The organism is Streptomyces sp. NPDC002536, from assembly GCF_053594995.1.
This window is the reverse complement of the sequence record NZ_JBSFWU010000070.1, coordinates 1-41,726: the sequence shown is the minus strand read 5'-3', so window position 1 is coordinate 41,726 and position 41,726 is coordinate 1. Positions and strand designations below refer to the sequence as shown.

The following is a 41,726-nucleotide window of genomic DNA, read 5'->3' as shown; positions in this document are numbered from 1 at the left end:
TTGGTTTTCAGTAGTTTGATATTCATATCTCGAAGTTCCCCGCGCCCCTTACGGGGCGCCCCCTAAAGGGGCGGCAGCCCCTACCGCCGCTGCCCGCACCCCGGGCAGAACGCCGCGCCGTCCGGCAGCGGCGTCCGGCACCCCGCGCACGCCGACTGCTGCGCCAGTTCGTGGCCGCAGCCCATGCAGAACCGGCCGCCCTGCGTCTCGGTGCGGCACTGCGGGCACACCAGCTGCCGGGGCGTCTGCGCGTCGTACTCCTGGCCGCGCCGCTGCCCTTCGTCGTAGGCGCGCTGCGACACCATGTCGTTGAGCCCGCGCTGCTGCGCCGCCATCATCTCGCCCGCGGTGTCGGGCGCGCAGTGGAGGCAGAGCCCCTGCTCGGTGTTCCAGCAGCGCCCGCACACGTACGAGGCGCAGCGCGCGCAGCGGTTGAAGTGTCCCTCGGCCCCGGTGATGGCACGCTGGAACGCGGCGTCGCGCGACTTGCCCCAGCCGGAGCCCGCCAGCCCGTCGGCGGCGGTGGACACCTCGCTCACCACGGACCCGAGCAGGCCGGATGCCGCCCCGACCCCCTTGCTCAGCCAGCCGGCCAGCCGCCCGCCCCGGTAGGGCTCGAAGGACGAGCGCCAGGTGTCCTGGCAGCGCGAGCAGTAGAACTCGAACTGGAAGCCCGCCTCGGTGCCGTACTGATGGCACATGTCGTGGTAGTTGCTGGCAAAGTAGATCTCGGTGCCGGTCACCGCATGCTCCCCCGTGTGTCGGTCCTGCGCTTCCCAGCGGACGACGCCTGTGCGGCGTGGCCGGTTCTGGGTGAGCGAAGTGTGCCACAGGCCTGGCGGCGGCCCGGGGTGGTGTGTCGGCTGCAGGCCGTCGGTGGCTGATCGCGCCCACGCGGCGGAGCCGCATATCGACACTGCCCCGCGCCCCTTACGGGGCGCACCGCGCTAAGCCACCCGCCGGTCCAGCCGCAGTCGCAGCCGCCGCGGGCGGTGGAAGGCCGACAGGGGTGCGGGACGGGTGTCCGCGCCGGGCATGCTGCGCACGGTCCGGGTGCCGGCGATCGTGGCGAGCACCAGCACGCACTCGGCCATGCCGTAGTCGTCGCCGATGCATTTGCGCGCCCCTGCGCCGAACCCGAGGAAGGCGCCGCGCGGCAGGGCGGCGGCCCGGTCGTCCAGCCAGCGGTCCGGGTCGAAGTCCAGGGGACGGTCGTACGCCCCGGTGCGGCGGTGCACGGTGGTGGGGGCGATGACGATCGTGGTGTCCGGGGGCAGCTGCCGCCCGGCGAGCTCCGTTTCCGTCGAGGTGACGCGGGTGAACAGCCAGCCGGGCGGATGGAGGCGGACCGTCTCATTGACGACGCGTGCGGCGAAGGGGAGTTGCGCGATGTCGTCCCAGCGGGCCGGCTGCCCGCCGAGAACGGCATCGGCCTCGGCCTGGAGCTTCCGCTCCTGCTCCGGGTGGCCGGCGAGGAGTTGGAGCGCCCAGGTGAGGGTGGCGGCGACGGTCTCGGTCCCGGCGGCCAGCACGGTCACGACCTGGTCGTGGATCTCGGCGTCGGTGAGTCCGCTGTCGCCGCTCTCCCTGTGGGACGCGAAGAGGACGGACAGCAGATCCCCGCGGTCTTTTCCGTCGCGCCGGTAGGCGGCGACGATCCCTTCGACGGTGTCGTGCAGGTGCCGGAGCGCCCGCCGGTGACGGAGGTTGGAGGGGAGCGGCAGGCGGCGCACGGCCGGCGGCATGAACATCTGCCGGAAGAACCCGCTGAAGGCCGTCTCGAAGGACTGCCGGATCTCCCCGACGACGCCCTCGTCCACGTGCGCGGCGAAGAGGGTACGGGTCACCGTGCGCAGTGCGAGGGCGTACAGCACGGGGTACGCGTCGATGACCTCGCTGTCCCCCCAGGAGTCGGTGAGTTCGGCCGTCTCGTGCTCCATCACCGCCGCGTACGCCTTCAACTGGTCCTGGTGGAACGCGGGTTGCATGAGCCGCCGCTGCCTGCGGTGGTCCCGGTGCGGGCAGGTGGCCACGCCGTTGCCCGCCATGGTCCGGGCCCGGTCGTAGTACGCGCCGCCCTTGTCGAAGGTGCGGTCGTCGGTCAGGACGTGCCGCAGGAGCTCGGGATGGCAGGGCACGTAGGCCCGTTCGCGGCCGAGCCCGATCTCCACCAGGTCGCCGTGCGCCGGGAGGGAGGCGAGGAAGGCGGTGGGGTCGCGCAGCAGCGGCCACATGTGGCCGAGGCCGGGGAGCGCTCCGGGGGCGGTGCCGGTGGTGAAGGTGCTCATAACGCTTCTTTCTGTCGCGGGGTCACGGGGCTGCTTGCCGATGCCGGTAACGTGCGCAGTGCGCCGACCAGTCGAGGTTGGCGCGCATCCATGCCCTCATGCCGTCGGTGAACGAGGCCAGGGCCGTCAGGTCCCGCTCGGTGAGCCCCGGCCAGCTGCTGCACATGCGCTGCAGTTCACGCTCGTGCGCGTGGAAGGCGTGGACGTCGGCGGCCACTTTGGCGTAGACGCGGTTCACCGCCTCCTGCAGGGTGAGCCCGAACTGCCGTTGCAGCACGAGCACTCCGTTGACGCTCTCGCGGAGGTGCAGTTCCTTCTCCAGCGAGACCACGTCGTTCACCCACACCACGACGTCGGTGGCCCTGGTGAACATGCCGCGCAGCTGGTCGGTCTCGTGCAGCAGCGGGGGAACCTCCCTCCCGGTGGCGAATTCGAGGAGGTCGAGGCAGGCGGTGACGGACCCGGAGGCGCGGCGCAGTTGGACGTACTCGCGGAGTGCGGGGGTGCGCCGGTGCCGCCGGTACAGGGCCTCGTAGCGGAATGCGGTGAGGAAATGCATGGTGTGGGTGAGGAACCGCATGCGCCACCACCGGCTCTGGGCGCGGGCGATGTGCTGCCAGACGTGGGCCAGGTGCCGGACGAGGGGCGGCCCGTCGGGGGCGGGGCCGGGTTCCAGGACGAGCGTGCCGAGCAGCCGCGAGGCGACGCCGGCGTCGGCCGTCCCGTCGGGGTCGTGGAGGTCGTCGACGAGGAAGAGCCAGGCGAACCAGCCGGCCAGGTCGGCCGCCCGGTCCTGGCGCAGGCCGGGGTAGGCGCGGGCGATGAGCTCCCCGGCGAGCGTGGCCGACAGGCGGTCGCGCGCGGCGGGGCCGTCGGCCCAGGCCATGACCGCGTCGTCGAGTTCGCGTATCCGGGCGGGGGCCGGGGTGCAGGCGGGCAGCCGGTACAGGAGGTGGCCGGCGGGAGGGAAGGCCTTCATGCCGCCGTCCCCCCGGTGCGGGCACGGGCGGGCCGCAGGGCCGGGCCGAGGAGGGTGGCGGGGGACGCCGTCAGGTGCTGGACGCCGAGAAACCGCCGGTACAGGTCCGGGTCGTCCGGGATGCGGCGCAGGAGCCGGTGCAGGAGCCGGCGGGCGAGGGCGGCCGGGAGCGGGGTGCGTCCCGGCTGCCAGCCCAGGTCCAGGCTCGCCGCCATGAGCCAGGGCAGGGCGAGCGTCCGGCCCGCCCGCCGCTGGAAACGGCGGCAGGCGCGGGGGAGCGCGGTGGTGTCGTCGAGCGTCCGGCCGAGGAGGACGGCCTGCAGGGCGGCGACGGTCATGCCGTGCCCGTAGAGCGGGTTGAGCGAGCAGAGCGCGTCGCCGAGCACGACGAGACCGGCCGGCCGGGGGCGCAGCCGGTCGTAGCGGTGCCATGTGCTGCCGAGCCCGGCGTAGCGGTAGGCGGGGCCGAGCGGTGCGGCGGTCCCGGTGATCTCGTGGACGTACGGGTTCGCGAGGCCGGCCGCGTAGGCGGCGAAGCCGTCGGGGTCGGTGGGGGCCGTCCGGCCGTCGGCCCCCAGCAGGCAGACGAGCCAGCGGCCGTCCTCGATGGCGACCACGGCGCCGCCGCGGTCGGCGTCGGGCGCGAGGGTGACCTGCAGGGAGGCCTGCCAGGCGGGGTCGGCGGAGGCGCCGCGCTCGTAGATGCGGGAGACGTACGACAACCTGCCGTCGACGTGCCGGACTTCGGGCGCGCCGAGCCCGGCCTCGGTCAGCCAGTCGGGCAGCCGGGAGTGCCGTCCGGCGGCGATGACGACGAGGTCGGCTTCGACCGTCCCGTGCCGCTGCCCCTCGGCCTGTACCCCGACGACCCGTTCACGGCGGGCGTCGAGGGCGAGTCCCGTGACCCGGGTGCCGTCGAGCAGGGTCACCGCCGGGTCCTCCAGCACGCGGCGGCGGATGCAGGCTTCGAGGAGCGGACGGCTGAAGGTCTGCAGGACGATCCCGGTCGGCACCCGCGGCGACCAGCCCGTCGGGTACAGCATCGGGAACCGCCCGAAGTCGGAGACGGGGGCGCCCCTGTCGGTCAGTTCGTCCTGCAGCCCGGGGAAGAGCTCTTCGAGGATGCGCGCGCCGCGGGCCAGCAGCGCATGGGGGTGACGGCTCTGCGGGGTGCCTCTGCGGTGACCCGGATCCGGGCCCAGGCCGTCCTGTTCGACGACGGTCACTCGGGCACACCGCTCGGCCAGCACCCGGGCCGTGACGAGCCCTGCGTACCCGCCGCCGACAACCACCGCACGTATGTCCACGAGCCGCCCTTCCGCGCCGGTCCGCGCCGGTTCCGCTCAGTGCGTTCCAGGGAACCGGCCCGGCGACGGCGCGTTCAACTGCGCCCGGGGGGCGCGCTGTTGGGTACGGGGCGTACGAAGAGCGTCAGGGAGTGCAACAGGAGGGCGGCGGCCAGGAACGTCCAGCCGACCAGGTGCGCCAGGGTCGCCGCCGCTCCTCCGGGGGAGAGGCGGAGCCCGAAGGCCGCGATCAGGCACAGCGGGAAGGAGGCCACTGCTGCTCCCCATTTCCTGTCCCGGGCCAGGGCCCAGGTGCCCCAGAGGCTGAACAGGCCGAGGGTTCCGAGGACGAGGACGAGGAGGATCGCGAGGACGAATCCGTAATAGAGGGAGCCCACGATCAGGCAGCCGAACAGGGATGTCGAGATGCACCCCGTGAGCGCCGCACGGCGCAGGCGGTTGTGCCGGGCAAGGATCCTGTTTCCCAGCCACCAGGAGAATGCGGCCGGGAAGACGCCGATGGTGGAGGCGAGGACCGCCTGCCCGGCGGGCAGACCGGACGGCAGGGCCACGGCGAGCGGAAAGAGCAGGGGCGGAAGTGCCAGGAGCAGCCCCGGCGGAGCGGGTCGTCGCACCATGGCCCGCATTCTCCCTTCCGGGAACGGCGAAAGGCCCCGGCAGGGCCCGCGGGCGCGGATCCTGCCGGGGCCGGGAATCACTCGGCGTGGCTCCCGTCGTCGCAGAACATCGGGACGTTGGGGGTGCCGCCGGGGAAGCCGGACGGTACCGCCTTGAGGCTCCACGGATTTCCTCCGTTGCCCCGGATCTCGGTTCCGCACGACCCGTAGCCGGTGTGGTGGTCGTCGCCGAGCGGCATGTTGGAGAACGACCTGAAGTCACCGTGCTGCACGGGACCGTTCGTCGGCTTCCCGGTCTCGTCGACCATGTGGCCGTCGAGGTAGAGGTACAGGTTGGGCATGTAGCTCTGGTACACGAGCCCCGTCGACGGGGTGTCGTCGATGTTCGCCGCAGCCGTGGGCTTGACGGTTCCGCCCGCGCAGAAGGCCATGCTGACGTTCTGCCAGATCGGGGGCGCCATGTTGAACAGCGAGCCCTGGGGGTTGCCACCGCCGTCGAGCGCAGGCTTGCGGAAGAACAGGCTGTAGATGTCGCCTGCCGTGTCCGCCACCTCGACCGGGATGGACCGCTGGTCGGCCAGGCTCTTCAGCTTGTTCACCCAGGCGCCGATGTTGGCGTCGGTGCTGGGCGCTTCGTCGAGCGGGCGGTAGCCGATGCTGCCGCCGCTCACGTACTTGGTCGTCACACACGTACCGCTGGAGTCGATGCTGGTCGGCTTCTGGCCCGAACGGTAGGCCTGTCCGGGGGTGATGCCCGTCTCCAGCGGGTTCGCCACATGGGTCGTCTGACCGGTGACGTTGCCGTCCTTGGCGTCGAACGACAGGTCGGGCAGGGTGACGCCGAGAGAGCCGTAGTCCTTGACCGTCGCCTGGATGAAGTTGCGGGCGAACGGGGCGATCTCGGTGTTGCCGGTCCGGCCCGAGTCCACCACTTCCTCGGACCCCGGGATGATCCTGCCGTCCGGGCCGACGACGTACGACGTGTCGATATGCGTCTTGATCTTGTAGGAGCGGTCGTCGTCGAACGTGTGCGCATCGATCGTCGCCGGTGGCGCGGGAATCGCGAATCCCAGCCAGTCGGCCTGGGAGGGGTGACTGTTCGGGTCGGTCCCGGCCGCGTCGACGTCGGCCTGCCAGGACTTCACGGCGGAGGAGACATTGCCGCCGAGGCAGAGGTCGTTGTAGGCACCGCTGTTGCAGACCTGGAAGTTGGACAGGCCGACCAGCCTTCCACTGCCGTCGAAGGTCGTGCCGCCGGCCGTGCGCGAGTGCGCCCAGTCGTAGATGGTCCGACGCGTCCGCATGGGCGTCTTCATCAGCCAGGGCGTGTCGGTGTCCAGGTTCTGGTTGCTCTCGAAGATCGCCGCCGCGTCGAAGGCGTGGTGCTCGTACGTCCCCTCCACCGGCACGAACGCGAGCGCGTCGTACGCCACGTCCAGCTCGCCGGAGGTGGAGTCGCCGGTGACGTTGGAGAGGGAGACCTTGGCGTTGGAGCCCAGCTGGAAGTAGCCGATGGTCAGCCAGTCGTTGTTGGCCCTGGACTGGTCGACGACCCGCTCGCGGACCTTGCCGTCCTTGGTCGTGATCTCGTAGTGGGCGCTCTTGGTGGTGTGCGAGGGGGAGGGGATGAACGCCTGCACCTTGTACACGTGATCGCTCAGGCTGGGCGTCCAGGTGCCCCTGGTCGTCAGGTAGTTGTCCCAGTTGTTGGGCTGCCGGGCGTGGGAGAACCAGTAGTGGCCGCCGAAGCCGCCGCCGATCTGGTGGAGGTCCTCCTTGGCCTCGTAGTGGCCCTCGTCGTCCTTGCGGAACTCCCAGGAGAAGGAGCCGTTGCCGGACCCGTTCCGGGAGGCGCAGCGGTTCTGCGGCGCGCCGTCGGGCAGGTCGTCGACGAGAACCGTGCCGTTGGGCAGTGCACCGGAGTCGCACGGGCCGAGCTTCGGATGCGCGTCACCCGGCTCGCCGCGGACCGTCTTGTAGGTCAGGTACTCGTTGCCGCACTCGTGACCCTGGGACGAGGGGTCCATGGGGTTCGGCGCGGCGCCGCAGTTCTGCCAGGTGGCGTCGTGGTGGAACCAGTGGGTGTTGTAGCAGGCGACGGTGTGGCACACCGGGGGACCGGCCGGGTCGCAGCCGTTGCTGCTGTCGCAGAACGTGCCGAGCGGCGGCTTGATCGCGAACGAACGGAACGAGGGCGTCCGCCACCAGGCGGCCGAGAAGCCGTGCGTGTTGCCCTTGTTGACGTTGCCGTTGTCGTCGTACGAGCGACCGGCGTCGATGGGATACGCGCCCCAGCCCATCACCTTCTCCTCGTACGACCAGTTCTGCGGGTGCGCGGCATCCGCGTAGTGGTTGTTGTCGAGGAACGGGTTGCGGTCGGCAGGGTACTTGGGGTTGGCGGGGTTGTTGGCCCACCCCAGCCCCCAGGCGTCCGGCATGTCAGGGTTGCTGCCCCGCGCATTGAGGCCCGCGTTGTAGTTCCAGACGGCGGCGAACCAGTTCTCCGGATGGGCCGGGTCGTCGTCGTTGAGCTTGATCTGCGTGCCGGCGGTGTGCAGCTCGTTCCACTTGTCCTGGAGGATCCGCACCGAGTAGGCGATGCCGGTGGCGTAGTCCACGGCGACGGCCCGCTGCTGGTCCGGGGGCAGGAGCACCTCGTGCTCCTTGGGGTGCCCGGCGATGCGCATGCCGTCGGTGGCCTGACCGATGCCGTAACCGCAGTCGGCCTTCTCCCAGTTGACCTTCCAGACGCGCTTGGGGTCGTAACCCGTCGTGCCCTCGTAGATGTTGGTGCCGTAGAAGTTGCCGATCAGCGGGTTGCCGTATTCACCCGGCTCGGCGTGCGAGCTCGCCTGCCACAGGTTGGACTCCTGGGTCAGGATCCCCAGCATGACCTGTGCCGGTATCCGGCCGCCGGTGACGAGACCGTGCGGCGGGAACATGCCCTGCGGCGACCAGGCCGGCAGGCCCGAGTTGTGCCAGTTCGAGGGCCGGCTGATGTGGTCGGAGGTCAGCAGTCCCCGGACGGCCATGTCGGCCGCCCACTCCACCTGGCCGGGGTGCGGCTGGTAGACCTGCGTGTTCACGTCGTTGCGCGGCACCGAGCAGTAACGGTCGTCGTCCACCGGGTCGGTGGACGGGTCGCCCGTGGCCGCGGGCCGGGCCCCGGACGCCGCGAGTGCCTTCTTGACGGTGCTCTTCCCGCCCGCGATGAACGGGAGCAGCGGCGAGGGCTTTCCTCCGGTGTCGGCCTGGGCCGGGGTCTGCCGGGTGGCGACGGTGAAGGCCAGGGGCTTCTCGGTGTCCGTGACCGTCGCCTTGATCGCGACAGGCTCGGCGGCCCGGCTCGCGGCCCGCTGCAGCGGGGAGGCCACCTTGTCCGCGAGGTGCTGCGGGACGGCCTGGCCGATGGCCAGCTTGCCGTCCGTCGACAGTTCCGCCTGGGCGGGTGCCTCGGTGATGCGGTGCATGGTCCGGGGCAGGTCTGCGTGCGCCGTGGTCCGGCCGGTGACGAAGACCTTGCCGCCCGCCCCCTGCGCCAGGCCGACCTGGCCCATGCTGCCCTCGGTCAGGGTCTTGACGGTGCGGCCCCGGAGCTGCCGGACGCCGACCTTGCCGCCCTTGGCGGGCTCCAGGAAGGCGACGTTGCCGTCGGCGTCGGGGCGCAGCCGCGTGGCGGTGCCGTGCGTGGTGGCCACCACGTCCGCCTTCCCGGCCGGGCCGACCTTGATCAGGTGCGGCCCGGCGGCGGCTATGACGTCCTTGCCGACCGGGACCGCGGACGTGGCCTGGCCGTCGACCGTCCCCGTGGAGACGACCTTTCCGGCAGCGGCGTCGACGGTCTGCAACTGGGTCTGCTCGCTCGTGCCGTCGGCACTGGCCTGCGTGACCACTGCCGTCTCGCCCGCGCCGCAGCCGGGGTCGAAGTAGGCCAGGCTCGCGTTGACCGGCAGCTTGGTCACCTTCCCCGACTCCAGGTCCACGACCGCCGTGAAAGCGCCGCGGTCGAAGAGGTAGTCGCGGTTGGTGAACGCCCTCGGGGCGTAGACCACCACGGCCCGCTTGCCCGAGCCGGTCACACAGGCGTTGCCGATCCACTGGTCGGTCTCCAGGCCCGGCTCCGACAGCGTCGCCGCCGTGCGCCAGGTGTAGCCGGCACTGGCATCGGCGACCAGCACGTGGAAGCCGGTCGCGTCCCCGGCCGTCGTCCATGCGCGGTCGGCCGACTTCTTCCAGTCCTTGCCGAGGACGTCGGCCCGTTGTGCGGGAGCGACGGTGTCGGGCGCGGCAGGCGCGGGCGCCGGGGCAGGGGTCGGGGCGGCCTGCGCCGCAGCGCCCTGCAACAGCCCGGCAAGCGTGGCCAGGGCTGCTGCAGCGACCACGGGGACCCGTGCTCTTCTGCGAGGTCTCAAGGATGATCTCCGATGTTATTGATGAGGGGGTACGGCGCCCCGTCAGGGGCGCGAGGAACTGCGCGAGCAACCACAACCGACCCGCACTCGACAACGGCGCTAGCTACGGGAGTTGACCCGACCCGCCGCACGGACAACGTCATCGAGCGCCCGCCGATCGCCCGCCAGGGCGGCCTGGTTCTCCCGCACATACCGCCACTGCACCCGCACCTCCGCGTCGTGCCACACCTCGGCAACCCGATGGGCGTCCCGGCAGGCGAGATCGGCAAGCGCTGTCGAAATCTCCAGCGGAGAAACCCCCTTGGGGTCCGGCCGGAAGCGCGGGTCGTCGTTGGCGTCCATGGGCGCCGCGTACGTCATGCCCTTCGCCCGCATGCAGGCGGACCACTTGGCGAACACGTCCTTCACCCGTGGATCGTTCTGCGACTCCCCGTACGACGCATTGGTCAGCTTCTGCACGAGGGGCGAGACGCCGTGGGTCGCGCTGCCCAGGGTCCGCCGGGCTTCGCCGAAGCAGCCGCCGGGCGGCAGCTTCCGGCCCCCCAGCGTGCCGTTCCTGACCTCGGGGCTCGCCCGGTCCACCAGATCGGACGGCATGTCCGTGCCGCCCAGGGCGACCTGGGTGTCGACGGACGGGGAGGGCCTGGCGGTCTGGGCGTGTACGGCGGCGTCGTAGCGGGCCTGCTGCGCGGCGTCGGGCTGGTAGCCGCGCTTCGCGGTGAGCTCCGGGTCGTGGATGCCGTAACGCCAGTCGAGGAGGTTCCTGGGCCCGATCTGCGGCAGTTCGGGCTCGGGCTGCCAGTCGATCCCGAGCCCCTTCATGCACTGCCGGACCAGTCTGGTCTCGGCGGTGGCGATGCTCTTGTCCTGCTCCTTGGTCGGCCGGTACGCGAGCATCGGCAGGGTCCAGGAGGCGGGATCGGAAGCAGCACCGGCACGAGGAGAGGGGACGGACTGCGCCTGTGTGGCGGCCCTTCCCTGCGCACACCCCGCGAGGGCGACGGCGAGGGCGAGGAGGGCCGGAACGGCCCCTGCCCGACGGGCGTTTCGGTGGACACGTCGCATGCGTCGGTTACCAGCAGCGGGAGAAGTTGACGGACCGGTTGTTGTTCTTGGTCTGGTTCAAGTTGCCGCCGTTGCGGGCGGGGACGATGTCGCGGGGGCCCCGGTACCCGGCGCTGTAGTAGACGTTCGCGCAGTACCCGTCGTACCAGTTGTAGGCGGAGGCCGAGTTGTTCGCGACCTGCTGGCCGCCACCGTCGCCCGTGCCGTCGCAGAAGGTGAGCGCCGGGTGGCTGTTTCCCACACCGAAGTCGACGGACTTGAGGTCGTAGACGGGATGGCCCACGTTCACCCAAGCGCCCTTGTAATCAGCGTGATAGAAGAAGCGGAAACGGAATTCGTCCGAGTACTGCGCACACCGGTCCGGAGACTGGATGGTGGAGGCACCGTTCGAGTCCACTTCGGAGGTCGGATCCCCCTCGGCGTATGCGGGGGCGGCAAGGGACAACGCGGTGGCGGCCATTGCGCCGGCGAGGGCGGCGGCGAGGCGTCCGCGACGCCTGACGACCGTGGAGTTCACCAGGGTTTCCTTTCTGACTGCTCTTACCAGCAATGCCGGAAGTTGATGGAGCGGTTGTTGTTGTTCGTGCCTGTCAGGTTGGCGCCGCTGCGGCTGGAGATGTCGTCCTGCGCGCCCCGGTAGCCCTGGTTGTAGTAGACGGTTGCGCAGTAGCCCTCGAACCAGTTGTAGGCGGAGGCCGCATTGTTGGCGACCTGCTGCCCGGCGCCGTCACCGGTGCCCTCGCAGTACCGCAGTGGCGGATAGGTGTTTCCGGCGCCGACGCTGATGGACTTCAGGTCGTAAATGGGGTGGCCGACGAATACCGACGCACCCTTGTAGTCGGAGTGGTAATAGAAGGCGAAGCGGAACCGGTCCTGATGTCCGTCGCATCTGTCGGGCGACATGATGGTGTCGTCGCCGTTCGTGTCCACCACGTCTGTCGGGTCCCCTTCGGCGTACGCGGGAGCGGCGACGGAGAGCGTTGCGGCGGCCACCACGCCGGCGATGGCGGTGGCGAAGCGCTTGTTCATGGGCGTGGTTCCTCTCGGGAGCGGAGCTCACCGCACGCTAACCGCGTGACCAGCGGTTTCCGGTGTCCCGAGTGGCCCTTGGACGGCCCTGGGACGCGGTCGGGACGGCGGCGGACAACCGGCCCGCACCCCCGCGGCGTTGACAGGGATGTGGGATGCCCGTCACCAGCAGGGGCGGAAGTTGACGGACCGGTCGTTGTTCTTGGTGTTGGTCAGGTTGGCGCCGCTGCGGCTGAAGATGTCGTCCTGGGCGCCGCGGTAACCGTGGTTGTAGTAAACGGTTCCGCAGTAGGCGTTGAACCAGTTGTAGGCGGAGGCGGCGTTGTTGGCGACCTGCTGCCCCGCCCCGTCACCGGTGCCGCCGCAGAAATACAGGGCGGGGTAGCTGCCGTCGCCCTGGCCGATGGCCTTGAGGTCGTAGATGGGGTGACCCACGTTCACCCACGCGCCCTTGTAGTCGGAGTGGTAGTAGAAGCGGAAGCGGAAGTCCTCCGAATGCTCCGCGCACTTCTCCATCGACAGCACCGTCAGGTTGTTGTTGTAGGTCGACTCGCCCGTGGGGTCGCCCTCGGCGAATGCGGGGGAGGCGGCGACGGAGAGTGCGGCGGCGGCCACGGCGCCGGTGAGGACGGAGGCAAGTCGCGTGCGGCGCTTGACGGGTACGGAATTCATGCGAACGGTTCCTTTCCGGTGGAAGGTCACCGAACGCTAGCCCCGCAAAAGGGGGTTTCCCGTATCCCATGCGTCTCCGGGACATCCCCGGGCATCCCTGGGCCTCCCAGGACACCCGTTGCATACTCATGACGCTCCATCAGAACTACGACAGGGAACGAGGCAAGGGGGGTGTGCCGCATGCGCGGTGCAGAGCGGACCACGAGCAGGAGACGGACCACGGGTGAGTGCCCGTCCCCGCGGGACCGGCTCCTGGCGGAGATGCGGCGGATCAAGTCGGCCTCGAATCTCAGCTACGGGCGTCTCGCCGCCAGGACCAACTACAGCAGCTCGTCCTGGGAACGGTTCCTCAACGGCAAGCAGCTGCCGACCGAGGTCGCCGTCGAACAGCTCGCCACCGTTGCGGGAGAGGACCCCGCCGTGCTGCGGGAACTCTGGGAACGCGCCACGACGGAGTCCGCCCCGACGCCTTGCCCGGAAGGGCGGATTCCGGCGAACCGGCCGCGCCTGCCGGTCCCTTGGCGTCGTCGCCTGACGGCTCTGGGGTACGTCGCGCTGGGCGCTGCGGCCGGCAGCGTCGTCACGCTCGTCCTCGCGGACGGCGAGGCCGGGCGGCACACCACGGCGGCGCCTGCCCCGGCCGTCGGTGCCGTCAAGGTCGGGTGCACGGGCGAACTGTGCCTCTCTCACGAACCGCAGGCCATGGACTGCCACTGGGACGGCCAGACCGTCCGTCAGACCTGGCTGCGCGGGCTTCAGATCCAACTGCGGTACAGCGCAGCCTGCCACGCGGTCTGGGGGCGCATCGAGAACGGGACCGTCGGCGACAGCGTCGAGATCAAGGACAAGCGGGGCCGGAACGAGGAGGCCCGGATCAGGGTGGGGACGGACACCTACACCCGCATGCTGTCCGTCACCTCCGAGGCGCCGCCGGACACGGTGACCATCTGCGGCGTCATCCCCAGCGAGCACCAGGAGGAGTGCTCGCCGGTCGCCGCACCCGCCCCGTGAGGGGCGTGCAACTGCGCGGAAACCGCGGGGAGTGTATGGACTGTTGAACATTCCGGCAAGAGGCGCGGAGGCGGAACTAGGGCACTTATCAGGGAATTGCACGGCTATTGAATGATTGTTCGGAACACCTCTAGGGTCCCGTCCACAGCCGGCCGGTCGAGCGGACCGGCCCATCGGCAACAGGAGGAGTTCCCATGGAAAACCTGTTTGAGCTGGATGTGGAAGAAATCGCCGTTCCCTCCTTCGAGGAGACGGGCGCGGCGGACGCCCTCGGCTTCATCACGCACGGCGGTCCGATCACCGGTCGCATCTGCAACCCGGAGACGGGCTGCATCTGTTAGTCGATGACCGCGGCGCCGGCGGGGCCCCGAACCCGCCGGCGCCGGATCGGACCGTAGGTGGAGGAAAGGGCGTTGACGGTGCATCAGGAAAGACCCGGCGGCGACGGCAGGAGCACGGACCCCGCTCCCGCGGCGTTCGGCTGCGCCGACCTCGTCCTGCTCCGGGCGGCGGTGCGGCCGCCGGGGCCGGAACCCGCCGGACACCCCTTAGCCGTTCTCGAACAGGCCGCAGCCGACGCCCTCTTGCGGGAGGCGGTCGCCCTCTCCAGTCCCTCCCTCTCGGCCGTCCTCGACGCCGTGGCCGAGGGCCGCCGGACCCTGCGCGCCAAGGAGATCCGCCGTGCCGCCCGCGCAGTGACGCGCTACCGGCTGCGGATGAGCGGCCGGGCCACCCCCTTCGGCCTGCTGGCGGGCGTGAGCGCCGCCGGCTTCGCGCCCGGCCCCGGCGCCCGCTGGGGCGACGGCCACACCAAGCACGTACGGGCGGACATGGGCTGGGTGTCCGGCGTCGTCGACCGCCTGGAACGCGACCCTGCCGTACTCGCCCGGCTCCGCGTCACCGCGAACGACCTGTGCACGGTCCGCGGCGACCGGCTCGTCCTGCCCTTCGTCCCCGGGGCGGAGCAGGGACAGCCCCTCCAGGAAGTGACGGTGCGCCACACCGAGGCCGTACGCCGCACCGTCGAACTCACCGCCGTTCCGCTGGCCTGGGCCGAGTTGCCGGCCCTGCTGCGTGACACCTACCCCGACGCACCCGCGGCGGCGGTGGAGCGGATGCTCGCCGAACTCGTCCGCCGCGGCATGCTGCTCACGGAGCTCCGCCCGCCGCTGGACGGCACCGACCCGCTCGACCACGTCCTCGGTCTGCTCGCCGGCCACGAGGACGCACTGTCCACCGACAGCCGCCGCATCGTCGCCGAACTCACCGCAATCCGGAGCGCCCTGACCGGCTACGCGGCCCTGCCCCCGGGACAGGGCCGGGCGGAACTGACCGCCGCGACCGCACGCATGCAGCGGCTCCAGCCGGGCGAGCGCACGGTGCAGGTGGACCTCGCCCTGGACGCACAGGTCGGCCTGCCCGAGTCGGTACGGGCCGAAGCCGAGAGCGCCGGGCGGACGCTGGCCGCGCTGGCCGCCGGCCGCCCCGGGCCCCACCACCTGCGCGCCTTCCACGCGGACTTCCTGGAGCGGTACGGCGCCGACCGGGCCGTTCCCCTGCTCGAACTCCTCGATCCCGAGCGGGGCCTGGGCCTCCCGGCCGGCTACGGTCCGGGGCCGGCGACGGGTCCCGCCCACGCCGGAGGCACGGACGCGCGCGACCGGCTGCTGCTCGCCCTGGCCCAGGAGACGACGATGGCGGGCGAGCACGAACTCGTCCTGGACGACACGCTGCTGACCGCCCTGAGCGCGGCCGGCACCTCCGCCGCCACGGACCCCGACCCCGGGCCGCCCCCGTCCTTCGACCTCCTCGCCGAACTGCTGGCCGACTCCGTCGACGCCATGGCGGCCGGGGACTTCCGCCTGGTCGTCGGCGGCGTGTCCCCGGTCGCGGGAGCGGTCGCCGGACGGTTCGGCCACCTCCTCGGCGACGCCGCCGAGGACATCGGCGCCGTCGTACGCTCCGTCCCCACCCGCAACCCGCAGGCGATACGCGCCCAGTTGACCTTCCGCACCCGTACGGGCAAGGCCGCGAACGTCTCCACCGTCCCGCAGTGGCTCGACCACACCATCAGCGTCTCCGCGTTCGCCGACCGGTCCGCGCCGCACACCCTCGCCCTCGCCGACCTCGCGGTCGTCGCCGACCCCCGGCGGCTCGCGCTCGTGTCGGTCACCCTGGGCCGCGAGATCGTCCCCACCCTGCCCAGCATGCTCCTGCCCCGCGGCAACGCCCCCGACCTCGCCCGCTTCCTGGAGGAGATCGCCCGCAGCGGGGACGGCGCGTGGCCCGGCTGGGACTGGGGCGCCGCGGACGCCCTGCCCTGCCTCCCGCGCGTCCGCTACGGCCGGACGGTCCTGGCCGCGGCCCGCTGGCGCCCCGCCGACCCCGCCCTGTACGACCCCGCCACCGGACCCGGGGAATGGCAGCGGCGCTTCACCCGCTGGCGGACGAGGGCGGGAGTGCCCCGGCACGTCGCCTCCGTGTTCGCCGACCACCGCATCCCCCTCGACCTGGACGACCCCGCACAGCGGGAACTCCTGCGCCACGAATGGCAGCGCCGCCCGGGCGCGTACCTCCAGGAGCCGCCCGCCGGGGGCGCCTACGGCAACGGCTGGGCCGGGGGCCGGGCCACCGAGATCGCCTTCCCGCTCGTACGGACCACCGCCGGTACCACCGTGCCCCCGGCCTTCGGCCCGGCCCGCCCGCGCACCGTGCACGGCCCCGGATCGTCGTGGCTGTACGCCAAGCTCTACTGCTCCCCGGAGCGCCAGGACATCTTGCTCGCCCGGCAGTTGCCGGAGTTGCTGGAACTGCTGGAGCGGTTGCCCGAGGGCATCGACCGGTGGTTCTTCCTCCGCTACCGCGACCCCGCGCCGCACCTGCGACTCCGCTTCCACGGCACCGGTCTGCTGCCGCGGCTGGGGGAGTGGCACCAGGAGCTCCGACGGCAGGGCCTGTGCGGTCGCATGGTCATCGACGGCTACGAGCCCGAGTGGGAGAGGTACGGCGGACCCGAGGCCATGGCCGCCGCCGAGGCGGCCTTCGAGGCCGACAGCCGCGCCTGCCTGGAACAGCTGGCTCTCACCCGCGCCGGCACCCTGACCCTGGACCCGCGCGTCCTGGCGGCAGCGAACTACGTGGACCTCGTACACCGCTTCCACGCCGAGGCGGGCGACGGCCGGAAGGCAGCTCTCCGACTTCTCGACGGCGAAGGTCCCGAGGGACACCGCGCCGCCCCCGTGCCCCTCCGGCGCGAGGCCCGCCGGATCATCGACCCCGACGGCGACTGGGGCGAACTCGGCCGCCTCCCCGGCGGAGCCGGACTGCTGCGCATCTGGGACCGCCGCGGACCCGCCGTCGCCGCCTACGGTGCACGGCTGCGCGGGCTCGGCGCCGCGGCGTGGGGCAGCGAGGGGACGGCCGTCGCGGCACTGCTGCACATGCACCACAACCGCCTGGCGGGCACGGTGCGCAGGGCCGAGGAGGAGTCGCTCGCCCTGGCGCGTACGGCAGTTCGCGCCCACATCGACCGGGAGCGGACACGAACGTGAACCGACAACAGCGCGCGGCAGCCGCCCTGTGTGCGGACATCGCCCGACGTCTCACAGACCCCGACAGGGTCCGCGAGCAACTGCCGGAACCGCCGGACTCCGCGCACGCCCTGACCCTGAGCGACGGCCTGCCGGGCATCGCCCTGCTCCACCTCGAACTCGGCGCCGGCGGCGACGCGGACGCCCAGCGCACCGCCCACCGCTGGCTGAGCGAGGCCGTCACCCGCGCCCGCACCGCCCCTCACGACACCCCGGGCCTCTACCGGGGCGTCCCCGCCCTGTCGTTCGCCCTGACCCGGGCCGCCCTGATCGCCGGCCGCCCCCTCAAGGCCGCCGACCGACTCGCCGACCAGGTCCGCACGTTCGCCCGTGCCCTCGCCGCCTGGGAACGGCGCCGCCGCCCGCAGGACGGCGTGTGCGTGACCATCGGCACCTACGACGCCATCTCCGGCCTGGCGGGCCTCGGCGCCCACCTCCTCGACGACCCCGGCCGGCCGGACGCGCTCACCGAGGTCCTGACCGCGCTCACCGGACTGACCGGGCCGCTGCACCTCGACGGCCACGTCCTGCCCGGCTGGTGGACCGCACAACTCCGCACGGGCCTCGCCCCGGCGACCCCGGAGACCGGCCACGCCAACGTGGGCCTGGCCCACGGCATCCCCGGCCCGCTGGCCCTGCTCGCCCTGGCGAGGGAGGCGGGGGTGACCGTGGCCGGGCAGGACGAGGCCATCCGCGGCATGGCCGAATGGCTGCTGTCCGTCCGGCAGTTCGCCGCCGACGGCCCGTGGTGGCCCCGCACCATGGTCCTCGGCGAGGACGGTGCCGTCGTCGCCAAGGACACGACACCGGGCAGGCCGTCGTGGTGCTACGGCACAGCCGGCATCGCGCGGGCCCTGTACCTGGCGGGACGCGCGCTGGACGTCCCCGAGTGGCGCGACATGGCCGTGACCGCCTTACGGGCTGCGCTGGCGGACGCAGGGCGAGCCCACGAGACCCGGGCCGCCGGCCGCTTGGAGGACGCGGGGCTGTGCCACGGCTGGAGCGGCCTGCTCCAGGCCACGTGGCGCATGGCGAACGACACCGGCGACGCGACCTTGCGCGCGGCGCTGCCCTGGCTGGCCGACCGCATCCTGGAACTGGCGGCGCCCGAGGCCCCGTTCGGCCTGATCCCGCCGGCCCCGGACGGCAACATCACCAGCGCCCCGGCGGGCTTCCTGACGGGCGCGGCGGGCACGGCCCTGGCCCTCCAGACCTTCGCGACGGATGCGGCGCCGGTGACGGGGTGGGACCGGGGGTTGTTGCTGGGCTAGGCGGTGTCTGGCGGGTCGGCACGGGCCCCGTGATGCTCCCCCGGCCAGCGCTGGGAGGTACCCGAGCGCCAGGCACGGCACTTGGCGAAGGAGGCCGCTATCGTGTCCTGCGCCAGGCACCATGTGCTGACGGGCTTCCCGTTCTGGGATGTGAGCGACTCCGACAGCGGAAACCCTGAATTTTCGGACGCAGGACCGAGGGTTTCCGCTGCCGGAGGCGGTTGTTCCGGGACGATACTCCTCCAACACCGGACGCCGCGGGGCCCGCACTGGCCCATCGGACACGCCCTAGCCGCGGGGCGGGTCGGCAGGCGTCTGTCGATGGCTGCGCCGGACGCTGACCGTGTCCTCGGCGTCGAGCCGCAGCGGCTGGCCGTCCTCGAACTCCATGACGACGTCATCACGGCCATCGGGCTGCCGTTCGGTGCGGATGGCAGTTACTCGGAGCGGATCTCCGAGGCCGATCACCAGGTCTCCGTTCTCGACCATGTAGGCGAGCAGGCGCATCAGTTACACCCTCCGCGTACGCTTCCGAAAGGCTGAGCGAGCTCGATCTCGCCTGGAGCCACTTCCCATTCGCGTCCGCCGTTGAGGGGGCGCAACTGATAGTTCGGCCCCTCCCTGCCCATCACCCGTCCCACCCTGTCCCGGACGGTATCGCGTGCCACGCTGCCGATCGGGAGATTGAGAGGGGAGGAGGCTCCTGACATGGCCTGGCTGTCAGCGGCGGCGGTTGTGCTGTTCGTCCTCGAGCGCATGCGAGCTCCCGGTGTCGTTCGGATGGTCGGGCAGGCCACTGACCGTAGGTCCCATGCGTTCGCACGAGCGACGCCGCTGTGATGCATCTTCGATGCAACTTCCGCTTGCAGATGCAGTACCTGGTGCATGCGCTCCATCAGTGGTCGGGAACGGCGCTACGGTCGGCTCCGGCACAGTGCTGATGAATGGAGCCTGCGAGCCCGATGGCCGAGACGAAGATCCCGAACGTGAAGATCCGGGCTGTACGCGAAGAACGCTTCCAGATGAGTCGTCCCGAGTTCGCCGAACTGATCAACAGAGAGGCAGGGAAAGCTGGCGAGAACACCGGGTGCACGGCCCGGGTGGTCGCCACCTGGGAGGACGGAGACGTGTCGTGTCCGCGCCCTGTGTACCGACGGGTCCTGTCCGCGTTGGCCGGCGAGAGCATGGAGGCGCTCGGCTTCACCTGCCACTCTTCCGCTCGGCGTCTGCCCGGGCGTACGGTCGTCACGCTGGATCAACTCGACGACCCGGAGCAGGCAGTGGACCGGCGGCACTTCGTCACTGGGCTCGCCGCGCTGGGGTTCTGCCCGGAACGCGGTACGCCCCGCAGGATCGGAACCGCAGAGGTGAGGACCGTCCGCAAGACAGTGCGCCAGCTCAAGCAGCTCGACGAACGCATGGGTGGCGACAACCTCAGCCTTGATGCTCAGCGTGCTCTTGGCGCGCTGAACCGGCTTATCAACACGGCGCGCTATACGGAGGCGACGGGCAGGCATCTGCGGTCTGCTTGCGGAGACTTGGCGGTCTTGACGGGGTGGCTGGCCTACGACGCAGATCGCCCAGTGGACGCATGGGGTTTCTACAATCAGTCGCTGTACCAGGCGCGCATGGCCGAAGACCCGGAGGTCGAGGTTCATGCCTACGCACAGATGTCCATGGCAGCCGCCCGCAACGGCATGCCCCGCGATGCAGCGGAATTGGCTCGGATGGGGCAGCGCATCAGCGCCCGGCACGTCCCGCCCAGACTGATGTCCTTGCTTGCCCTGCGTGAGGCCTGTGGATGGTCTCTCCTCGGGGACGCGAAGGAGTGCCACGCTGCGCTTTCCCGCGCCTACAAGGTGTTCGATCATGGAACGTCGAACGAAGACCCCAAGTGGATCGACTTCTACTCGTCGGCCGAGCTGGACGGTCTCGCTGCCACGTGCCATGCCGACCTCGGCGAGACCGGGATTGCTCAGAGGCTCACCGAGAAGGCGTTGACGACCATGGACCACCGGTACGGTCGCAACAGGGCTTGGTACTCCGTCGTCCTTGCCGAAGTGCACCTGCAGAAGGGTGAGGTGGACGACGCGTGCCATGTGGCCCATGACGCCCTGCCGCTGCTGGCCCAGGTCTCGTCGACCCGCACCACCGCCCGCCTCGACGCCTTTAGAAGAGGAGTGGAACGGCGCCAGGATTCCCCGGTGGTCCGGGATTTCCTGGACAGATCGAGAGCTCTCGTCGCGTAGGTGCACAGTGGGAGGACAAGCATGGCTGACCTGGACCTGAACAGGTTGAACGGCGAGGAGGCCGACGAACGGCGCGAGGCTTTGGCGGACGTGTACGAGGAGGCATACGCGGAGAAGCTGGACGGCGCCTTTCGATCACGACCGGCTTTCTTGGACCGCCTCGCGGCATACGTGCAGCGTCCCGGATTCGAGTTGGTCACGGCACGGGAAGGCAACGAACTCGTCGGGTACGTCTTCGGGTTCGGGATCGCTCCGTCGGGAACCTGGTGGGGCGGATTCCGCGGGGAGGTCCCGTCTCATGTCTCGGTGCTGACCGGGCAGGGCAAGGTATTCGCGATCTCGGAGTTGATGGTCCGACCGCCATGGCGGCGCCGAGGAATTGCCCGCAGACTTCATGACGAGCTGCTGACGGGCCGCAGTGAGGATCTGGGAACGATCCTGGTGGACCCGAAGAACACCCCGGCCCGCTCGGCGTACTACGCGTGGGGCTGGGAGAAGCTCGGTGACATCCAGCCGTTCGACAACTCTCCCGTTTTCGAGTCACTGGTCAGGCAGCTCTGAAGCAGCCAAAAGCTATGACCACGGATGAGTTGATCACGCAAGCCACTTCCGGCGATGAGCGCGAGCGAGGCCCGGTCGTTGCCGTCCTCCCGGTCGGCAGCTTCGAGCAGCACGGTGACCACCTGCCACTGATCACCGACACCGCCATTGCTTGCCTGATCGCCCGGCGCCTGGCCGACGACCACGACTTGTTCCTGCTTCCGCCCATCACGATCTCCTGCTCGCACGAACACGCTCCGATGGCCGGAACGGTCAGCATCGGTGCCGGAACTCTCTACGCGATGGTCCACGACATATGGCGATCGCTCGAAGCCTCCGGTGTCCCCGGGCTGCTCATCGTCAACGGACATGGCGGCAACTATGTGCTGCAGAACGTCGTCCAGGAGATCAATGTCAGCGGCCCTCGTGTCGCCCTCTTCCCGGTCGGCCACGACCGTGCGAAAGCCCGTGCCGACGCCAAGTTGGAGAGCGGCGGAGCGGAGGACATGCACGGTGGCGAATTCGAAGTATCGCTGCTGCTGCACGCCGCGCCGCACTTGGTACGCAACGGCATCGAGGAGGACGACCACTCGGCTCCCAGCCGCCCGCACTTGCTGACAGTGGGCATGTCGGGCTACACGGCCAACGGCATCATCGGACGCCCGTCGCTCGCGACGGCCGCCAAGGGCAAGGCACTCCTGGACAGCCTCTCGGGGTCGGCGCGTGCACATCTGGACGTACTCGCTGCAGGCCAAGAGGGGATGACATGGCAGAGAACCCGGTGCCGCTGACGGACGAGCAGATCGCCGCACGGCTGCTGGACAGGCAAGGATGGCAGCGGGAGGGAGACGCCATCACTCGTGCATTCGGCATCCGTTACCACGGCGGCGTCGCAATGATCGTGCACGTGGCGGATACCGAACGGCTCATCGGCCACCACGCGGACATCGATCTCCGGTGGGACCACGTCCGGTTCTCCATCACGACCCACGACGCCGGGCACAAGTTGACCGAAGCCGACTTCGACCTCGCGGGCCGGATCGATGCCATCGCCGCTGCCCACGGGGCTGCTGCCCCTCGTCCCCGTAACGAGGCATAAAGGACGGCTCCATACAGTTGCAACCGTGAAGAACACGAAGCGCCGATGGCCCAAGCCGGACCCGGACAGCGGTGTCGAGGACGTGACGCTGCTCATCATGGAATGGCTCGGCGAGCAGGGCGTCGAGCCCATGCTCCGCGTCGACGTCGAGCGCATGCGCGAAGGCAAGCCGGCGTGGACCTTCGCCGCCGGTGGCGGGTCGTTGCCGCACGCCGTCCGGACCGATGGGGCCTCGGCCGGTGAGTGCATGGGCAGGGCGCTGCAGTGCCTGCGAGCAGCCGGGCTGGACGTCCCCTTCTGAGGCTCGGAGGCTCTGAGGGATCCGGGAAGGAATCCCCGCCCCCACCCCCCACGTTGCACTGAACGTGACCACTCCCACCCCTCCCGTCCCCGTCCCCCTCTCCGTCCTCGACCGTTCGCACACCCGGCAGGGCCGCCCGCCGGGCAAAGCGCTGCGCGACACCGTGCGGTTCGCGCAACAGGTCGAGGAGCTGGGGTACCGGCGGTTCTGGGTGGCCGAGCATCACGGCGTGCCCGGCGTCGCCGGGGCCGCGCCGACCGTGCTGGCGGCAGCGGTGGCCGCGGCGACGCGGCGGATCCGGGTCGGGACGGGCGGGGTGATGCTGCCCAATCACCGGCCCCTGGTGGTCGCGGAGCAGTTCGGCGTGCTCGAGTCGCTGTTCCCCGGGCGTATCGACATGGGCCTCGGTCGGTCCGTCGGGTTCACCGACGGGATCCGGCGGGCGCTGGGCACGGAGAAGGAGGCCATGGCCGACTTCGGCGCGCAACTGGCCGAGCTGGCCGAATGGTTCACCACGGGGGCCCGCGCCTACCCGCAGGTGCACGCCCACCCGGCCGAGGGCCTGAGCCTCCCCGCGTTCGTCCTGGCCAACGACGCCGGCGCGGAGGTCGCGGCGGCGGCCGGAGCGGCGCTGGTCATCGGCGGGCTGAAGGGCAAGGACGGGATGCGGGCCGCGATCGACCGGTACCGGGCGGCCTTCCGGCCGTCCCCCTGGTGGCAGGAGCCGTACGTCGTGGTCGCGGGGAACGTGGCCGTCGCCGCAACGGCCGACGAGGCGCAGCGGCTGCTGATACCGGAGGCGTGGGCGCTGGCCCGGTCCCGTACACGCGGCGTCTTCCCGCCGCTGCGGTCCGCCGAGGAGATCGCGACGCTGCCGATGACGGACCGGGAGCGCGAGTACTACGAGGCCGGGCTGCGCGGGCACATCCACGGCACGGAGGATCAGGTCGCGGCGGAACTGGCGGCGCTGGTCGGGCGTACGGGCGCGGACGAGGTGCTGGTGACGACCGGGTCGTACGATCGCGCCGCGCTGCTGGACTCCTACACCCGCCTGGCCCGGCTCACCGTGGCGGCAGGACGCGCGTGACGACCGACTCCACCAGCCGGTCGAGGTCGGGCTCGGGCAGCATGTCGGGCAGCGTGAGGTGTTCCAGGAGCACGCCCGTCATGGCGAGGTAGAGGACGAGGAAGGCGTCCTCGTCCCCGGGCAGCCCGGCGTCGAAGTGGAAGCGCACGGACTCGTCGTAGGCGGCGCGCACGGCGCGGTTGAGCTCGGCCTGGAGCGCCGGGCGGCGCGTGGCTTCGAGGCGGAGTTCCAGCATGGCCAGGTAGCCGGTCCGCTCGGCGGACATGCGCTGCACCAGCCACCGCATGAGCTCGGTGACCAGCTCGCGCGAGGGTTCCGGCCGCATGGCCCGGCCGACCTGTGCGGGGTCGGGGGTCATCCGTACGTGGATGCGGCCGGCGGTCTGCATCAGCAGATCGTCCCGGTCGGCGAAGTAGTTGGAGGCCGTGCCGACCGGCACGCCGGCCCGGGCGTCGACGGCGCGGAAGGTGAGTCCGCGCGCGCCCTCGTGCGCCAGCACTTCGATGGCGGCGTCGACGAGGGCCGTCCTGCGCTCCGGGTTCCTGGCCATGGGGACCTCCTCAGAAAACCTGCTTGCCTAACCACTACAGGTGAAGCACTATAGATGAAGTGGTTGTTGCCGGGAGACACCAGGACACCCGGACGCCCAACGGGAGGGGACCCTTTTGCGCAAGCTCACCTACTTCGTCGCCTGCACGATCGACGGCTTCATCGGCGACCCGGGCGGTGACGCGACGTCGATGTTCAAGTACGCCACCGCGGAGTTCCTGGAGTACCTCAAGACGGAGTACCCGGAGACCGTTTCCGTCGAGGGCCGCAAGCTCCTCGGCTTCGACGACGCGGAGAACCGGCACTTCGACACGGTCGTCCAGGGCCGGGCCAGCTACCAGTTGGCGCTGGACGCCGGTATCACCAGCCCGTATGCGCAGATGCGCGAGTACGTCGCCTCGCGCACCCTCACGGAATCGCCCGACCCGAACGTGGAGCTGATCTCCGACGACCTGCTCGGCAGGATCCGCGAACTCAAGGCCGAGGAGGGCGAGAAGAGCGGGTTGGGTATCTGGCTCTGCGGGGGATCGCAGCTGGCGGGCGAACTGCTGGACGAGATCGACGAGCTGGTCATCAAGACGTACCCGCAGGTGTACGGCTCCGGCATGCCGATGTTCGGCTCGGGCTTCTCGGTCACCGAGTTCACGCTGGAGTCGGTGCGGGCGTTCGAGAACGGCGTGATCGTCAGGACGTACAGCCGCGTGCGGTAACGGGCACCCTGCGGGGGTGCCCGTCATCACCGCCGTCTCCGCTCAGCAGTGGTTGGTGCCGTAGCAGAAGGCCGCCCACTTCACCGCGCCGTCCGGCCCGTACACCACCAGGTTGCCGTCCGCCTGGAGCTTCACCGTCGAACCCGCCGCGGGCGCGATTCCGCCCTCGCGGTTGTTGAGGTTGAGCGCCCAGTGCGCGGTGCCGTTGCCGTCGTAGACGACGAGGTTGCCGTCGCTCTGGAAGTCCAGGTGGGCACCGCCGATGTCGGACTGGCCGCTCCACCAGTCCCTGCGCGGGCCGTTGAGGTGCAGCAGCCCGTCCCTCTGCAGCGTCAGCGTGGTGCCGCCCGCGGTGACGGACGAACCGGCTTTCATCGTGAAGCCGGGCTTGAGGAGGACATCGCCGTTGCTCTGCGAACCGCCGACGGCCCGGTAGATGTTGACCGCCTCGTCACGGAAGGCAGCGGTTGCCGCCTGGTTCAGGTTGGAGCCGGAGTACGAGCCGATGTCGTACAGGCCGCCGCCGTTGCGGAAGGCGTCGGCATCGTAGACGCCGCCGCCGGATGCGCCGCCGGCGAGTTCGCTGTCGCCGTCGCAGGAGCTCTGCAGCAGGATCTGCGGAGGGTTCTCCGGACCCCAGTGGGCGGCCTGCTCGCACACGTGCAGCTGGTTGACGTCGCCGGGGATCCCGGCGATGGCGACGTTGGACGGCAGCGCCGCGTTGAAGGCGATGCCGGCGGATCCGACGACGTCCTGCACGTGCTTGCCGTTCTGGGGGTTGAGGGCGATGAAGGCGGTGTCGTCGTTCTGCTGGCCGTTCTCGGGAGTGATCGCGGCACCGCGCCAGGTGAACCAGCCGTAGGGGGCGTGCTCGCCGGTTGCGTCGACGTACCAGCCGGGGGCGAACCGGTAGTTGGCGCTCGGGTCGAGGGTGACGCCGTCGGAGAGGGTCTTCATGCAGTGGCGGGCGGTGGCCAGGGTGTCGTGGTTGTCGGACACGACGACGGTGGCGGTGCACAGGCCCATGTAGCCGGGGCCGTCGTCCCAGTTGAGGCGTCCGGTGAAGGCGCGGACGCCCTCGCGGAGGTCGGCGGCACCGCGGAGGGCGCTCCGCGTGGTCGTTGTTGTTGCTGCTGCCGTCGTCGTCGGCTTGGTGCCGGCGATCCTGACCGGCTCACCGCCGGCTCTGCTGCCGTCGGCCTCGGCTGCACGTCTTTCTTTGCCGGACTTGCTCCCGGCCTTCTTGTCGAGGGTGGGGGCGGAGGTCTTGTCGTGTGCGTGCTTCTCCCAGAACGAGCGGATCTGCGCGTCGGACCGGGCGGCGGACACGTACCCGTTGTGGTCTCCGGGGGAGGGGCTTGGCGAGGGAACGGTCGCCGCCAGGGCGGCGGTCGGCACCAGCAGACTGCCGGCGAGGGCGGCGGCCATGGCCGCGGCGCGCAGCGTGGGGCGAGCGAGTTGTGTGAGTCGCGTGAGGTGCTCGGTATGCATGTGGCATCCATCTCCGTGAGGGGGCCGGGATGCCGGGATGGTGGCGAACTCCGTTCAACAGACGGTCGACACCGTGCTGTTCGCCAGGTTCGCGCCCCCCCTGTCGCCAGGGCTGTTGGCCACCTTCGCCACCCCTGGTGACCTGCGGCGAAGGTGCATTCGACGACGGGGGAGGGCGGGTCGGGTCGCCAGGTGTTCGCAAGGGCGCGCCATGATTCGCCATCCCCGTGACCTGCAAGAATCCGGGACAGCGCGGGTGTCCGCGGCGTAGGCAGTTGCTACAGTGGCCGCGTCGTCGGCCGATGGGCGCGATGGACGGCGGGGCTGCGGAACCGTACATGACTGTACGTCAGGCAGTCGGCTTCCGGGGAGTCCGCGAACCGGCCGGCGGGAGCAGTCTCTCGCGCGGCGCCGAAAGACCCGGCTCCGGTGGTCCCCGGAGCCAGGTCTGTCACGCGCGAGGCATCACGTGGGCCCGGCCGACTACCCGGCGGCCGGGCCCACTTGGCAAGCAGACCGACCGATCGTCCGAAACCACGTCAGCGGCACGCCGTCAGCGCACCAGCTGATCGCAACACCGCGCGATGGCGGCAACCACGTTCAGAAGCGCTGCCGACAGCGTCACCCACTCACAAAGCGGGTGCCGCCGCCGGTGCTTCCTTCTGCCCTTCGGCCTCACCATCAGCTCGGCTCCTCACTCTTGCGGTTCCCGGTACGCCCGGGACCCTGCACCGGACGGGCAGGGCGCCCTGTGAGAGGTAGGGCCGTTGCTGCCCGAAGCGTATCGGGCGCGGGGCGGTGAAGGCTTGACGTCGAGGAATTCCTTGCCAACGGGGGAGAGTTGGGGCATCATACGGCGCTCCGCGGGCGGTGGGTTTCCTCTCGTGCGCAGACCTCCGGCCGGCGCGCCCTCCCGCCGTTCCCGATCACCTCAGCCTTGGCAGGCTCCGACTGCCGACATCACCCGGCTTCGGGGCGGCATGCCGGCCTCGTTCACACCTCCGCGACCGGGTGCCGGTCGCAGTCCGTATGTCCTCCGTCATGCGACCAATCTACGGGCCGAGATCATGCGGAGCCGGATGCATGCTGCAGGTCCGTTCTACGCGAGTACACCTCGTTGTCAGTTCCGCATGCGACGCTCACCGCGCCCTGCAGTTGAACACTCGACGCTCCGTTGTGGGCAGTGCCACATCCCGAAGTGTCCGCGGCCGTCAATCTCTTCTCGTGGAGTTCTCAACTCCACTCACAAAATGGACCTGTTCAAGCTCCCCCAAGGCGGTTGACTTCGTCCGCCCGTATCGCCCAGCATCGGGCGGCGCGTTCGGAGACTCGTGACGCGGTGACAGGTGCGCCGAAGGCGTGCCGCACGTCACACCCATGACGGAACCTCAGTGATGAGACACTGTCGATCACTCGAACAACTGAACCAATCTGAATCAATCGGGGGTAGAACGTGAAGGTGACGATTTCGCCGCGCTTCTCCGAAGTCGACGTGCTCGGTCATGTCACCAACTCCGCAGTGCCGGTCTGGTTCGAGCATGGGCGGTTGCCGATTTTCCGGCTGTTCAGCAAAGAACCGAACATGCGTGACCTCGCGCTCATCCTGCGCCGGTACGAGATCGATTTCACCCGGCAGATCTTCGCGTCGGACGACGTCGTCATCGAGACGAAGGTCGCGAAGATCGGGAACACCTCGATCACCATCGAGCAGACGGCCACGCAGAACGGTGCCGAAGTCGCCCACGGCACCTGCATCATGGTCCATTTCGACTACGAGCGGGAAGCCACCGCCGGTATCCCGGACCATCTGCGGGCCGAACTGAGCGCGCTGTAGCACCAGAGCCGATAGCCGATTTGCCTGCCGAGATTGGATTATTGCCATGAGTGTGTCGCGCAACCCGTTGGTCGACCTTGATTCGTCCGAGTTCCTCGACAACTTCCGGGGCGGTATCGACGAGTTCGACAGTGCCCGACTGCCGCAGGAGCCGTTGTCCAAGGAGAGCCTGCAGAAGCTGGTCGATCTGGGCATCTATCTGCCGGCCATCCCGCGCGAGTACGGCGGCCGGGAGAGTCACCGGGAGATGTGCGAGATCATCGAGATCATGTCCGAGCGCAATTTGCCGATGGGCATGTACACGATGATCGTGACCGTCCTCTTCCTCCGCAACGTGGCGTCCGGCGGTGACGACGTACTGAAGAAGGAGGTCTTCGACGACTTCCTCCACAACCCCGTCATCGGCGGTCTCGCCTTCACCGAGCCGAGCAGCGGCTCGAACCTCGCGCGTATGCAGACCATTTACCACGACGATGGTGACACGTACCGGATCACCGGCACCAAGCACTGGCAGGCGTTCAGTGAGCAGGCCGACTGGTGGATCGTCTGCGCCAAGCACCCGGAGCGCAAGGAGTTCGCCTACTTCGCCCACAAGCGGTCGGACGGCGGGTTCGAGACCACCGAGGTCTACGACAGCCTGGGGCTGAAGAACCTCGGATACGGGCTCAACACCCTCGACCTGAGCGTGCCCCGCCACTACAGGCTCACCAAGACCCGGGAGAGCCTGGGCGACGCCGCCGAGATCCTGTGCGCGTCCCGGTTCAGCAAGGCCGCCATGAGCAGCGGATTCCTGCGCCGGTTGAGCACGGAGGCGCTGCGCCACGTCAGCACGAGGGCGATCGGCGACGGCACGCTGCACGACATCGACTACGTGCGGTACAAGGTCAACCGCATCAAGCAGAACTACGTCGTGTGCAACGCGCTCTACCGGCATCTGATGCTGGCGGAGGACTACTACACGGACCTGGAGAACAGCATGTTCGCCTCGCTGGCGACCAAGGTGCTGTCCTCCGAGCTCATGCTCGAATCGGCCCTCGACTACCAGCAGTTGTGCGGCGGTGAGGGGTACCGGACCGACGCGCCGGACAACATAGCCGCCTACGCGCTCCTCGACGCGCGCGTCTACACCATTTTCGACGGAACGAACGACCTGCTGTGCCAGCACCTGGCGAACCTGTTCCTGCGCCGGTTCCGGGAGTCCGGGCTCCGGTCGCCGCTGGAGTTCGTCGGCCGGTTCGGCTATCTGGAAGACGCGTTCTTCCACATCACCGACATCAACCTCAGCCACATCACCGATGTGCCGTCCCAGGACAAGACCGTGATCCTGGGGCGCATTCTGTCCCGGGTGTACGGCATCGGCATGTTGGAGAAGGCGTCCCGGTCGGCCGCCCCCGACACGCGGCTCGCCGTGGACGAGGCCGACTTCCCGAAGGCGATCGCGGTGCTGAAGAACGAGATCATCTCCCTGGTCAACGAATACGAGTTGGCGGGCCGGCTGGCCGGCACTCAGGACGCGCAAGATGCGCCGGCTGCGCCGGATGCGACGCTTCCGCGCACCGACATGGTCACCGCCGACGCCAAGGCCGGCGTGCGCTAGTGGCCGGCGGGAGCAGGAATCTCAAGGCCTCGCTGATCGTGCTGGTGTTCATCACCATCTACGGATCAGGATTCGTGGGCGGCCGGTACGGCCTGCCCTACGCGGAGCCTTTGTACTACCTGGCAATCCGGTTCGGCGCGACCGCAGTCATTCTGTTCGTCCTCGTCATGTGCTTGAGGGTTGCCTGGCCGCGCTCGGGCTACATCCACCTCGTCATCAGCGGCATCCTGCTGCAAGGCGTGTTCTCCGTCGGGGTGTTCTACGCGCTCTACCGCGGCATGACCCCCGCGGTCTCGGCACTGATCATCGCGCTGCAGCCCATTCTGGTGTGGCTGATGGTCTCCGTCGTGACCGCGAGAAAGGTCCGGCTGCTGTCGGTGCTGGCCCTGATCGGCGGAGTGGTCGGTGTCGCCATCACGGTGTACCGGGGCCTGGAATCCTCGTCCGGGCTCACCCCGACCAACGTCGCCTTCGGATTCCTCGGTCTGCTGGGACTGTCCACCGGGCAGTTCTACTTCCAGATGAAGAACCCCGGCGCGCACCCGTTGGTCAACGGGTGCGTCCAGTCCGGCTCGTCGGCCGTCGTCATGCTCATCGGCGCACTGATCTTCGAGAAGGGCGTCATCCGGTGGACGCCACAGTTCCTGCTGTCGGAACTGTGGATGTCGGTCGGGGTGTCGATCGGTGCACTCAGTCTGCTGTTCATCCTGATGCGTTCGGAGAGCGCGGACCGGGTGGCGTCGTATTTCTACGGTGTGCCGATCGCCGCAGGACTGATCGCCTGGCCCGTACTGGGCCAGCGCCCGACCGTGTCGGAGATCGTCGGGTTCACGGTCATCGTGATCTCGATCATCGTCTTCAACCGCAGCAGCAGAACGACCGGCGCCGAACGGGATCCCGCGGCGGTGCCGGCCGACAACTCCGTGCCGGTGGCGGACCGTTCCTGAACGGGGCCGGCCGGGCCCTCGCCCAGTAGAGGGCAGGGCCCGGCCGGGCGGCGGGTTCCCGGGCGGGCAACGGGCCGTCGAGCAGGCCGAGATCGCGGGTCATGTCCCGAAGGGGCACCGCTACGTCCGTGGGGACGGGTTCGGCGCCTCCCAGGCGGGCCCGGCGGAGAGGTAGGTGGTGCGGTGGAGGAGGTCCCCGGCCCGGAGTTTCTGCGTCCCCCATGTCAGGCCGTCGTTCCGCGCCGTGTCCTCGGCTTCCAGCACGTGGAACGCCCCGGCGTCGATGATCAGTCGCCGCCGCCAGGTACCGGCGTCCAGGTCGACGGCCGTGCCGGCGCGGCCGGTGCTGTCCTTGGCCCGCTCCGTCACCCGCGCCCCGGGAAGCCCGGTGAGGAGCTTGAACAGCGCGGCCCGCAGCTGTGGTTCGGCGGGTGACTTGGCGAGCAGGTCCTCGATGCCGTTGAAGAGCCCCTCCTCGGTCTCCTCGCCGGTGGCTTCACCGGCGAGCCGGGCCCGTAGCCCCGCCGGGTCCGTGGGCAGCTTCCCGAGCTCGTCCCACAGGACCGGCTTGCCGCAGATCACGTAGGCCTTCACCGGGGTGTCCCAACGCTCGTAGTCCTGGACCGGACCGGCGCCGGACTGCCCGCGTGTGCCGTACCGGCTCAGCCAGACGGTCTCGTACGTCTCGTCCGGCCGCTGGGTCTTGTCGGCTGTCCGGTTCCACTGGTGGGTCCGCACCTTCCAGTACGGTGCCGTCCCCGTCTCCGTCCGCTTCTGCGCCGTTGCCGACGGCTGCGCCGCCGGGGATCCGAGCGCGTTCCCGGAGTCCGACCAGGGCTGGAACGTCACCCCCAGCGCGACTGCCACGACCGCCGCCGCCGAGGCGAGCACGGGAAGGCGGCGCCGCCACGTCCGCACCGGGACGACCGCGGCCACCGGCTCCCGTTCGAGCTCGACGGCCGTTCCGTCCGCTTCGGCCCGGCCGGCCGCCGACCGCACCGCGGCCAGCGCCGCGGCGACGGCGTCCGCCGAGGGCGGCGCGACCTTGCCCGCGGCCTTCAACCGCCGTGCGCCGGGGAAGTCGAGGAGGTCCCTGTCGTTCATGTCCTGCTGCCCGGTCATGCGAGGTCTCCTGTCAGGGAAAGCGCGGCGGAGGGGGCGAGCGCCGTGCGCAGCCGGGTGCGTGCCCGGTGCAGCCGGGACCTGGCCGTGCCCGCGGGGACGCCGACGACGGCCGCGGCCTCGGTGGGGCTGAGCTGCTCCCACGCGATCAGGAGCAGCAGCTCCCGCTCCACGGCCGGCAGTTCGGCCAGGGTCCGGCGCATCAGCGGCGCGACCGCTGCCGCGTCCAGCCTCCGGTCGACGGCGTGCCACGGGTCGCTGCTCGCCTCGGCGGCGAGCGTGGCGGCGGCCCCGGGCCGTTCCTGCCCGCGCCAGTGCGCGGCCAGCACGTTGCGGGCCACGCCGAAGAGCCACGCGCGGACCGGCCCGCGGGCCGCGTCGTAGGTGCCGCGCCCCGCGTAGGCCCGCAGCCACGCCTCGGCCAGCAGATCGTCCGCCGCGCCGGGTGCCCGCCGTGCGAAATAGCCGTGAAGCGCCGTCGAATGGCGCTCCACAAGCGGCTCGAAGGCCGACGCGTCGGTTCCCGAGCGCGCCAGCAGTTCCTCGTCCGTCGCCACGGACCTCCCCTTCCACGGGCCACGCCTTCCGCAGCCCCCACCCCCTTCTTGTGCCGGCCCCGCGAAAGCGTTCGCGCCCCGGATCCGCGGAGGCCGTCACTCACCGCCGCGCTGCGGCGTCCGCCGGAAAGATGCGGGACAAGTGGTAGTCCAGCACCGCCTGCACGTCCGCCAGTGACCGGCGCTCGTGCAGGACGTCCAGGCCCAGGCCCGTGGCCCCCGACACCAGAAGGTCCGCCTCGTGCCGTACATCGAGGCCCGGGGCGGTGCTCCCCGCTGCCCGGCCCGTCTCGATGATGTCCCCGACGAGCGCCTCCAGCGGCTGCTCGGCGGCCAGGAAGACCGCCGCGAGTGCCGGGTCGGTGAGGCTGCGGGCGTAATACGCCGCGAACACCCGGAGCGCGGACGCGCGTTGCTCGTCCAGCGGCAGGAACTCGTTCAGCAGCGCACGCAGCAGCCTGTGCGGGTCCGTCATGTCGGTGGGGACGCGGGTCGCGGCAATCCGCCCGTTCTCCTCGTGCAGCAGGCGCAGGGCGTCGACCAGGAGGGCGTGCTTGCTGTCGAAGTGGTACTGGACCACGCGCAGCGAGACGCCGGCTTCGGCCGCGATCCGGCGCATGCTCGCCGCGTCCAGCCCCTCCTCGGCGGCGATGCGCCACAACGCCTCGGCGATCCGGAGCCGTTGGCGTGCCTGGATGTCCGTCTGCCGCGGCGACGGGGGCGTGACCGGGGTGCCCGGTGCGGGCAGCCGGTTCTTGCGCCGACGGTAGGCCCGGGCCTGGCAGCTGCGGGAGCAGTAGACGGCGGGACGGCCTCGCGTCGAAGGGGCGATGCGTGTGCTGCACATCAGGCATGCCGTCGGGTTTTCGTCACGCATACCTCTCACCGTAGCATCGGAAAGAGTGTGACGAAATAAGAGAGTTTCCATGCTGTAGGCGGATATTCAGGGGCTGACGCTGATACGTTCGTATCGTATTCACTCGCGAGGGAAGAGGCCATGAAGAAATACGACGTCCTGCAGATCCTCGGCGCGGTGGCGATGGTGGTTTTCAGCCAGGGCCTCTTTCGCCTCCTCTTCCACCACGACGACCGGGGGCTGCTCGGGTGGCTGCCCGGCGGCTTCGTTCCGGCGCTCCTCGCGCACGTCGCTCTGATCGCTGCCGGCGTCACCCTCGGGGGCTGGGCTCACGCGCATGCGAAGGCCCTCGGCCATCGACCGGAGCAGGCGGGTTGATCCCGGACCGGTCGAAGGTGCCGGGCACCGGGAGGTTCGTCCAGCGGTCGACGGGCCAGGCGATGACGACGGCGCGGCCGACGACCGCGTCCTCGGGGAGCGTGCCGTTGCCCGGGAGGTTCTGGTGGTAGCGGGAGTCGGCGGAGTTGTTGCGGTGGTCGCCCATCACCCAGATCCGGCCCTTGGGAACGTGCACCGGGCCGAACGGGTTGTCGCCGCACGCGGTCGCGCCGGGGTAGAGGTACGAATCCTCCTCCAGAGCCTTGCCGTTGACCTTGACCGGGCCGGTGCCCTGGCATTCGACGGTGTCGCCGCCCACCGCGATGACCCGTTTGATGAGGTACTTCTGATCGGCCGGTGGCGTCAGGCCGATGAAGCTGAAGGCCCGCTCGACAAGGTTGGGGTGCGGGGTGGGTATGCCGTCGCCCCAGCCGCCCGGGTCGCGGAAGACGACGACCTCGCCGCGCTGGGGCTTGGCGCCGAACCACGGTGTCAGCTTGTCGACGAGGACCCGGTCCTGGCGCTGGAGGGTGTTCTGCATGGAGTCGGACGGGATCTTGAACGGCTGCACCAGGAACGTCTTGATCAGCAGCGACAGGACCAGGGCGACGCCGATGAGGACCGGCAGCTCCTTCCAGAAGGAGCGCGGCTTCCTGCGCTCGGCCGGGCCACCGCTCGCCTTCTTGCCGGGCTCATCGGTCCCGGACCGGGAACCGACCGTCAGATCACCCACAGTTGCTCCTCACCTCACACGCGTGCCCACCCGTCCATCGGTGCAGGCCCATCGCCCCCATAACGGGCGGGGGTTCCGTGGTTCTCCCGATGGCGGCCGGGCCCGGGCAGGACCGAGGTCCCGCCCGGGCGGACCCGCGCGCCCCGCGCAGGTCCGCCCGGTGCGTGGTCAGCCCGCCCGTGAGGCGGCTTCCTCGGTGGTGGCGCCGGCCGGGGTGCCGCCCACCGGCCGCACGTCACGGGTGGTGCACAGGATCGGCGCGGCCAGCAGCAGGGCGCCCACCCCGAGCACGGCGACGCCGTACCACCCTCCCGTGTTCCAGATCTGGGAACCGAGGAGGGAGCCCGTCGCGATCCCCAGGAAACGGGTCGTGAAGTAGAGGGTGTTGAGCCTGCTGTGCTGCCCTGCGTCGAGCTTGAAGAGCATGGCCTGGTTGACGACCTGGTTGCCCCATACCCCGACGTCCAGCAGGACGACGCCCAGCACCATCAGGACCAGCCACTCCTTGCCGCCCGCGAGCGTCGCCCAGCCGACCAGCGAGACGGCCAGCAGCATCGTCTGCGTGTAGCGGCCCCCCTTGCGGTCGGCCAGCCGGCCGGCCCGCGGCGACCCGAGCGCGCTCGCCGCGGCGACCAGGCCGAACAGCCCGGCGATGCCCGGCCCGTAGCCGTAGGAGTCCTGAAGGACGAAGGCGAGCGTCGTCCAGAAGGCACCGAAGGAGACGCCGACCAGCGCCCCGGACGTGCACACCCGGCGCACCAGCGGGCTGCCCCGGAACAGCTTCGGCAGGCTCTTGAGCAGATCGCCGTACGGCATCGCGGCACTGCCGGTGATGCCCTTGGGCAGCGTGAAGAACAGCAGGACCAGGAGCATCACCATCAACGCGACCGAGCAGCCGTAGACCCAGCGCCAGCCCACGAGGTCGGCCAGCGCCCCGGCGTAGGTGCGCGAGGCGAGCAGGCCGACCAGCAGGCCGCCTTGGAGGACGCCGACGACCCGGCCCTTGGCCCGACCCCCGGTGAGCGCCACGGCGAGCGGGACGACGATCTGCGGAATCGGGGTGAGGGCTCCCAGCAGGAAGCTGACGACGGTGAGGACGGCGAGGTCGGGGGCGAGCGCGGCGGCGGCCAGCGCCACGGTCGTCGCGGCCCCCAGGGACAGGATCAGCTTGCGGCGGTCGCGGGTGTCGCCGAGCGGGACGAGCAGCAGGATGCCGAGTGCGTAGCCGAACTGCGTGGCCGTCGGGACCGAGCCCATCGCGCCCTCGGAGACCCCGAAGGAACTCGCCATGTCGGTCAGGACGGGCTGGTTGATGTAGATGTTGGACGAGGTGATCGCGCAGGCCAGGGTGAGCACGATCGTGAGCGTCCGGCCGAGCGCGCCGCCCGCCGCGCCGCTCTTCGGGGGGCCGGCCGGGGGCGTCACGGCAGGATCCCGGCACTGACGAGGGCGTCCCGCAGGACCTTGTGCGTCCCGCGCGCCGTGCTGCCGCCGTCGGCGCAGAAGGCGCGGACCAGCATCCCGATGACGGGCTCGGCCCGGAACAGGCGGATCCCCTTGTCCTGGATGGCCGTCAGCTCCTCCGGCGTGGCATGGGTGTAGTAACGCGCCTCGGCCGCCGGCTGCGGAACGCTCAGCAGCCGCTCGCCCCCGAGCGTCTGGACGACCGCCTCGTGCATCAGGGCGGCGCCGGCCCTGTGGTGCCGGATCATGTTCTCCAGCACCGAGCGGTCGTGATCCAGCGGCTGGGTGGTGCAGGACAGCACATCGCCCGCGTCCCAGTCGGCGTTGATGTGGTGCAGCGTGAACCCGGCGTGCGCATCGGAGTTGGCCATCGCCCGGGCGTAGGTGAGCACCCCGCGGTAGGCGGGCAGGACGCCCGGGTGGAGGTTGAGCAGCGCGGAGTGTCCGGCCGCTGCGGAGAAGTAGCGGATGATGTCGGCGCCGAATTTCTGGTAGCAGCGCACCGAGAATCCGAGGGTGATCCCTCGGCGGCGTAATTCCTGGATGGTTTCCGGGGAGTTGACGCTGTCCACTTGCTGCACCGTGATGCGCTTCGGATCCCTTCGGGCAAGGGCGCCGGGAGTGCAGTACGGGCCCTCTGCCGCGTTTTTCTCGTCTGCCGCGTCAAGGTAGGGGTAGAGCACGTCGTTCGTCAGCCGGTGCTCGACGAAAAAAAGCTCGCGGCGTTCGCGCGGGGCCGCCGGATTCGGTTTCTGCGCGGTGTGGAAAATGTGGATTCCGACGTCCTCCACGGCGAGCGAACGCACCGCCGCGTTGACCGCCAGGTGCGAGGTGACATCGCTGCCGACAAAGAAGGCGACTTGCAGGGTCATAAAGGTTTCTTTCCTTGGGGGTTCCGGTCCGTCCGGTACTAGTCGAGACCGCGCAGCACGGACCGCGCCGTGGCCGTGGAGTTCGTGCGCAGGGTCTCCACCGAATTGGTATAGAAGTGCACCCCTCGGGTGAGCGGACCGACGAAGTACACCGGCGCGCTCGCGGTGCCGTCAAGGCCGGTCAACCGGCCCGTCCCGAAGTCCACATCGACCCCGCCGTGCCGGTGCGGGCGCAGCCGGCCGGCCTGGCGCAGGTTGCCGATCAGCGGGTCGTCCAGATCGGTGATGTCCGGTGCCGCCCCGGTGGCGTTGACGACGTAGTCCGCGCCGAACTCCCGTTCCCGGCCGTCCTCGACGCAGCCGAGGGTGTGCCGCCCGCCGTGCGCGACGGCCGTCCGGAGGCCGGTGTGCGCATGCAGCTGTCCCGCGCGCACCAGCCGCCACAGCTTCTCGGCGTTGGGGAGCGGCATGCTGTGCCGGTACATCGCCCACAGCGAGGCGTGCTTCGCCAAGAAGGCCTCCTTGGCGGCGTCTTCCATGCGGTGCCACAGATGCGGGGCCAGGTGCCCCGTGGCGTCCAGCGCCGCGTACCAGCGGTTGCGCCCCTCGGCGGCGTCCCGGATGTCCTCGGGCAGGGTCTCGGCCACCGGGCGGCGCGCCGAACGCTGGGCGGCCTCCCAGTCCGGAGGTGTGCCGGTGGCCAGCTCGATCTCCTGCCGGAAGAGCCCGGCGATCTCGGCCAGTGTGGCCTGCCGCGCCCCGCCTCCGGTCAGTTCCTCGACGCGCTCCTCGGTGACGTACCGCGACGTCCAGGGCAGGGGCGTCCCCTGCACCTTGGGCAGCGACCGCAGGCGGGAGAAACAGTGGATCTCCCCCTGGTGACCGAGGGCGTCGAGCAGGACGATCACGTCGACGGCGGTCAGGCTGGAACCGATGACGGCCACCGAGGCGGTCGAGGGGATCCCGGCGATGTCGTCGTACTGCCAGGCGGAGGGGAGGTACGCCGGAGAGCCGGCCAGCTGCGGCAGCCCCTTCCCCGGCAGGTCGCCGGAGCACAGCACCGCGGCGTCGCAGGGATGTACGACGTCCCCGCACTGGACGAGTGCCTTTCCGGTACCGGGCAGACAGTCCGTGACGCGGGCCTTCACGAACTCCACCTCGACGCCGTGCCGGTGGGCGTCCTCGACGGCGGAACGCAACTGGTCGCGAAGGTATTCGCCGTATTGCGCGCGGGGTATGTACGCATCTCCGGATGTCGGTCGACTCCCTTGAGGAATACGTGAGTCGACCCAGTCGAGGAAGTGGTCCGGGCGGTCGCTGTACATGCTCATGGTGGCTGCACGCATGTTGAGGATATGGCATTCGTGCGGCGTTCCGTAAGCGGGACCGGTCGCCAGCTCGCCGGTGTGGTCGAAGAGTTGGATGCGTAACTTGTAGTCACGGCTCAGAACGGCTGCCTGTGTGATGAGTTGGGTCGTCGTGAGAATACCGCTGGCCCCTGCGCCCACGACAGCGACGACTCTTTCCGAGTGCGGACCTCTGCCCTTGATCGCGTTCACTCGGCGAGCGTAACAACATGGATCTTGCACCCAATACTGAAATCAAGCCACCCGCACGACGGCTTGCGGGAGGTCGTTGCAAGATGCGCGGAGTGCCGGAAAAGGGCTCAAATCCCCCGTCAATAACCGCCGAAGACGGCCGAGTTGCCATGGGTCGGCCGACCCCGGGGGTGGCCGGAGAGGTACGGCCGGTCGTGGCCGTGAGCCGGGGATCGCGGAAAAGAGACGCCCTGCAGCCGCTCAAGGAGTGGCAAAAGACCGGCGCTGAGGCCGACACCTCTGATCCGACCGGAGCCTCTGCTGACCACCCCAGGACTGATCGGCGCGTCACGGTGTGAGGCAGGTGAGGCAGGAGTGGAACAGGTTCTCCGGGTCCCATCGCGCCTTGAGCTCCCGCAGACGGTCCCAGGCGGCGGGGGTGTACGAGCGCCGGACAGCGGCCGCGCCGGCCTCCAGGTCGGCCTCGGCGATGTAGTGGCTGCCGCGCCCCGATGGGTCCGCCGCGCCCATCGCCTCCCGCAGCCAGCGGGCGTTGGCCTCGTCCTCGGCGGCGTCGTCCCAGATCGCATAGCAGACGAGATACGACTCACCGAGCGGGGAGAAGGCCATGGCGCGCAGCAGAGCCGGCTCTTCGGACACCGGTTGCACCGGGGCCAGCACGAGGGACCGGCCGGAGGGCGCGTGCGCGATCGCGTCGGCGATTCGGGCCAGTTGGGTCTCGTAGGTCTCCGCCGACCACAGCGTGTCCGCCGCGTAACGGTGCCCGGACGGCCACAGTTCGGCGGCGCTCGCGTGCAGGGCGGCGAAGGAGGTGGGCTCGGGCGATTGCCGGGAAACGGCGCTCGTGGTGAAGGGGCAGCCGGCCACGGGGGCGAGTGAGGCGAGCGCTTCCTCCGGTGTCGCGGCGAACGAGGTGGCCCCGACCACGACCCGCGCTCCCGCCGGGTCCGGTGCGCCGGACCGGGCAGAGGCGGAGGCCCTGAGGACGAGGGACGTCTCGACGTTCGGCGGGAGTTCGCGCGCGGTCCGTTCCGCCCAGCCCGTCACGCGGCCGATGCCGGACAGCGGGAACGTCAGACTCGTCGTCATGATGGACGCCGGCCGGGCGTGCAGGCGGAGCCGGAAGCGGGTGACGACGGCGAAGAAGCCGGGCCCCGCGCCCCGGGCGGCCCAGAAGAGATCGCTGTTCTCCGCCTCGGAGCAGATCACCGTGCGGCTGTCGGCCGTGACGGCCCGGATCTCCTGGACGTCGGCGCATGCCGCGCCCCACGCGCGGGAGTTCCAGCCCAGCCCGCCGCTGAGCAGGTATCCGCCCACGGCGACGGAGGGGCAGTGGCCCACGGGGAAGGCGAGTCGGTGCGGGTCGAGGGCCGCAACCAGGTCCCGGCCGGTCGCGGCGGGCCCCACCGTGGCGGTTGCCGTCCCGGGGTCGACGCGGCACTCCGCGAGCCGCGACAGGTCCAGCAGCAGCCCGCCGTCCCGGAGTTGGGACCCGGACCAGTTGTGGCCGCCGGAGACCGTCGACACGCGCAGCCCGTGGGACCGGGCGTAGGCCAGGGCGTGGGAAACGTCCGCCTCGGATGCGGGCCGCACGACGGCGGCAGGGAACCGCTCGGGCTTGCGCCCGTTCCAGACCGCGCCGGTCCTGGCACTCTCGTAGCCGGGGTCGCCGCGCCGGATCAGTGTCCCTTCGACGGCTCCTTCGGACATCGTGGCCTCCTCGCTCGGCCGGCCTGGGAAGTGGGAAGCGGTCAGGGCGTGACAGCGGTCAGGGCGTGATGAGTCCGAAGACTGCGATGGTCACCAGATAACAGAGCACCACCACAGCCGCGCCCGCCAGGTCGACGCGGCGGCCGCCTGCGCGCGCGGGCACCAGCCAAAAGGCGAGCGCCTTGTTCACCAGAGGCATCAGCAGCCAGGTCAGCGCGCTGACGCTCAGCATGTTCCCGATGAACAGCCCGATGTATCCGGGAACACCGAGACCGTTCAGCTCGGCTCCCTCGGTCAGGTTCAGCACCATCACGGTGGGATAGAGGGCCAGGAGCACCGACATGGCCTGTTTCCAGTTGGGCGGAGCACGGCCCTGCGCTCCCTCGCCGAAACGGAACCAGCCGCTGAACGCCGAGCCGACCTTGCGCACGTCGTAGGAGGCGAAACAGTTGCGCCCCTCCTCCAGCAGCGCCGCGCGGACATCGGAGGCGAGCCATGCGTCGAGGTGTTCGCGCGTGTCGAAGCGGAAGACGACGACCCAGCGTTCCTGCACCCCCTGAACGCCCTGGACCGGCTTGAACAATTCGGACCCCATGAATCCGGGCGCTTTCTCCTGCGCCTTGAGGGCCTTCGCCTGCCAGCGCAGGAACCGTTGTTCCTGTCCGGGCCTCACCTCGTGCGAGACGACGGCCGTGACGGCCTCCGGCGCCCGCTCGGGAGCGGCACCGCCGCGGAGCACTTCCTGGGTCGGGGGCCCGTCGAACAGCTCCTGCCCTTCGGCGAGCAGTTCCTGCCTCCTGCGTGAGTTCAACCAGGCGGTCAGGTGGTCGATCCCGGAGAAACGGAAGACGGCCACCCATTCGTTCTCTTCGCCGGTTCCGGGCGAGTAGACCTCGGCGCCCTCGAAACCATCGAATTCGCGGGCGGCCTCGTTCGTCCTGTCCTGCCAGCGCCGGTAGTCCTCGACGCGGTCTGCGTGCACCTTCTGCGAGATCACGACGGTGGCGGCGTTGTCGGCCCCGGCGTCACGGCTTGCACGAGAACCCACCCGAGTTAGGCTAATTCATATACGACTTTTCGGGCAAATCGGAAATCGGTCACCTCGGAGCGATGCCGATCGGAGACTGCGTGATGGAACACAAAGAGCTCATGGCCGAAGCGGTTCGACTCGCCACCGAGTCGGTGAAGAACGGCTGGGGCGGCCCGTTCGGTGCGGTGATCACCCGCAACGGCGACATCATCGCGCGCGGGCAGAACCGCGTCCTCCTGACCAGCGACCCCACGGCCCACGCAGAGGTGGAAAGCATCCGCAAGGCCGTGCAACGCCTCAACCCCGAAGCGCCGTCGGTCTCCGAGGAGCACCAGAACGAGAGCATTCTGGAATACGTGCCCCGCCCCGAGGGCTCACCGGACCTGATCCCCGAGCGGGCCCGGATGCTTCAGGGCTGCTCCATCTACATCAGCGGCGCCCCGTGCCCGATGTGCATGAGCGCCATCTACTGGTCGCGCATCGACGCCGTGTACTTCAGCCAGGACCTGGACGACACGCGCCGGATCGGCTTCGACGACGCCTTCCAGTACGAGGACTTCACGAAGCCGTTCAGCGAGCGGAGGATCAAGGTCGAGCAGATCCACCCCGAGCTCGGCGCCCAGGCCTACGACGCGTGGATGAACAAGGCGGACCGGCACGCGTATTGACCGCCTTCTGAGGCAACGCGTCGCATACACGAGGCGCAGCAAGGGCCTGGCTGCCGGCCGGCGCGCCATCAGGGCCTGTCCGGCGGACCTTCGCTCGTGGGTGCGGTGCGCCCCGTCAGGGGCGCGGGGAAC

General features: G+C 70.2%; 37 protein-coding genes and 1 pseudogene. 15 read left to right on the top strand and 23 right to left on the bottom strand.

Annotation, left to right across the window (positions count from 1 at the left end):
- Positions 1-80: 80 nt before the first annotated feature.
- The 10 genes from ACWD4B_RS23920 to ACWD4B_RS23875 all read right to left on the bottom strand — a co-directional run bounded on the left by ACWD4B_RS23920 (position 81) and on the right by ACWD4B_RS23875 (position 12,369).
- Positions 81-743 (bottom strand): double zinc ribbon domain-containing protein, encoded by a 663-nt coding sequence (locus ACWD4B_RS23920; protein ID WP_451422661.1) that lies wholly within the window; start codon positions 741-743, stop codon positions 81-83.
- A gap of 204 nt (positions 744-947) precedes the next feature.
- Positions 948-2,288: a cytochrome P450 gene (locus tag ACWD4B_RS23915; RefSeq protein WP_451422660.1), complete on the bottom strand. Its 1,341-nt coding sequence runs from the start codon at positions 2,286-2,288 to the stop codon at positions 948-950.
- Positions 2,289-2,310: 22 nt separating this feature from the next.
- Positions 2,311-3,267 (bottom strand): terpene synthase family protein, encoded by a 957-nt coding sequence (locus ACWD4B_RS23910; RefSeq protein WP_451422659.1) that lies wholly within the window; start codon positions 3,265-3,267, stop codon positions 2,311-2,313.
- Positions 3,264-4,574 carry an FAD-dependent oxidoreductase gene (locus tag ACWD4B_RS23905; protein ID WP_451422658.1) on the bottom strand — a complete coding sequence of 437 codons (1,311 nt, stop codon included), beginning with the start codon at positions 4,572-4,574 and terminating at the stop codon, positions 3,264-3,266. The genes ACWD4B_RS23910 and ACWD4B_RS23905 overlap by 4 nt, the downstream gene beginning before the upstream one ends.
- 74 nt (positions 4,575-4,648) lie before the next feature.
- Positions 4,649-5,191, bottom strand: coding sequence for a hypothetical protein (locus ACWD4B_RS23900; protein WP_451422657.1), 543 nt, complete (start codon positions 5,189-5,191; stop codon positions 4,649-4,651).
- A 77-nt stretch (positions 5,192-5,268) separates the two neighbouring features.
- On the bottom strand, positions 5,269-9,573 hold the full coding sequence (locus ACWD4B_RS23895; RefSeq protein WP_451422656.1) for a golvesin C-terminal-like domain-containing protein: 4,305 nt from the start codon (positions 9,571-9,573) through the stop codon (positions 5,269-5,271).
- Positions 9,574-9,702: 129 nt separating this feature from the next.
- Positions 9,703-10,668: a hypothetical protein gene (locus ACWD4B_RS23890; RefSeq protein WP_451422655.1), complete on the bottom strand. Its 966-nt coding sequence runs from the start codon at positions 10,666-10,668 to the stop codon at positions 9,703-9,705.
- Positions 10,669-10,675: 7 nt separating this feature from the next.
- Positions 10,676-11,185 carry a hypothetical protein gene (locus ACWD4B_RS23885; RefSeq protein ID WP_451422654.1) on the bottom strand — a complete coding sequence of 170 codons (510 nt, stop codon included), beginning with the start codon at positions 11,183-11,185 and terminating at the stop codon, positions 10,676-10,678.
- 23 nt (positions 11,186-11,208) lie between these two features.
- Positions 11,209-11,697 (bottom strand): hypothetical protein, encoded by a 489-nt coding sequence (locus ACWD4B_RS23880; protein WP_451422653.1) that lies wholly within the window; start codon positions 11,695-11,697, stop codon positions 11,209-11,211.
- Between the two features lie 162 nt (positions 11,698-11,859).
- Positions 11,860-12,369: a hypothetical protein gene (locus ACWD4B_RS23875; RefSeq protein ID WP_451422652.1), complete on the bottom strand. Its 510-nt coding sequence runs from the start codon at positions 12,367-12,369 to the stop codon at positions 11,860-11,862.
- A 180-nt stretch (positions 12,370-12,549) separates the two neighbouring features.
- Between ACWD4B_RS23875 and ACWD4B_RS23870 the strand changes: the two genes are divergently transcribed.
- From ACWD4B_RS23870 to ACWD4B_RS23855, 4 genes are all read left to right on the top strand, one after another.
- Positions 12,550-13,380 carry a helix-turn-helix domain-containing protein gene (locus tag ACWD4B_RS23870; protein WP_451422651.1) on the top strand — a complete coding sequence of 277 codons (831 nt, stop codon included), beginning with the start codon at positions 12,550-12,552 and terminating at the stop codon, positions 13,378-13,380.
- Between the two features lie 194 nt (positions 13,381-13,574).
- Positions 13,575-13,721, top strand: coding sequence for a hypothetical protein (locus tag ACWD4B_RS23865; protein WP_336416494.1), 147 nt, complete (start codon positions 13,575-13,577; stop codon positions 13,719-13,721).
- Between the two features lie 78 nt (positions 13,722-13,799).
- Positions 13,800-16,931, top strand: coding sequence for a lantibiotic dehydratase (locus ACWD4B_RS23860; RefSeq protein ID WP_451422663.1), 3,132 nt, complete (start codon positions 13,800-13,802; stop codon positions 16,929-16,931).
- The gene (locus tag ACWD4B_RS23855; RefSeq protein ID WP_451422650.1) at positions 16,928-18,241 is read left to right on the top strand and encodes a lanthionine synthetase C family protein; all 1,314 of its coding nucleotides are present in this window, start codon (positions 16,928-16,930) and stop codon (positions 18,239-18,241) included. The genes ACWD4B_RS23860 and ACWD4B_RS23855 overlap by 4 nt, the downstream gene beginning before the upstream one ends.
- Before the next feature lie 288 nt (positions 18,242-18,529).
- On the opposite strand, the gene ACWD4B_RS23850 is transcribed toward ACWD4B_RS23855, so the two are convergent.
- Positions 18,530-18,748 (bottom strand): hypothetical protein, encoded by a 219-nt coding sequence (locus tag ACWD4B_RS23850; protein WP_451422649.1) that lies wholly within the window; start codon positions 18,746-18,748, stop codon positions 18,530-18,532.
- 455 nt (positions 18,749-19,203) lie between these two features.
- Here ACWD4B_RS23850 and ACWD4B_RS23845 point away from each other — a divergent pair, with 455 nt between their 5' ends.
- The 6 genes from ACWD4B_RS23845 (at position 19,204) to ACWD4B_RS23820 (ending at position 23,517) form a co-directional block, all read left to right on the top strand.
- The gene (locus tag ACWD4B_RS23845; RefSeq protein ID WP_451422648.1) at positions 19,204-20,490 is read left to right on the top strand and encodes a hypothetical protein; all 1,287 of its coding nucleotides are present in this window, start codon (positions 19,204-19,206) and stop codon (positions 20,488-20,490) included.
- A 21-nt stretch (positions 20,491-20,511) separates the two neighbouring features.
- Complete coding sequence (locus tag ACWD4B_RS23840; protein WP_451422647.1) at positions 20,512-21,051, top strand: N-acetyltransferase family protein; 540 nt, start codon at positions 20,512-20,514, stop codon at positions 21,049-21,051.
- Between the two features lie 14 nt (positions 21,052-21,065).
- Positions 21,066-21,821: a creatininase family protein gene (locus ACWD4B_RS23835; protein ID WP_451422646.1), complete on the top strand. Its 756-nt coding sequence runs from the start codon at positions 21,066-21,068 to the stop codon at positions 21,819-21,821.
- Positions 21,797-22,129 carry a 4a-hydroxytetrahydrobiopterin dehydratase gene (locus tag ACWD4B_RS23830; protein ID WP_451422645.1) on the top strand — a complete coding sequence of 111 codons (333 nt, stop codon included), beginning with the start codon at positions 21,797-21,799 and terminating at the stop codon, positions 22,127-22,129. Before ACWD4B_RS23835 ends, ACWD4B_RS23830 begins: the two co-directional genes overlap by 25 nt.
- Positions 22,130-22,154: 25 nt before the next feature.
- The gene (locus ACWD4B_RS23825) at positions 22,155-22,430 is read left to right on the top strand and encodes a hypothetical protein (protein WP_451422644.1); all 276 of its coding nucleotides are present in this window, start codon (positions 22,155-22,157) and stop codon (positions 22,428-22,430) included.
- Between the two features lie 64 nt (positions 22,431-22,494).
- Positions 22,495-23,517, top strand: coding sequence for an MsnO8 family LLM class oxidoreductase (locus tag ACWD4B_RS23820; RefSeq protein ID WP_451422643.1), 1,023 nt, complete (start codon positions 22,495-22,497; stop codon positions 23,515-23,517).
- Here ACWD4B_RS23820 and ACWD4B_RS23815 read toward each other — a convergent pair.
- Positions 23,492-24,067: a TetR/AcrR family transcriptional regulator gene (locus tag ACWD4B_RS23815; RefSeq protein WP_451422642.1), complete on the bottom strand. Its 576-nt coding sequence runs from the start codon at positions 24,065-24,067 to the stop codon at positions 23,492-23,494. The genes ACWD4B_RS23820 and ACWD4B_RS23815 overlap by 26 nt on opposite strands.
- A gap of 115 nt (positions 24,068-24,182) precedes the next feature.
- Here ACWD4B_RS23815 and ACWD4B_RS23810 point away from each other — a divergent pair, with 115 nt between their 5' ends.
- On the top strand, positions 24,183-24,776 hold the full coding sequence (locus ACWD4B_RS23810) for a dihydrofolate reductase family protein (protein WP_451422641.1): 594 nt from the start codon (positions 24,183-24,185) through the stop codon (positions 24,774-24,776).
- Positions 24,777-24,818: 42 nt separating this feature from the next.
- On the opposite strand, the gene ACWD4B_RS23805 is transcribed toward ACWD4B_RS23810, so the two are convergent.
- Complete coding sequence (locus ACWD4B_RS23805; RefSeq protein WP_451422640.1) at positions 24,819-26,267, bottom strand: hypothetical protein; 1,449 nt, start codon at positions 26,265-26,267, stop codon at positions 24,819-24,821.
- Positions 26,268-27,720: 1,453 nt separating this feature from the next.
- Here ACWD4B_RS23805 and ACWD4B_RS23800 point away from each other — a divergent pair.
- The 3 genes and pseudogenes from ACWD4B_RS23800 (at position 27,721) to ACWD4B_RS23790 (ending at position 30,645) form a co-directional block, all read left to right on the top strand.
- Entirely contained in the window at positions 27,721-28,101 is a 381-nt protein-coding gene (locus tag ACWD4B_RS23800; RefSeq protein WP_336416482.1) for a thioesterase family protein, read from the top strand.
- 46 nt (positions 28,102-28,147) lie between these two features.
- Positions 28,148-29,260 (top strand): annotated as a pseudogene (locus tag ACWD4B_RS23795) (acyl-CoA dehydrogenase family protein); the annotation flags it as partial.
- Between the two features lie 437 nt (positions 29,261-29,697).
- Positions 29,698-30,645 (top strand): DMT family transporter, encoded by a 948-nt coding sequence (locus tag ACWD4B_RS23790; RefSeq protein WP_451422639.1) that lies wholly within the window; start codon positions 29,698-29,700, stop codon positions 30,643-30,645.
- Positions 30,646-30,765: 120 nt separating this feature from the next.
- Here ACWD4B_RS23790 and ACWD4B_RS23785 read toward each other — a convergent pair whose 3' ends face one another.
- The 10 genes from ACWD4B_RS23785 to ACWD4B_RS23740 all read right to left on the bottom strand — a co-directional run bounded on the left by ACWD4B_RS23785 (position 30,766) and on the right by ACWD4B_RS23740 (position 40,944).
- Positions 30,766-31,767, bottom strand: a complete 1,002-nt coding sequence (locus tag ACWD4B_RS23785; protein ID WP_451422638.1) for a hypothetical protein — start codon at positions 31,765-31,767, stop codon at positions 30,766-30,768.
- A complete protein-coding gene (locus tag ACWD4B_RS23780; protein ID WP_451422637.1) occupies positions 31,764-32,324 on the bottom strand; it encodes an RNA polymerase sigma factor in 561 nt (186 codons plus the stop codon). The genes ACWD4B_RS23785 and ACWD4B_RS23780 overlap by 4 nt, the downstream gene beginning before the upstream one ends.
- 100 nt (positions 32,325-32,424) lie before the next feature.
- Entirely contained in the window at positions 32,425-33,201 is a 777-nt protein-coding gene (locus ACWD4B_RS23775) for a TetR/AcrR family transcriptional regulator (RefSeq protein ID WP_451422636.1), read from the bottom strand.
- A gap of 99 nt (positions 33,202-33,300) precedes the next feature.
- Positions 33,301-33,468: a hypothetical protein gene (locus ACWD4B_RS23770; RefSeq protein WP_451422635.1), complete on the bottom strand. Its 168-nt coding sequence runs from the start codon at positions 33,466-33,468 to the stop codon at positions 33,301-33,303.
- A gap of 22 nt (positions 33,469-33,490) precedes the next feature.
- Positions 33,491-34,291 carry a signal peptidase I gene (gene lepB, locus ACWD4B_RS23765; RefSeq protein WP_451422634.1) on the bottom strand — a complete coding sequence of 267 codons (801 nt, stop codon included), beginning with the start codon at positions 34,289-34,291 and terminating at the stop codon, positions 33,491-33,493.
- A gap of 168 nt (positions 34,292-34,459) precedes the next feature.
- On the bottom strand, positions 34,460-35,716 hold the full coding sequence (locus ACWD4B_RS23760; RefSeq protein ID WP_451422633.1) for an MFS transporter: 1,257 nt from the start codon (positions 35,714-35,716) through the stop codon (positions 34,460-34,462).
- Complete coding sequence (locus ACWD4B_RS23755; RefSeq protein ID WP_451422632.1) at positions 35,713-36,627, bottom strand: formyltransferase family protein; 915 nt, start codon at positions 36,625-36,627, stop codon at positions 35,713-35,715. Before ACWD4B_RS23755 ends, ACWD4B_RS23760 begins: the two co-directional genes overlap by 4 nt.
- A gap of 38 nt (positions 36,628-36,665) precedes the next feature.
- Entirely contained in the window at positions 36,666-38,135 is a 1,470-nt protein-coding gene (locus ACWD4B_RS23750) for an FAD/NAD(P)-binding protein (protein ID WP_451422631.1), read from the bottom strand.
- Positions 38,136-38,513: 378 nt separating this feature from the next.
- Entirely contained in the window at positions 38,514-39,896 is a 1,383-nt protein-coding gene (locus ACWD4B_RS23745) for an FAD-binding oxidoreductase (protein WP_451422630.1), read from the bottom strand.
- Positions 39,897-39,954: 58 nt separating this feature from the next.
- Positions 39,955-40,944, bottom strand: coding sequence for an antibiotic biosynthesis monooxygenase (locus tag ACWD4B_RS23740; RefSeq protein ID WP_451422629.1), 990 nt, complete (start codon positions 40,942-40,944; stop codon positions 39,955-39,957).
- Positions 40,945-41,027: 83 nt separating this feature from the next.
- Between ACWD4B_RS23740 and ACWD4B_RS23735 the strand changes: the two genes are divergently transcribed.
- The gene (locus ACWD4B_RS23735) at positions 41,028-41,594 is read left to right on the top strand and encodes a nucleoside deaminase (protein WP_451422662.1); all 567 of its coding nucleotides are present in this window, start codon (positions 41,028-41,030) and stop codon (positions 41,592-41,594) included.
- Positions 41,595-41,726: the final 132 nt, after the last annotated feature.

Excerpts from the sequence above, each read along its gene's own strand:
- ACWD4B_RS23910 (WP_451422659.1), bottom strand. The coding sequence starts at position 3,267 with ATGAAGGCCTTCCCTCCCGCCGGCCACCTCCTGTACCGGCTGCCCGCC.
- ACWD4B_RS23840 (WP_451422647.1), top strand. The coding sequence starts at position 20,512 with ATGGCTGACCTGGACCTGAACAGGTTGAACGGCGAGGAGGCCGACGAA.
- ACWD4B_RS23845 (WP_451422648.1), top strand. The coding sequence starts at position 19,204 with ATGGCCGAGACGAAGATCCCGAACGTGAAGATCCGGGCTGTACGCGAA.
- ACWD4B_RS23870 (WP_451422651.1), top strand. The coding sequence starts at position 12,550 with ATGCGCGGTGCAGAGCGGACCACGAGCAGGAGACGGACCACGGGTGAG.
- ACWD4B_RS23755 (WP_451422632.1), bottom strand. The coding sequence starts at position 36,627 with ATGACCCTGCAAGTCGCCTTCTTTGTCGGCAGCGATGTCACCTCGCAC.
- ACWD4B_RS23745 (WP_451422630.1), bottom strand. The coding sequence starts at position 39,896 with ATGTCCGAAGGAGCCGTCGAAGGGACACTGATCCGGCGCGGCGACCCC.
- ACWD4B_RS23880 (WP_451422653.1), bottom strand. The coding sequence starts at position 11,697 with ATGAACAAGCGCTTCGCCACCGCCATCGCCGGCGTGGTGGCCGCCGCA.
- ACWD4B_RS23850 (WP_451422649.1), bottom strand. The coding sequence starts at position 18,748 with ATGCGCCTGCTCGCCTACATGGTCGAGAACGGAGACCTGGTGATCGGC.
- ACWD4B_RS23890 (WP_451422655.1), bottom strand. The coding sequence starts at position 10,668 with ATGCGACGTGTCCACCGAAACGCCCGTCGGGCAGGGGCCGTTCCGGCC.
- ACWD4B_RS23805 (WP_451422640.1), bottom strand. The coding sequence starts at position 26,267 with ATGCATACCGAGCACCTCACGCGACTCACACAACTCGCTCGCCCCACG.
- ACWD4B_RS23735 (WP_451422662.1), top strand. The coding sequence starts at position 41,028 with ATGGAACACAAAGAGCTCATGGCCGAAGCGGTTCGACTCGCCACCGAG.
- ACWD4B_RS23830 (WP_451422645.1), top strand. The coding sequence starts at position 21,797 with ATGGCAGAGAACCCGGTGCCGCTGACGGACGAGCAGATCGCCGCACGG.
- ACWD4B_RS23865 (WP_336416494.1), top strand. The coding sequence starts at position 13,575 with ATGGAAAACCTGTTTGAGCTGGATGTGGAAGAAATCGCCGTTCCCTCC.
- ACWD4B_RS23915 (WP_451422660.1), bottom strand. The coding sequence starts at position 2,288 with ATGAGCACCTTCACCACCGGCACCGCCCCCGGAGCGCTCCCCGGCCTC.
- ACWD4B_RS23900 (WP_451422657.1), bottom strand. The coding sequence starts at position 5,191 with ATGGTGCGACGACCCGCTCCGCCGGGGCTGCTCCTGGCACTTCCGCCC.
- ACWD4B_RS23875 (WP_451422652.1), bottom strand. The coding sequence starts at position 12,369 with ATGAATTCCGTACCCGTCAAGCGCCGCACGCGACTTGCCTCCGTCCTC.
- ACWD4B_RS23835 (WP_451422646.1), top strand. The coding sequence starts at position 21,066 with ATGACCACGGATGAGTTGATCACGCAAGCCACTTCCGGCGATGAGCGC.
- ACWD4B_RS23785 (WP_451422638.1), bottom strand. The coding sequence starts at position 31,767 with ATGACCGGGCAGCAGGACATGAACGACAGGGACCTCCTCGACTTCCCC.
- ACWD4B_RS23775 (WP_451422636.1), bottom strand. The coding sequence starts at position 33,201 with ATGCGTGACGAAAACCCGACGGCATGCCTGATGTGCAGCACACGCATC.
- ACWD4B_RS23815 (WP_451422642.1), bottom strand. The coding sequence starts at position 24,067 with ATGGCCAGGAACCCGGAGCGCAGGACGGCCCTCGTCGACGCCGCCATC.